This window comes from Mesorhizobium sp. WSM4816, assembly GCF_055811535.1.
Window position 1 is genome coordinate 1 of the sequence record NZ_JBVVQR010000031.1, and the last position, 54,102, is coordinate 54,102.

56 protein-coding genes and 2 pseudogenes (1 of these 58 only partly in view) are annotated in these 54,102 nt (G+C 63.2%); 27 read left to right on the forward strand and 31 right to left on the reverse strand.

What is annotated here, in order from left to right:
- Positions 1-334 precede the first annotated feature (334 nt).
- Positions 335-1,469 (reverse strand): annotated as a pseudogene (locus AC0L3H_RS25220) (IS481 family transposase).
- Between the two features lie 236 nt (positions 1,470-1,705).
- Here AC0L3H_RS25220 and AC0L3H_RS25225 point away from each other — a divergent pair.
- Positions 1,706-2,542: a metallophosphoesterase family protein gene (locus AC0L3H_RS25225; protein WP_473587263.1), complete on the forward strand. Its 837-nt coding sequence runs from the start codon at positions 1,706-1,708 to the stop codon at positions 2,540-2,542.
- Between the two features lie 11 nt (positions 2,543-2,553).
- Here AC0L3H_RS25225 and AC0L3H_RS25230 read toward each other — a convergent pair whose 3' ends face one another.
- On the reverse strand, positions 2,554-2,922 hold the full coding sequence (locus tag AC0L3H_RS25230; protein WP_473511267.1) for a hypothetical protein: 369 nt from the start codon (positions 2,920-2,922) through the stop codon (positions 2,554-2,556).
- On the opposite strand from AC0L3H_RS25230, the gene AC0L3H_RS25235 reads away from it, so the two are divergent.
- On the forward strand, positions 2,909-3,706 hold the full coding sequence (locus AC0L3H_RS25235) for an SH3 domain-containing protein (protein ID WP_473587264.1): 798 nt from the start codon (positions 2,909-2,911) through the stop codon (positions 3,704-3,706). The two genes, AC0L3H_RS25230 and AC0L3H_RS25235, sit on opposite strands and share 14 nt — an antisense overlap.
- 259 nt (positions 3,707-3,965) lie before the next feature.
- Positions 3,966-7,463, forward strand: coding sequence for a carbamoyl-phosphate synthase large subunit (carB, locus tag AC0L3H_RS25240; protein ID WP_473587265.1), 3,498 nt, complete (start codon positions 3,966-3,968; stop codon positions 7,461-7,463).
- A gap of 118 nt (positions 7,464-7,581) precedes the next feature.
- Here the strand turns inward: carB and AC0L3H_RS25245 are convergent, their stop codons facing one another.
- Positions 7,582-8,046 carry a hypothetical protein gene (locus AC0L3H_RS25245; protein ID WP_473587266.1) on the reverse strand — a complete coding sequence of 155 codons (465 nt, stop codon included), beginning with the start codon at positions 8,044-8,046 and terminating at the stop codon, positions 7,582-7,584.
- A complete protein-coding gene (locus AC0L3H_RS25250; RefSeq protein ID WP_473587267.1) occupies positions 8,047-8,436 on the reverse strand; it encodes a DUF6152 family protein in 390 nt (129 codons plus the stop codon).
- A gap of 352 nt (positions 8,437-8,788) precedes the next feature.
- On the opposite strand from AC0L3H_RS25250, the gene AC0L3H_RS25255 reads away from it, so the two are divergent.
- On the forward strand, positions 8,789-9,109 hold the full coding sequence (locus tag AC0L3H_RS25255; RefSeq protein WP_287347017.1) for a DUF1476 domain-containing protein: 321 nt from the start codon (positions 8,789-8,791) through the stop codon (positions 9,107-9,109).
- A 133-nt stretch (positions 9,110-9,242) separates the two neighbouring features.
- Here AC0L3H_RS25255 and AC0L3H_RS25260 read toward each other — a convergent pair whose 3' ends face one another.
- From AC0L3H_RS25260 to AC0L3H_RS25280, 5 genes are all read right to left on the reverse strand, one after another.
- Entirely contained in the window at positions 9,243-9,998 is a 756-nt protein-coding gene (locus tag AC0L3H_RS25260) for a DUF4142 domain-containing protein (RefSeq protein ID WP_473495650.1), read from the reverse strand.
- 75 nt (positions 9,999-10,073) lie between these two features.
- Entirely contained in the window at positions 10,074-10,817 is a 744-nt protein-coding gene (locus AC0L3H_RS25265; protein WP_473587268.1) for a DUF899 family protein, read from the reverse strand.
- A gap of 154 nt (positions 10,818-10,971) precedes the next feature.
- Positions 10,972-11,403 carry a lysozyme inhibitor LprI family protein gene (locus AC0L3H_RS25270; protein WP_473587269.1) on the reverse strand — a complete coding sequence of 144 codons (432 nt, stop codon included), beginning with the start codon at positions 11,401-11,403 and terminating at the stop codon, positions 10,972-10,974.
- Between the two features lie 157 nt (positions 11,404-11,560).
- Positions 11,561-12,049, reverse strand: a complete 489-nt coding sequence (locus tag AC0L3H_RS25275) for a GNAT family N-acetyltransferase (RefSeq protein ID WP_473587270.1) — start codon at positions 12,047-12,049, stop codon at positions 11,561-11,563.
- 5 nt (positions 12,050-12,054) lie between these two features.
- Positions 12,055-12,918: a transglycosylase SLT domain-containing protein gene (locus AC0L3H_RS25280; protein ID WP_473517851.1), complete on the reverse strand. Its 864-nt coding sequence runs from the start codon at positions 12,916-12,918 to the stop codon at positions 12,055-12,057.
- Between the two features lie 179 nt (positions 12,919-13,097).
- Between AC0L3H_RS25280 and AC0L3H_RS25285 the strand changes: the two genes are divergently transcribed.
- A complete protein-coding gene (locus AC0L3H_RS25285) occupies positions 13,098-13,667 on the forward strand; it encodes a methylated-DNA--[protein]-cysteine S-methyltransferase (RefSeq protein WP_473587271.1) in 570 nt (189 codons plus the stop codon).
- Between the two features lie 11 nt (positions 13,668-13,678).
- Here the strand turns inward: AC0L3H_RS25285 and AC0L3H_RS25290 are convergent, their stop codons facing one another.
- Positions 13,679-14,005 (reverse strand): hypothetical protein, encoded by a 327-nt coding sequence (locus AC0L3H_RS25290; RefSeq protein WP_128186443.1) that lies wholly within the window; start codon positions 14,003-14,005, stop codon positions 13,679-13,681.
- 330 nt (positions 14,006-14,335) lie between these two features.
- On the opposite strand from AC0L3H_RS25290, the gene AC0L3H_RS25295 reads away from it, so the two are divergent.
- The 3 genes from AC0L3H_RS25295 to AC0L3H_RS25305 all read left to right on the forward strand — a co-directional run bounded on the left by AC0L3H_RS25295 (position 14,336) and on the right by AC0L3H_RS25305 (position 15,260).
- Positions 14,336-14,548, forward strand: coding sequence for a cold-shock protein (locus tag AC0L3H_RS25295; protein WP_023678332.1), 213 nt, complete (start codon positions 14,336-14,338; stop codon positions 14,546-14,548).
- A 260-nt stretch (positions 14,549-14,808) separates the two neighbouring features.
- On the forward strand, positions 14,809-15,009 hold the full coding sequence (locus AC0L3H_RS25300; RefSeq protein ID WP_023799785.1) for a hypothetical protein: 201 nt from the start codon (positions 14,809-14,811) through the stop codon (positions 15,007-15,009).
- Complete coding sequence (locus tag AC0L3H_RS25305) at positions 15,006-15,260, forward strand: type II toxin-antitoxin system RelE family toxin (protein ID WP_473587272.1); 255 nt, start codon at positions 15,006-15,008, stop codon at positions 15,258-15,260. Before AC0L3H_RS25300 ends, AC0L3H_RS25305 begins: the two co-directional genes overlap by 4 nt.
- 14 nt (positions 15,261-15,274) lie before the next feature.
- Here AC0L3H_RS25305 and AC0L3H_RS25310 read toward each other — a convergent pair whose 3' ends face one another.
- The 3 genes from AC0L3H_RS25310 to AC0L3H_RS25320 all read right to left on the reverse strand — a co-directional run bounded on the left by AC0L3H_RS25310 (position 15,275) and on the right by AC0L3H_RS25320 (position 17,766).
- Positions 15,275-15,886 (reverse strand): glutathione S-transferase family protein, encoded by a 612-nt coding sequence (locus AC0L3H_RS25310; RefSeq protein ID WP_473587273.1) that lies wholly within the window; start codon positions 15,884-15,886, stop codon positions 15,275-15,277.
- A 114-nt stretch (positions 15,887-16,000) separates the two neighbouring features.
- Positions 16,001-16,855: an EAL domain-containing protein gene (locus AC0L3H_RS25315; protein ID WP_287203709.1), complete on the reverse strand. Its 855-nt coding sequence runs from the start codon at positions 16,853-16,855 to the stop codon at positions 16,001-16,003.
- A complete protein-coding gene (locus AC0L3H_RS25320) occupies positions 16,852-17,766 on the reverse strand; it encodes an EAL domain-containing protein (protein ID WP_473587274.1) in 915 nt (304 codons plus the stop codon). The genes AC0L3H_RS25315 and AC0L3H_RS25320 overlap by 4 nt, the downstream gene beginning before the upstream one ends.
- A 206-nt stretch (positions 17,767-17,972) precedes the next feature.
- Between AC0L3H_RS25320 and AC0L3H_RS25325 the strand changes: the two genes are divergently transcribed.
- Positions 17,973-19,175: a pyridoxal phosphate-dependent aminotransferase gene (locus AC0L3H_RS25325; RefSeq protein WP_473587275.1), complete on the forward strand. Its 1,203-nt coding sequence runs from the start codon at positions 17,973-17,975 to the stop codon at positions 19,173-19,175.
- Positions 19,176-19,236: 61 nt separating this feature from the next.
- Here AC0L3H_RS25325 and AC0L3H_RS25330 read toward each other — a convergent pair whose 3' ends face one another.
- Positions 19,237-20,760 carry a DHA2 family efflux MFS transporter permease subunit gene (locus AC0L3H_RS25330; RefSeq protein WP_473587276.1) on the reverse strand — a complete coding sequence of 508 codons (1,524 nt, stop codon included), beginning with the start codon at positions 20,758-20,760 and terminating at the stop codon, positions 19,237-19,239.
- A gap of 71 nt (positions 20,761-20,831) precedes the next feature.
- A complete protein-coding gene (locus tag AC0L3H_RS25335; RefSeq protein WP_473587277.1) occupies positions 20,832-21,239 on the reverse strand; it encodes a (R)-mandelonitrile lyase in 408 nt (135 codons plus the stop codon).
- A gap of 372 nt (positions 21,240-21,611) precedes the next feature.
- On the opposite strand from AC0L3H_RS25335, the gene AC0L3H_RS25340 reads away from it, so the two are divergent.
- Positions 21,612-23,663, forward strand: a complete 2,052-nt coding sequence (locus AC0L3H_RS25340; RefSeq protein ID WP_473587278.1) for an elongation factor G — start codon at positions 21,612-21,614, stop codon at positions 23,661-23,663.
- A 763-nt stretch (positions 23,664-24,426) separates the two neighbouring features.
- Complete coding sequence (locus AC0L3H_RS25345) at positions 24,427-24,927, forward strand: methyltransferase family protein (RefSeq protein WP_473587279.1); 501 nt, start codon at positions 24,427-24,429, stop codon at positions 24,925-24,927.
- 47 nt (positions 24,928-24,974) lie between these two features.
- Here AC0L3H_RS25345 and AC0L3H_RS25350 read toward each other — a convergent pair whose 3' ends face one another.
- The gene (locus tag AC0L3H_RS25350; RefSeq protein ID WP_023799796.1) at positions 24,975-25,871 is read right to left on the reverse strand and encodes a LysR family transcriptional regulator; all 897 of its coding nucleotides are present in this window, start codon (positions 25,869-25,871) and stop codon (positions 24,975-24,977) included.
- Positions 25,872-25,943: 72 nt separating this feature from the next.
- Positions 25,944-26,918, reverse strand: coding sequence for a thioredoxin-disulfide reductase (gene trxB, locus AC0L3H_RS25355; RefSeq protein ID WP_473587280.1), 975 nt, complete (start codon positions 26,916-26,918; stop codon positions 25,944-25,946).
- 257 nt (positions 26,919-27,175) lie between these two features.
- Here trxB and AC0L3H_RS25360 point away from each other — a divergent pair, with 257 nt between their 5' ends.
- The gene (locus tag AC0L3H_RS25360; RefSeq protein ID WP_128186463.1) at positions 27,176-27,661 is read left to right on the forward strand and encodes an Lrp/AsnC family transcriptional regulator; all 486 of its coding nucleotides are present in this window, start codon (positions 27,176-27,178) and stop codon (positions 27,659-27,661) included.
- Here AC0L3H_RS25360 and AC0L3H_RS25365 read toward each other — a convergent pair.
- From AC0L3H_RS25365 to AC0L3H_RS25380, 4 genes are all read right to left on the reverse strand, one after another.
- Positions 27,658-28,323 (reverse strand): D-glycero-alpha-D-manno-heptose-1,7-bisphosphate 7-phosphatase, encoded by a 666-nt coding sequence (locus tag AC0L3H_RS25365; RefSeq protein ID WP_473495500.1) that lies wholly within the window; start codon positions 28,321-28,323, stop codon positions 27,658-27,660. The two genes, AC0L3H_RS25360 and AC0L3H_RS25365, sit on opposite strands and share 4 nt — an antisense overlap.
- A complete protein-coding gene (locus AC0L3H_RS25370; protein WP_287064146.1) occupies positions 28,316-28,888 on the reverse strand; it encodes a D-sedoheptulose-7-phosphate isomerase in 573 nt (190 codons plus the stop codon). The genes AC0L3H_RS25365 and AC0L3H_RS25370 overlap by 8 nt, the downstream gene beginning before the upstream one ends.
- A 7-nt stretch (positions 28,889-28,895) precedes the next feature.
- Positions 28,896-30,386: a D-glycero-beta-D-manno-heptose-7-phosphate kinase gene (rfaE1, locus tag AC0L3H_RS25375; protein ID WP_473587281.1), complete on the reverse strand. Its 1,491-nt coding sequence runs from the start codon at positions 30,384-30,386 to the stop codon at positions 28,896-28,898.
- Positions 30,387-30,538: 152 nt separating this feature from the next.
- Positions 30,539-31,171 (reverse strand): LysE family translocator, encoded by a 633-nt coding sequence (locus AC0L3H_RS25380; protein ID WP_473587282.1) that lies wholly within the window; start codon positions 31,169-31,171, stop codon positions 30,539-30,541.
- 166 nt (positions 31,172-31,337) lie between these two features.
- On the opposite strand from AC0L3H_RS25380, the gene rfaD reads away from it, so the two are divergent.
- The 3 genes from rfaD to waaC are packed head-to-tail and all read left to right on the forward strand — an operon-like array spanning position 31,338 to position 34,254.
- The gene (rfaD, locus tag AC0L3H_RS25385) at positions 31,338-32,285 is read left to right on the forward strand and encodes an ADP-glyceromanno-heptose 6-epimerase (protein ID WP_473587283.1); all 948 of its coding nucleotides are present in this window, start codon (positions 31,338-31,340) and stop codon (positions 32,283-32,285) included.
- Complete coding sequence (gene waaF / locus AC0L3H_RS25390) at positions 32,261-33,268, forward strand: lipopolysaccharide heptosyltransferase II (RefSeq protein ID WP_473587284.1); 1,008 nt, start codon at positions 32,261-32,263, stop codon at positions 33,266-33,268. The genes rfaD and waaF overlap by 25 nt, the downstream gene beginning before the upstream one ends.
- Entirely contained in the window at positions 33,265-34,254 is a 990-nt protein-coding gene (waaC, locus tag AC0L3H_RS25395) for a lipopolysaccharide heptosyltransferase I (RefSeq protein WP_473587285.1), read from the forward strand. Before waaF ends, waaC begins: the two co-directional genes overlap by 4 nt.
- Positions 34,255-34,456: 202 nt before the next feature.
- Here the strand turns inward: waaC and greA are convergent, their stop codons facing one another.
- On the reverse strand, positions 34,457-34,930 hold the full coding sequence (greA, locus tag AC0L3H_RS25400) for a transcription elongation factor GreA (protein ID WP_023799806.1): 474 nt from the start codon (positions 34,928-34,930) through the stop codon (positions 34,457-34,459).
- A 285-nt stretch (positions 34,931-35,215) separates the two neighbouring features.
- Entirely contained in the window at positions 35,216-35,755 is a 540-nt protein-coding gene (locus tag AC0L3H_RS25405; RefSeq protein WP_128247258.1) for a tetratricopeptide repeat protein, read from the reverse strand.
- 197 nt (positions 35,756-35,952) lie between these two features.
- On the opposite strand from AC0L3H_RS25405, the gene AC0L3H_RS25410 reads away from it, so the two are divergent.
- The 6 genes from AC0L3H_RS25410 to AC0L3H_RS25435 all read left to right on the forward strand — a co-directional run bounded on the left by AC0L3H_RS25410 (position 35,953) and on the right by AC0L3H_RS25435 (position 41,721).
- Positions 35,953-36,378 carry a DUF3775 domain-containing protein gene (locus tag AC0L3H_RS25410; protein ID WP_023799808.1) on the forward strand — a complete coding sequence of 142 codons (426 nt, stop codon included), beginning with the start codon at positions 35,953-35,955 and terminating at the stop codon, positions 36,376-36,378.
- 75 nt (positions 36,379-36,453) lie between these two features.
- Positions 36,454-37,416 (forward strand): extensin-like domain-containing protein, encoded by a 963-nt coding sequence (locus AC0L3H_RS25415; RefSeq protein WP_473587286.1) that lies wholly within the window; start codon positions 36,454-36,456, stop codon positions 37,414-37,416.
- Between the two features lie 192 nt (positions 37,417-37,608).
- A complete protein-coding gene (locus AC0L3H_RS25420; RefSeq protein WP_473517871.1) occupies positions 37,609-38,424 on the forward strand; it encodes an extensin-like domain-containing protein in 816 nt (271 codons plus the stop codon).
- An 89-nt stretch (positions 38,425-38,513) separates the two neighbouring features.
- A complete protein-coding gene (locus AC0L3H_RS25425) occupies positions 38,514-39,221 on the forward strand; it encodes an LssY C-terminal domain-containing protein (RefSeq protein WP_473495490.1) in 708 nt (235 codons plus the stop codon).
- A 155-nt stretch (positions 39,222-39,376) separates the two neighbouring features.
- Entirely contained in the window at positions 39,377-40,687 is a 1,311-nt protein-coding gene (locus AC0L3H_RS25430) for a hemolysin family protein (protein WP_473495489.1), read from the forward strand.
- A 47-nt stretch (positions 40,688-40,734) separates the two neighbouring features.
- Positions 40,735-41,721 carry a methyltransferase gene (locus tag AC0L3H_RS25435; RefSeq protein ID WP_473587287.1) on the forward strand — a complete coding sequence of 329 codons (987 nt, stop codon included), beginning with the start codon at positions 40,735-40,737 and terminating at the stop codon, positions 41,719-41,721.
- Between the two features lie 180 nt (positions 41,722-41,901).
- On the opposite strand, the gene AC0L3H_RS25440 is transcribed toward AC0L3H_RS25435, so the two are convergent.
- The 3 genes from AC0L3H_RS25440 to AC0L3H_RS25450 all read right to left on the reverse strand — a co-directional run bounded on the left by AC0L3H_RS25440 (position 41,902) and on the right by AC0L3H_RS25450 (position 44,724).
- Complete coding sequence (locus AC0L3H_RS25440; RefSeq protein WP_473495487.1) at positions 41,902-42,765, reverse strand: alpha/beta fold hydrolase; 864 nt, start codon at positions 42,763-42,765, stop codon at positions 41,902-41,904.
- Positions 42,762-43,670: an alpha/beta fold hydrolase gene (locus AC0L3H_RS25445; RefSeq protein ID WP_473587288.1), complete on the reverse strand. Its 909-nt coding sequence runs from the start codon at positions 43,668-43,670 to the stop codon at positions 42,762-42,764. The genes AC0L3H_RS25440 and AC0L3H_RS25445 overlap by 4 nt, the downstream gene beginning before the upstream one ends.
- A gap of 175 nt (positions 43,671-43,845) precedes the next feature.
- Positions 43,846-44,724: an NmrA family NAD(P)-binding protein gene (locus tag AC0L3H_RS25450; protein WP_473587289.1), complete on the reverse strand. Its 879-nt coding sequence runs from the start codon at positions 44,722-44,724 to the stop codon at positions 43,846-43,848.
- A gap of 84 nt (positions 44,725-44,808) precedes the next feature.
- Between AC0L3H_RS25450 and AC0L3H_RS25455 the strand changes: the two genes are divergently transcribed.
- Complete coding sequence (locus AC0L3H_RS25455; protein ID WP_473587290.1) at positions 44,809-45,741, forward strand: LysR family transcriptional regulator; 933 nt, start codon at positions 44,809-44,811, stop codon at positions 45,739-45,741.
- A 117-nt stretch (positions 45,742-45,858) separates the two neighbouring features.
- Here the strand turns inward: AC0L3H_RS25455 and AC0L3H_RS25460 are convergent, their stop codons facing one another.
- The 4 genes and pseudogenes from AC0L3H_RS25460 to AC0L3H_RS25475 all read right to left on the reverse strand — a co-directional run bounded on the left by AC0L3H_RS25460 (position 45,859) and on the right by AC0L3H_RS25475 (position 48,976).
- Positions 45,859-46,236 (reverse strand): VOC family protein, encoded by a 378-nt coding sequence (locus AC0L3H_RS25460; RefSeq protein ID WP_473508358.1) that lies wholly within the window; start codon positions 46,234-46,236, stop codon positions 45,859-45,861.
- Between the two features lie 259 nt (positions 46,237-46,495).
- Positions 46,496-47,366: pseudogene (locus AC0L3H_RS25465) on the reverse strand (AraC family transcriptional regulator).
- Positions 47,367-47,491: 125 nt separating this feature from the next.
- Entirely contained in the window at positions 47,492-48,307 is an 816-nt protein-coding gene (locus AC0L3H_RS25470) for an oxidoreductase (protein WP_473587291.1), read from the reverse strand.
- Between the two features lie 252 nt (positions 48,308-48,559).
- Entirely contained in the window at positions 48,560-48,976 is a 417-nt protein-coding gene (locus AC0L3H_RS25475; RefSeq protein WP_473587292.1) for a RidA family protein, read from the reverse strand.
- A gap of 133 nt (positions 48,977-49,109) precedes the next feature.
- Between AC0L3H_RS25475 and AC0L3H_RS25480 the strand changes: the two genes are divergently transcribed.
- The 5 genes from AC0L3H_RS25480 (at position 49,110) to AC0L3H_RS25500 (ending at position 53,737) form a co-directional block, all read left to right on the forward strand.
- The gene (locus tag AC0L3H_RS25480; RefSeq protein WP_473587305.1) at positions 49,110-50,012 is read left to right on the forward strand and encodes a LysR family transcriptional regulator; all 903 of its coding nucleotides are present in this window, start codon (positions 49,110-49,112) and stop codon (positions 50,010-50,012) included.
- A gap of 561 nt (positions 50,013-50,573) precedes the next feature.
- Positions 50,574-51,566 carry a cupin domain-containing protein gene (locus tag AC0L3H_RS25485; protein WP_473587293.1) on the forward strand — a complete coding sequence of 331 codons (993 nt, stop codon included), beginning with the start codon at positions 50,574-50,576 and terminating at the stop codon, positions 51,564-51,566.
- A 287-nt stretch (positions 51,567-51,853) separates the two neighbouring features.
- Complete coding sequence (locus AC0L3H_RS25490; protein ID WP_023799825.1) at positions 51,854-52,219, forward strand: putative quinol monooxygenase; 366 nt, start codon at positions 51,854-51,856, stop codon at positions 52,217-52,219.
- Positions 52,216-52,959, forward strand: coding sequence for an SDR family oxidoreductase (locus AC0L3H_RS25495; protein ID WP_287223615.1), 744 nt, complete (start codon positions 52,216-52,218; stop codon positions 52,957-52,959). The genes AC0L3H_RS25490 and AC0L3H_RS25495 overlap by 4 nt, the downstream gene beginning before the upstream one ends.
- Before the next feature lie 121 nt (positions 52,960-53,080).
- A complete protein-coding gene (locus tag AC0L3H_RS25500) occupies positions 53,081-53,737 on the forward strand; it encodes a DUF1579 family protein (protein WP_473587294.1) in 657 nt (218 codons plus the stop codon).
- Positions 53,738-53,933: 196 nt separating this feature from the next.
- Here the strand turns inward: AC0L3H_RS25500 and AC0L3H_RS25505 are convergent, their stop codons facing one another.
- Positions 53,934-54,102, reverse strand: the 3' end of a protein-coding gene (locus tag AC0L3H_RS25505; protein WP_473587295.1) for an OmpA family protein. The gene runs 344 nt beyond the window's last position; 169 of the gene's 513 nt are visible here — the last part of the coding sequence; the start codon falls outside the window, past its right edge; its stop codon occupies positions 53,934-53,936.

Consider the following 54,102-nt stretch of genomic DNA (forward strand, 5'->3'; position numbering starts at 1 on the left):
CACGATCGACCATCCGAATCATCTCCCTCTCTTCCTTACCCCCGGAATCATCAATCCGATTCTGTGCAAAGGCCTCCGTGTAGCAGGCAGGGCAATCGCATTTTTGATTCTTGCGAAGGTGGCCCCCACCCTAACCCTCCCCACAAGGGGCAGGGAACGCCGCGCGGCGGACACGCCAACGTCACCGCTGAATGCCACGCCAAATTTTTGCAGAACTTGACGCACACAACCAACTATCAGCGCCAGCGGAAGTCTCCCTCCCCCCTTGTGGGGCCTGTTTGGACCGGAGACATCGCGAACAGGTGTGCGAGGACATCGCGAACAGTTTGCCATCCTATCGAGCAAGGGCATTGAGGTCGATGGTCTCTATTTTCTGATGTCTGAACCAGGCGTCGAAGACGCCGTCGGCAGCGGTTGGGCGAAAGGCGACGGGCTTTCCGGCGAAGGCCCTGCACAGGCGCACGCTGTGGCCGAGAATGGAGACGAAGCCCATGCTGCTGAACGCGGCGGATGAGATCGTCCTTGGCATAGTCGAACGGCTCGACGAGGGTTTCGCGATACTGGCGCTGCGAGACGCGGTAGCGGTCGAGCGGCACGGCGCCGCCAAGCGCGTCGTGCGGACGCTCGGTGTTGTAGACGTGACGCCAGCGATCGAAGGCGTCCTGGGCCTTGGGGAGATCGGCAAAGGGCGGTCCCTGCAGCGCTTCGGCTTTGAGCGAGCGATGGAAGCGTTCGTCCTTGCCGAGCGTCTGCGGGTGGCAAGGCCTGGAATGGCTGACGGCGACGCCGGCCTCGATCAGCCAGACGGTGAGCAGCGTGAAATTGTTGCGGCCGCCGTCGCCCCACGACGGGCCGTTGTCGGTGGCGATACGCCACGGCAGGCCGTAGCGGCGGAAGGCGGCGATCAGCCGGGTCTTCACGGTTGCTGTGGTCTGGTCGGCGCAGGCCGACAGCGCGATCGAGAAGCGCGAATGGTCGTCGAGCACAGTGAGCGGATGCAGCCGGCCGCCACGCAAGGCGACGTGGCCCTTGAAGTCCATCTGCCACAGATCGTTGGGAGCTTCGTGCTCGAAGCGGATGAAGGGCTGGGCCCCGCCGCCCAGCGCGCCCAGCTCGATGCCGTTGCGGCGCAGGATGCCGGTCACCGTCGAGGCCGCGGGCGTGCCGATGCCGTCGCGGGCGATGACGCGCGCGATCTTGCGTCCACCCCAAGCCGGATGCGCCGCACGCACCGAAAGCGCAGCCGCTTCCACCTCCGGCGCGCACTGCGCCGGGCTCGATCGCGGCCGCCGCGACTGCTCGGCCAGTCCTGCCTCGCCCTCGCTCCAGTAGCGCAAAAGCAGCTTGTGGCCGCACGTCCGTCCGATGCCGAAGCGCCGACACAACGCGCTCACATTCGCCCCCTCCGCCGAGGCCAGCCTCACGAACTCCAACTTCTGCTTCATCGCACTTCTGTCCTTGAATGGCATCCCGAACCCCCTCGCGCACAATGCGCAAAACTGTTCGCGATGTCCTCGCACACCTGTTCGCGATGTCTCCGGTCCAAACAGGGCCTTGTGGGGAGGGTTAGGGGTGGGGGTACATCGTAGAGCGAAAGCCTCGGCTTTCCAGCTGCGATAGCCCTGGTGTAACAGAGGAGAGCAACCAAAGTCCTGCCAGGTCCGCCCTTCCCGACGCGTCATTCGTCGACCCAACGGAGCTTCCCATGCGCATTGCCGTTCTCGCCGATATCCACGGCAACATCCTCGCCCTGGACGCCGTGCTCGACGATCTGCGGCAGCGCGGTGGTGCTGACCTCATCGTCAATCTCGGCGATTGCGTCTCCGGCCCGCTCTGGCCGCGCGAAACCATGGAGCGGCTTGAAGCGCTCGCCCTGCCGACAGTTCGCGGCAACCACGACCGCCGCGTCGCCCGCGATACCGCGGATGAAGCCATGTGGCCGTCCGACCGCTATGCGCAGGAACGGCTGACATCGGTCCAGCGCGAGGCACTGTTGGCCTTGCCCCTCACGCTGGAGATCGCCCCAGCCGTGACCGCCTTTCATGCCCGACCCGACCATGACGAAAAATACCTTACCGATACGATGGCCGACGGCCGGCTGGCGCGCGCGCCGCTGGTCGCCATCAAGCGGCGGCTGGCCGCGCTCGATCCCGCTTGCCGCATCGTGCTGTGTGGCCACAGCCACCGCAGCGAACTGATCCGTATCCCCGACGGCCCGGTGGTCTTCAATCCGGGCAGCATCGGCTGCCCCGCTTATGGCGACGACACGCCACCGGCGCATGTCTCCGAGCAAGGCTCTCCGCATGCACGCTACGGCATCGTCGAATTGGGTGGGCCGGGCCGCTTCGAAGCCATCGCCGTCGACTATGACCATGAGGCGGCAGCGCGGCAGGCCGAACAGGCGGGACGGCCGGAATGGGCCTACGCGCTGCGCACCGGATTTATGTCCGGCATGAACGCGGTTACGCGTTCATGCCGTCCGGCTGAACGAGGCACGAGTTCATGCCGCCCGACTGAACGCAACGCGTTCATGTCCGACTGAACGCAACGCGTTCATGTCCGGCTGAACGCAACGCGTTCATGCCGCACGCTGAGCTTGCTCATGCCGTGGACCGAACACCATTCCCCAGCCGCATTTTCCGGCTTACATAGCGCCATGTCGTCGCTTATAAAATCGTCCTGGAATGCGGTGGCGATTCGGTGCCTGGCCGCGCCTTCGGAAATGCTTCTATCGCCCACGGCCAAAATGATGAGGCGCACAGTTACGCTCCGGACGACGCTGCTGATTGCCGCCCCTCTCCTGCTGACGGCGCTGCTGCCGGCCAGGGCCGAGGAGGCGCCTTTCGTCTCCATCGTGACCGACCTTGCTCCGGGCGATCTCCTGAACGTCCGCGCCTCGGCATCGGCGATGGGCAAGATCAAGGCTCGGCTGCCGAATGGCACGAGCGTCAACAATCTCGGCTGCAACGACGTCAATGGCTATCGTTGGTGCAAGGTCGCAGAAATTGACAACCCGCAACTGGCGGGATGGGCTCCCGCGCGCTACCTGAACCCCGAGAATCCGGCGGCAGTTGCCGAGGTGGATATCGAGGCGACCGGCGAAAGCACGGCCGTTGCAGCCGGCGACTCGAACCCGGCAACTGCAGATCAGCCGCCGCCGGACCTGACGGCGCGCCTGGATGCGACCGGTCGCGAACCCACGATGACTGCCGTTGAGGCAATCGGCAGGGCGGCCATCGAGGATGCTTACCGCCTGGCGCTTTTTGCCAGCGAAAATCCTTCGGCCGGCGAGACGCAGGCGCCCGCGGCAGCGGACAAGCCCATCCGCAATCGCGCCGCCAATGCGGCGCCTCCGGCCAACGCACAAACCGTTGCGCGGCTGCAGCCGCCAGGGCGGCCCGCGCCGGCGCTGGGTGCCCGCAACGAGATTCCTTGTGCGCGCCATGTCGGCCAGCCGATGACCAGTTGCAAGGCAGGCGTTGCCCACACGGGCGACAAAGCCGAGATCACCGTGACCTGGCCCGATGGCGGCACCCGGGTCATCAGATTCCAGGCCGGTCGGCCCGCCGGCTCGAACGCATCAGGCGAGTTCCGCTACACCCGCGAGGGCAGCCTGAACATCATCCGTGTCGGCGTTTCCGAACGCTTCGAGATCACGGATCAGTTGGCGCTGGGGGATTGGTGGCTAAGGGGAATTGGGCAGTAGGGCAGTAGGGCAATATGTTTAAAGGGCGCTCGAACCACTGCCCTACTGCCCTACTGCCCTACTGCCCTACTGCCCTACTGCCCTACTGCCCTACTGCCCTACTGCCCTACTGCCCTACACTCCGCATTTTAGGGGGTTACATCCGGCAAAACTCTTCCCTATAAGGCCCTCCTAGCCTGATACCAGAATCGCGAGCACAACCGGCCGGGTCTTCCCGTCCGGTTTTTCGTGCAAGCCGCCTGCCGAACGGACCCTCGATATGCCAAGACGCACCGACATCAAGTCGATCCTGATCATCGGGGCCGGCCCCATTGTCATCGGTCAGGCCTGCGAATTCGACTATTCCGGCACCCAGGCCTGCAAGGCGCTCAAGGAAGAGGGTTTTCGCGTCATCCTGGTCAATTCCAACCCGGCCACCATCATGACCGACCCGGAACTGGCCGACGCCACCTATATCGAGCCGATCACGCCGGAAGTGGTGGCCAAGATCATCGCCAAGGAGCGGCCGGACGCGCTGCTGCCGACCATGGGCGGCCAGACCGCGCTCAACACCGCCCTGTCGCTGCGCCGCATGGGCGTGCTCGAGCGCTACAATGTCGAGATGATCGGCGCCGACGCCACGGCAATAGACAAGGCCGAGGACCGGGCGCTGTTTCGCGAGGCGATGAAGAAGATCGGCCTGGAAACGCCAAAATCGATGCTGGCCAACGCCACCGACGTCAAGAATGCCGACCGCAAGACGCATGAGGCCGAACGCGCCGCGCTGAAGGCCGAGAAGCCCGAAAACCTCGACGCCGCGCTCGACGCGCTCGAAACGCGCTGGAACCTCGGCGAGGGCGACCGCAAGCAGCGCTACATCAGCCATGGCATGGCGATCGCCGCACAGGCGCTCGACCATGTCGGCCTGCCCGCCATCATCCGCCCGTCCTTCACCATGGGCGGCACCGGCGGCGGCATCGCCTACAACCGCGCCGAATTCTACGAGATCGTCCAGTCCGGCCTCGACGCCTCGCCGACCACCGAAGTGCTGATCGAGGAAAGCGTGCTCGGCTGGAAGGAGTACGAGATGGAGGTTGTCCGCGACAAGGCCGACAACTGCATCATCGTCTGCTCGATCGAAAACATCGACCCGATGGGCGTGCACACCGGCGACTCGATCACCGTCGCCCCTGCCCTGACCTTGACCGACAAAGAGTACCAGATGATGCGCAACGCCTCGATCGCGGTGCTGCGCGAGATCGGCGTCGAGACCGGCGGTTCCAACGTGCAGTTCGCCGTCAACCCGGCCGACGGGCGCCTGGTGGTGATCGAGATGAACCCGCGCGTCTCGCGCTCGTCGGCTCTCGCCTCCAAGGCGACCGGCTTTCCGATCGCCAAGATCGCGGCGAAGCTCGCCGTCGGCTACACGCTGGACGAGTTGGAGAACGACATCACCGGCGGCGCGACGCCGGCCTCGTTCGAGCCGTCGATCGATTACGTCGTCACCAAAATCCCGCGCTTTGCCTTCGAGAAATTCCCCGGCGCCGAGCCGGTGCTGACCACTGCGATGAAGTCGGTCGGCGAGGTCATGGCCATCGGCCGCACTTTTCAGGAATCGCTGCAGAAGGCGCTGCGCGGACTGGAAACCGGCCTCACCGGCCTCGACGAGATCGAGATCCCCGGCATCGGGCACGGCGCGGCCAGCCACGCCGACGACCGCAACGCCATCCGTGCTGCCCTCGGCACGCCGACGCCCGACCGGCTGCGCATGGTGGCGCAGGCGATCCGCATGGGCACCTCTCTGGAAGACGTGCACGCCATGTGCAAGATCGACCCGTGGTTCCTCGAACAGATCGCCGGCATCCTCAACATGGAAGCCCGCATTCGCGAGCACGGCATTCCCGAAGACGCCGCCAATCTGCGCATGCTGAAGGCGATGGGTTTCTCCGATGCCCGCCTCGCGTCCCTGGTCAGGAAAGACGTCGAAGAGGTTCAAAAGATACGCGAAAAGCTCGACGTTCATCCGGTTTACAAGCGCATCGATACTTGCGCCGCCGAGTTCGCCTCGCCGACCGCCTACATGTACTCGACCTATGAGGTGCCCTTCGCCGGCGCGCTCGCCAACGAGGCGCAAGTCTCGTCCCGGAAAAAAGTCGTCATCCTCGGCGGCGGCCCGAACCGCATCGGCCAGGGCATCGAGTTCGACTATTGCTGCTGCCACGCCGCCTTTGCGCTGCGCGACGCCGGCTTCGAGGCGATCATGGTCAACTGCAACCCGGAGACGGTGTCGACCGACTACGACACCTCGGACCGGCTCTATTTCGAGCCGCTGACGCCGGAGGACGTTTTGGAGATCCTGCGCGCCGAGCAGGCGTCGGGCGAGCTGGTCGGCGTCATCGTCCAATTCGGCGGCCAGACGCCGCTGAAGCTGGCGGATGCGCTGGAGAAGGCCGGCATCCCGATCCTCGGCACTTCGCCCGACATGATCGATCTCGCCGAAGACCGCGACCGCTTCCAGAAGTTGTTGCACAAGCTCGGCCTCAGCCAGCCGAAGAACGGCATCGCCTATTCGGTCGAGCAGGCCCGCCTCGTCGCCGGCGAGCTCGGCTTCCCGCTGGTGGTGCGCCCGTCCTATGTGCTCGGCGGCCGCGCCATGCAGATCATCCACGACGAAAGCATGCTGCAGTCCTACCTGCTCGACACCGTGCCCGGCCTGGTGCCGGAGGACATCAAGCAGAAATACCCCAATGACAAGACAGGCCAGATCAACACACTGCTGGGCAAGAACCCGCTGCTGTTCGACACCTATCTCTCGGGCGCCATCGAGGTCGATGTCGACTGCCTTTGCGACGGCAAGTCGACCTTCGTCTCCGGCATATTGGAACATATCGAGGAGGCCGGCATCCATTCGGGCGACAGCGCCTGCTCGCTGCCGGTGCACTCGCTGCCGTCGGAGCTCGTCGACGAATTGGAGCGCCAGACGGCCGCACTTGCCCGCGCGCTCAATGTCGGCGGCCTGATGAACGTGCAGTACGCGATCAAGGACGGCACCGTCTATGTGCTCGAGGTCAACCCGCGCGCGTCGCGCACCGTGCCCTTCGTCGCCAAGACCATCGGCCGCCCCATCGCGAAAATTGCCGCCCGCATCATGGCCGGCGAGAGCTTGGAAGACGCCTTCGCCCATTACGGCGCCATGCCCGACCCCAGAAATCCCGGCCATATCGCGGTCAAGGAAGCGGTGTTCCCCTTCGCCCGTTTCCCCGGCGTCGACATCCTGCTCGGGCCGGAAATGCGCTCGACCGGCGAGGTCATGGGCCTCGACCGCGACTTCGCGCTGGCTTTCGCCAAGAGCCAGTTGGGAGCGGGTGTTGATCTCCCCCGCGCCGGCACGCTGTTCGTTTCGGTGCGCGACGAGGACAAGAAGGGCATATTGGCGGCGGTCAAGCGCCTCGCCGGCCAAGGTTTTAAAGTAATGGCCACCTCGGGCACCGCCCGCTTCCTCGCCGAGAACGGCGTCGCCGCCGAGAAAATAAACAAGGTGCTGGAAGGCCGCCCGCACATCGAGGACGCCATCCGCAACCGCCAGGTGCAGATCGTCTTCAACACCACGGACGGCCAGAAGGCGGTGTCGGACTCAAAATCGCTGCGCCGCGCCACGCTGATGCAGAAGGTGCCGTATTACACGACGCTCTCGGGTGCTGCGGCAGTGGCGGAGGCGATCGCGGCGCTGCGGGCGGGGAACCTGGAAGTGCGCCCGCTGCAGGAGTATTTTGCCTAGGCGATTAGCTGATCTTCCCCCCAAGTGAGGGAGATGGCCGGCAGGCCAGAGGGGGGCGCTGTCCCGCCAACGCTACAGCACCCTGATCCGTCCAGAGCACGCTGTGCCGAGCCCCGCCTCAGTTAAGAAACCCAATGAACCGTCCGGCGAAAAGCACGGACGTCCACAGCACCAACGACAGCACCGCCAGCACAGGAGCGACCCCGCCGGCCGGCTCGTCACCGCCTTTTGCGTGGCGCATGAAGGTGAGAAAATTGGCGACGGCGAGGAGTATGAGCGTCATCTTGGTGAGAAAAATCGGCATCGCCGCATACTCCCTCGCCCTGACTGAAAAGAGCAGCGACCCGGTGACAAGCGCGCCGGCGAACGCGGTAAATGCGGTGCGGCGCAGCAGCGTGACGAACGGCACGTACTGCAGCGAGCGGAAGGCGCCGAGGATTCGGAGGTCCATGAGCCAGATGCTGGTCAGCAGCGCGCCGATCGACATGATGTGCAGCGCATTGACTATGGGATAGGCGACGAAGGAGGCCTTCAGCCCCCTTACGATGGCGAGTTGCTCGATGCCGGCGAGGAACTCGTCCATTCAAGCCGGCGGCACGCGGTCGGGGTAGACATCATAAGCCTTACCGTTGACGATGACGCGGGCTGCTTTCATCCACTTCTCGGTCTCGTCGCGCGAGCGGTGGCCGATCGCGGTCACCTCGTCGCCGACCTTGGCGACCTCCTCGGTGAAGCCGGCGGCAATGGTACGGGACGGCGGCGCCAAATCCACCCGCCAGGCCTCGCCCTCTGCGTCGACATCCAATGTGGCGTGCGGATTGCCGATATAGATGGCTGTGATCTTGCCCCGGAGCTCAAAAAACCCATCCTGGGTCCACGACCAGCCGTGATGGGCGTAAGCTGCGGTGCCAGCGGCAAGGATCACTGCCGCTGCCAGCGTGACGCTCCGAATCCCGTTGAAAGGTGACTGCATCGCTCGCCTCCTCGGCTCATCCCGCAAATCGAGAGTAGGTCACGGCGCGGCAACGTCAAATCACATCGATGCGAAGGCTCTGGCACGGCGAGAAGATCGGTGCGAACATCGTCGGCGACGGCCGTTATGGACAGTTCGCCTAGTCACCGCCCGATCGATCGCCGGCGGCGGATGAGGGGCGGCACCAACATCGACAATTGGCTGGTCGAGCGCCAGCTCCCGAAGCGTTTGCCCTGCGGAATGAACGGTCCGGTCTTGCTTATGACATCCATGCACGCCATGTTCGGCCCCTACCGCCGCTCTTCTTCTCCACCGGATGAAGGTCGGAGACTCAACCTGAACGAGGCAGATTATGAGCAGTATGAGAGACCGTCAGGAAGGCTTCGAAAAGAAGTTTGCGATGGACGAGGACACGAAGTTCAGGGCCATGGCGCGCCGCAACAAGCTGCTCGGCCTATGGGCCGCCGAAAAGCTCGGCAAGTCAGGCGAGGACGCCGACGCCTATGCGAAAGAGGTGGTGCGCGCAGACTTCGAAGAGGCCGGGGACGACGACGTATTGCGCAAAATACGCGCCGATTTCGACGCGGCGGGCGTCGCCCAGACGGATGTTCAGATTCGCGGCGTCATGAACGACCTGCTGGCGACGGCGGTCGAGCAGATCAAAAACAGCTGAGAGAGCGCCAACTTTAAGCGCGACGTGACGCGCTTTAAGTTCTCGTTTATGCGTTTCCCAAAACCGCTGCGCATCTCGGGTCAGGCCCAGGGTCAGGCCCGAGGGCATGCGTTTGGGTGACGACATGCATTAGTTAGCTGTGGGCTGCCACCAGATCCTTTAGGCGCTCTTCGTGCATCCGCAGCGTCGGTAGCGTCTTCTTGGCGAATTCCTTCAGCGCCGGGTCTTCACCCGACTGCGCATAGGTTGAAAACAGCGCTAGCGCCTGCTTGTGCGCCTCGGTCTGCAGGAGGATGAATTTCGCCTGGAATTCATCGCCATCAAGGTTCTTGAGCTGGTCCAGCATCGCCTGGTCTTTCGGCAGCAAAGCCGGGCCGCTCGCTGTCACCGAGGCCGTGATCTGGCTCTGTTCGAGAGCTGCCTTGAAATCCTCGCCAGCCTTGGTGTGATCCCTGACCATCAGCGAGGCGAAATCCTTCACATCGGCGGCGACATTCTTTTGTTCGGCCAGCTTGCTGCTTTCAATCTCGAACCGGTTGGCGCTGGGGACGGTTCTGGAGAAGGTCTCGGTGTCGATCTTGGTTTGGCCGACAGCAGGTATATCGGCCGGCGTGGCGGATTGGGCTAGGGCCGCCGGCGCGCCGGCAAGCAAGGCGACCATGGCAAGCGTGAGATTTGTTTTCACAGGAAATCTCCGAGTTTGTGATCCTCGGAGAGTCCAACGCGACACCAGCGGCGAAGTTGCGCCTTCCTTCTCTCCTTTGTGGGAGAAGGTGGCCGAGCGAAGCTCGGTCGGATGAGGGGTGTTCCAGCTTGGCGGTACACTTGATGGAGCAGCCATCAGCGCAGAGACGGTGCACATTTGCCAACGCCTCATTTCTTCCAGCACCCCTCATCCGTCTCGGCGCTACGCGCCGATCCACCTTCTCCCACAAGGGGACAAGGGGAGAAGGCAAGGACCCACTCAGTGGCAGCACGCGCCGTTATATTGCAACTGCTCGTCCCAGGTCGGCCGGCCCTCCGGTGTGAAATCCATCAGGTTCCACAAGGGCTCGCAAGTGCCGATGGCGCGCGGGTCCTGACCGGGTTCGGACGGCGCGAAGCCAAGCTCCGAGCTCCAGAAATGCCGGATGCCGTCGGCGTCGCGATGGAATACCGAAAGCATCGGCAACTGCGCGCCGTCGTCGGCCTCGGCGTGGTAGTCGCGCTTGAAGCTGTTGCCGGCCGACGAGAGCAGCCGCATGTTCGTCCAGCCGCGATCGCGGCCAAGCGTGATCAGGTTTTCAAGCGCGGTCTTGCCCACAACCGCGAAATTGAAGCCGGCGGCCTCGAGATGGCCGATGGCGCCGTCGAACTGGTCGAGCAGCGCCGTGCAGGACGGGCATGGCTGGTCGGCCCGCGCGAGCTTGGCCGTGCCGCCGCTTGTCGCCACGTCGCGCGTCTCCTGCGGGTGGCGCGGAAACATCATCGAGTAGACGATCAGCGTGTCCTTGCCGGGTGAAAACAGCTCCGACAGTTTTATGCGGGCCGGCTTGCCGTCGGCGCCAAGCCCGTCGAACACATAATCCTGAGGCACCAGCCCGCCCGGCGGCAGTGCACGGCGGGCGACGGCCACATCCTCCATGGCGCGGCGCAGCTCGATTTCCTTTTGCAGCAGAGTTTCGCGGGCGGCGCGATATTCAGCGGATTCGTTGGGAAAGGTGATCATCGTCATCTCCATCAGCCGTGCTTGTGGCGGCGCGCGCCCTATGCGGCAGCGCACCTTGCCTCTCAAGGACGCATCGCGAAGCAGGGTTCCGACATTTTGCGCGCCTAACTCGGCGATAAGGCCTTAACGGCTCCGTCTTAGCCAGCGACAGAGACTACTGCGGCGGCACTGGGCAGCTCGTATCGCCCTCCTGGCAGTTGAGATAGCCCTGAAAATCCTTCAGCCTGATGTTGGTGAGGCTCGCCTTGCAGCCGGCTATGACCATCGGATACATGCTGCCTGCCATATCGGTCGGGCCGCCCTGGAAAGCGCATTCGGCATCGCGAAAGGCGACCCAGGCGCGCTGCGCGCCGACCAGCAGCTTGTTCGTCGCCGCGTCGTCCTTCAGCCTGCCCTCGATCTGCCTGTAGGCGTGGTTGAGCTTCTTGTCGGCTTCGGTGAACGACTTGCCGGCGCATTCGTTCATGGTCGCCTGGTCCTGTGCGTCGGCGCAATCGTCGGCGCGCGCGATGCCCGCAAGAAGCGGAAGGGCGAGGATCACCAGACCGGTTTTGGCCAAACTGGTTTTGAAAAGTAAAAGCCGCATCGTGTTTCTCCGGTTTCGGTCGAGACCCCGCCCGCGGCACGAAAGCCGCAGGATCGCAGCTTAACTTCTGAACGGTTGCCGGCAAGATGCAGCCTGCCGCCTTGGTGGACACTTCGTTTCCGCACAATGCTCGCTGATCGGCTTCGCCAACCGCTCCTCACCCCGCCCAGTCGACTTCGAACATCCCCAGCCGCTCGTAAAGCCTGACCGCGGCAGCATTCTCAACCGTGTTGGTTTTGAGATCGACATGCGCAGCGCCGCGTGCGTGAAAGGTGGTGAAGACGTGCCACATCAGCGCTTCGGCAATGCCTCGGCCGCGCGCCTCGGGGTGGACGGCAAGGTCTTTCACGAACGCCCTCGTCCAGCACAGTGCCGCGCCTGCCAGCCGACCCTTGCTGTCGATGACCAGGAAACACAATGTAGGGTCGAATTCCGCGTCGCTTGAAATACGCGGCCACCATTCGTCGAACGGCCCGTCGGCGCCATCGTCGAAGACGGTGGTCAGCAGCGTATGCAAAGCCAGCGCGTCGGCGGCCTCAAAACCGCGCATGACGAAACCTTCCCGCCAGCGCGGCGGGGCGAGCGTGTCGTCGAGGATCTTGCGCAGCCTTATGTCGTTCGGCGCCGGCGGGCGCGGCTCAGGCATGGCGTTCAGGCGTCGGGCTGCAGGCGACGCCGACTGCGGTCGCGGCCCAGGCCGGTTTGTTCCAGCATGCCCTTGCGCTTGGCGTCGTAATAATAGCCGCTCTGGTAGAGCCGATCGGCGCGCTTGGCGTTGCCGCCGGCCACCAGCCAGGCGCCACGCAGATATTTCACAGCATATTTCAGATTGGTCTCGGCGTCGAACAACCCGCTCGCCGGCCCGTCATAGCCCATGCCGCGCGCCGTCGCATGCTTGATCTGCATCAGCCCCCAGTGGCCGCGATTGTAGGCCTTGGGATTGAAGGTGCTCTCGCGCTTAACGACGCGGCGCACCAGATCGACCGGAACCTGATAGAGGACGGCATATTTCTCGATCAGCCGCTCGATCTCGCCGCGCGGTCCCGCGGAATACTGTTTGGCAGGGCTGGTCGAAAGCAGGGCGGACGGATTCTCAGGCAGGGTGTAGGCGACCTGCTGGACGCCTGGCATCGTCTTGCCTGTCTCGCCGGTGACCGGCATCGCAACGGCGGCGGTCGCATAGACAGGCGCTGTGCCGGCTGGCGCGGCATCGGCCGTCATGACTGAAGGTGCAGTTGCGGCCAACGGGGTCGGGCCGGCAAAGGCCGCTGGCTGGGCGGGGGTCGCGGCGGGGTCGACGGCCAGCGCCGCGGTCTGGACAGGCGTGACGCCGGACGATTCCGGCAGCACCGAAACCGTGTCGGGCAGCGCCAGCGCATAGCCGGCGTCGCTACCAGCTGCGGCGGTTTCAGTCAGGGAAGGCACGGCCTTGGTCTGCGCGGTCGAAGTGCAGCCGCTGAGACCGGCCGCAGCGAGCATCACGCCGATCGCGGAAAAGATGATTTTTGCTGGCAAGCCGCGCTCGGGTCCGGTTCGTCTGTTAAGAAGTCCTTACACCAGCGGCTTTCCCCCGGCAATCCGCAGCCAGTTGGGATTTCCAATGGTTTTCGGGTGGCAACAGACCCCTGAGAATGCGATATCTCGTTCTCGATATGTACTGGATTGCCGTTCGTTCCCAGGGAAAGGAGCACATCATGGAAGACACCTCTCAAGCCATCGCCGGCCACGCCGTCTTCGAAACCGTGATCGGCTTCATCGGCATCGCCTGGAGCGAGGCCGGGCTGACGAGGCTTTGCCTGCCCCAGCGCAGCCGCGACGCCGTGGAACGGCGGTTGCTGCGCCATGCCGGCAACGCCGCTTCGAGCGCCCGACCGCAATGGGTTGCCGAGCTGATCGCGTCGATAAAGGCCTATGCCGCCGGCGAGGACGTGGATTTCTCCGGTGTGCCGGTCGATCTCACCGGTGTCGACGATTTCCGCCTCGCAACCTACGACGCGGCGCGCAAGCTCGCCTATGGCGAGACCACCACCTATGGCGAACTGGCCAGGCGCGCCGGCCATGCCGGGCTGGCGCGAGAGACGGGCGCCGCGCTCGGCGCCAACCCGGTGCCGCTGGTCATCCCTTGCCACCGCATTCTTGCCGCCGGCGGCAAGATCGGCGGTTTTTCAGCGCCAGGCGGCTCGACCACCAAGGAGAAGATGTTGACGATCGAAGGCGTGCGCGTCGGTCCGCCGCCGCCGGCGCAGGTCTCTTTTGGATTTTGAGGCCGGCATTGCTAGTCCGGAAAGATGCGCCGGCGGAAATGCCGGTCTGTTTCCACGCGCTTGCACTTGTAGACGATGCAGGAGTTGGTATCGGCGCTCGGCACCGAAGCGCGTGCCCTGACCTCGCCCATGTTGCAGAAACTCTGGCTCCGCACATAACGGTCGTAGAGCGGCAGCCCCGGCGTGCGCGTCGACTGATAACGCAGGATGACGGCGCCTTCCCGTGCGATCGTCGCGCGCACCGTGCCACAGCTCATTCGGCTCGGGTCATAGCGCGAGATCGCCTGCGCCTCGGCGGCGACCAGCGTCAGGCAGGCGGCAAACAGGACAGTTTTCATGGTCCTCTCCCCAAACAGGACCGGACGCTCGGAGGCGGCACGATCCCTTCCCCGCAGCGTGCGATAGGCCATGCGACCCGGCGCAACGCCCGACGCTGCAACGCTTTCACGCGATTGGGGCGGCCATTGGGCAGCGCCGCATCAACGCCTTTTTTCGTGCAGTCTTGTTTTTTGCGGAGAAGCGGACTATATGAGGTCCATTGATATTTCGGCCGATCGATCCGGGCCTCGCGATATTCGCGTTTGCTGACGTCTATCCCCAAAATCTCGATACAAACCGGCTGGACTTCGGTTCAGTCAAGCTAAAGCAAACGTATAAGGACTATCGAAATGGCAACAGGTACGGTCAAGTGGTTTAATTCCACCAAGGGTTTCGGCTTCATCCAGCCTGACAGCGGCGGCGCGGACGTTTTCGTCCACATCTCTGCAGTCGAGCGCGCTGGGCTGTCGACCCTGGTCGAAGGCCAGAAGATCAACTTCGAGATCGAGCAAGACCGCCGCACTGGCAAGTCGTCCGCTGGATCTCTGAGCAAGGCAGCCTGATTTTGCGAATGGCGCGCGCCGGGCGATAGCTCGGGGCGCGCGGCAAGTCACGGATGTACTGACGGTCGCGCGAGAAGCGCGCCGGAGCGGAAAGAACCCGACAAGCCGAAGCAGCAGATTGCTGCCGGCCCGGCCAAAGCGCTCCCGATCAGGCTACCAAGCATGGGAAGGCGGGATTTTGTCCCGCCTTTTTGCTGTCCGGATTTCCGGATGAAACAGCTACCTTGGCCTTATTGTGCCAATCATGGTATTTTTAGGCGATGAGCAAGCTTGAACAGATTGAGAAATCCGTCGCCGAACTGAGCCCTGAGGAACTGAAGGCATTTGCCGCCTGGTTCGAGGCACTGAAAGCGGAGATGTGGGATCGGCAGATCGAAGCCGACGCCAAGGCTGGCAGGCTGGATAAACTTGCCGAGCAGGCCTTGGCCGACCATCGCGCCGGCCGGACCCGGTCTTTGTGAATCATGTCGCCACTCCCTTATTCTGGGAGGGTTATGCAAAACTGCCCTCGTCGATCAGAGCAAAGGCGGACAAACGTTTCGCCAAGCTGCGTTCTGATCCGTTTCACCCGTCGCTGCATTTTAAACAGGTCGGACGCTATTGGTCGGCGCGGGTTGCTCTCAACTACCGCGCCGTAGCTGTCCGTGACCACGATGACGTTGTCTGGTTTTGGATCGGCACCCACTCCGAATATGACCGCCTCCTGAAGTAGCCGTAAGGACAGAACTACCCCAGCCACTCCATCGGCACATGCCCAGGATCAGTCTCGACCCGTTTCAGCCAGGCCGCCACCGCCGGGTAGGCGTCGAGCTGAAAACCGCCCATCTCGGCCGTATGCGTATAGGCGTAGAGCGCGATGTCGGCGACGCTCAAGGCCTCGCCGGCAAAGAACGCACTGCCCGCCAGATGCTTGTGCATCACGCCGAGCGCCTTGTTGCCGCGCTCCAGCGTCAGCGCCAGCCGTTCCGGTGTCGCGTCCCTGGCCCGTTCGGGAAAGGTCAGCAGCGCCTTGCGCACCGCGATATAGGGTTCGTGGCTGTACTGCTCGAAGAACAGCCATTGATAGGCCAGAGCCCGCTCGTATTTGTCGGCCGGCAGCAACCGCGTGCCTTCGGCGAGATAGAGCAGAATGGCGTTGGATTCGGCAAGCCGCCGGCCGTCGTCGAACTCGAGCAGCGGCACCATGGCGTTCGGGTTCTTGGCGACATAGTCCGGCTTGCGCGTGTCGCCGGTGTGCGAGCTGACCTCGACATTGGTGAAAGCGATGCCGAGCTTGGCCATCAACAGGCGCGGCTTATAGCAATTGCCGCTGTCGATCATTCCATAGAGTATGGTCATTGGTGCTCCCATCGCCGCTCCCCTCGGCGGAGCCGCCTTTAGCGGCAATTATCCTGGCAGCGACGGCTTCATCCAGTGATTTGTTTTGGCGCAACCATCAACGCCGCTGATAGATCACCCAAACAACGGCACGACGTTGTTGGCCATGCCAAGCAGCCTGTCGATGGGCAGCGGCTCCTCGTCGAAGACCGTGCCGGCCAGCGCCGGCCGGGCAAGGTAAAATCCCTGCATCAGGTCAACGCCGCCGTCCAGCGCGACGCGCAGATGCGTGGCTTGCTCGATGCCTTCGACCAGCACTTTGGCGCCGCGGTCATGCAGCGCCGAGACCAGCGGCCGGAAAAACCGTTCGGCGGCGGCATGGCGGCAGAATTCCGCGAACCAGGTGCCGTCGATCTTGACGATGTCGGGCTGGACAAGAGCGACCCGTTCTTCCGTCGAATGCCCGGTGCCGAAATCGTCGATGGCGATACGGATGCCGTCACGCCGCATCTCGCGTGCCAGGCTGACGAGCACCTTGTCTTCAGCCGCCTGCTCGGTGATCTCGCAGACCAGCATGCCGGGGTGCAGGTCGAACTCGGCGAGACGCCTGGTCATCAGCCTGATTTCTGCCAGCGCTCGCCCGGGGTCATCATTGATCAGCGGATTGTAGTTGAAGAACAGGTCGAGCCCGCCGACACCGATGTTGCGGAAATTCCTGAGATGCAGCACCCGGCACATCGTCTCGACGAACAGGCGATCCGCCACGGGGATGCCCTCGAAGAATACGCGCGGCGCGACCGGCCTGCCGGCGCGGTGCGGCTCGATCAGGCCTTCGACGGCGACGGCCTTCAAAAACCTGCCGCGCGGCGCAAAGATCGGCTGGTAGGCGCTCCTCAGCCGGAACGCGCCATAGACGCCATATTCGATCCCGACTTCGTCGGCAAAGATTGCCTCGCCGACATTGCGCCGCCTGTCGGGCCGCCCGGTCATGGCACCACCTTGCGCCCGAAAGCCCGTTTCGGCCGCGGCGAAGGCGAGACGGTCGCAGGCGCCGCGCCTGCGTCAGGCGCCGTCACCGGCATCTGCCTTTCCTTGCCGAAGACTTGGCTTTCGTTGCCGAAGACGTGAAAGCTGGTCGGTGCAAGCTCCGGGCGCGCCAGCGCGAATCCCTGCACCATCGAAGCTCCCGATTTCTCGGCCAGTTCAAGCTGCCAGCCCTCCTCGATGCCCTCGAACACGGTGCGGATGCCTTGCTGTTCGAAACTTGCCACCATGGCGGTCAGCAGCGCGAAGCCCGCGCCGGACTCCATCAGTTGCATGATCCAGTGGGCATCGAATTTGACGATGTCAGGCCTGAGTTCCTTGATCCGGTTGATGTCGGACTCTTCGGCGCCGTAGTCGTCGACGGCGATGCGAAACCCGTTGGCCCTGAGCGCCTCGACGAAATTGTAGAGCGTTTCCTGCGACGCCGACTTTTGCTCGGTCACCTCGCAGACGACGCGGTTCGCATCGATCCCGGCCTCATGCAGCACCAGCCGCATGTCGCGCAGCGCACTGTCGGCGATGCTGCGATCGGTGAACACCGACGGATCGAAGTTGATGAAAATGAATGCCTCCTGCGGCAGGCAGGCGCCGGCGTTCAAAAGGTGCAGCGTCCTTGTCAGCGCCTCGATATGCAGGCGGTCGACCGTCGGACAGGCGTTGAAAAAACTCACCGGCGTCTGCGGCTCGTCGTCGCGGAACGGCCGGATCAGGCCCTCGAATCCGGTGATGGACAATTTGCCGTTGCTGAAGGCAAAAATCGGCTGGAAGGCGCTTTGCAGCGTATAATTGCCCCAGACACCGCTGGCGGTGCCGTCGTCGTGACGGACGATATGGGCAAGCCCGATGCTGCGCGACACGGTTCCTCCCGTTGCGAGACTGGTGGAATGGGTCGTGATCCAGCCACCCCGGGTTTTACCGCGTGTAAGTGAATTTATTGTTGCCGGATTTGCCGGGGGATTTGAGGTCTGGCTCATCCGACAATGCTTGCGCTTGGCGGGATGATGCGACATGAGAGACGCCGCGGTCGGACGCACCGCCAAGCCTACAAGGAGACAACGCCGTCATGGCCTTTCTTGCCGACGCCCTTTCCCGCGTAAAGCCTTCCGCGACCATCGCAGTGACGCAGAAAGCGCGCGAGCTGAAAAACGCCGGCCGTGACGTGATCGGGCTGGGTGCCGGCGAACCGGACTTCGACACGCCGGACAATATCAAGAACGCTGCGATCGAGGCCATCCACCGCGGCGAAACGAAATATCCTCCAGTTTCCGGCATCGTGCCGCTGCGCGAGGCAATCGCCCAAAAATTCAAGCGAGAGAACAATCTCGATTATCGGCCGGAGCAGACCATCGTCGGCACCGGCGGCAAGCAGATCCTGTTCAATGCCTTCATGGCGACGCTGAACCCCGGCGACGAGGTCATCATTCCCAGGCCGTACTGGGTCAGCTATCCCGAGATGGTAGCGATCTGCGGCGGCACCCCGGCATTTGCCGACACCTCCATCGACAACGGCTTCAAGCTGACGGCGGCGGCGTTGCAAAAGGCGATCACGCCGCGCACCAAATGGCTGTTGATGAACTCACCGTCGAACCCGTCGGGCGCCGCCTACAGCGAGGCTGAGTTGCGCGCTCTGGCCGACGTGCTGCTCGAACACCCCAATGTCTGGGTGCTGACCGACGACATGTACGAGCACCTGATCTACGGCGATTTCGTCTTCACGACCATCGCCGAGGTCGAGCCGAAGCTTTATGAGCGCACCCTGACCATGAACGGCGTGTCGAAGGCCTATGCAATGACTGGCTGGCGCATCGGCTACGCGGCCGGGCCGCTGGCGCTGATCAAGGCGATGGATATGATCCAGGGCCAGCAGACCTCCGGCGCCTGCACCATTGCCCAGTGGGCATCGGTCGAGGCGCTGAACGGTCCGCAGGATTTCATTGCGAAAAACAAGGCGATTTTCCAGGCTCGGCGCGATCTTGTCGTGTCGATGCTCAATCAGGCGCGCGGCATCACATGTCCGTCTCCCGAAGGGGCTTTCTACGTCTATCCGTCCTGTTCCCAGTTGATCGGCAAGAAGACCAAAGCCGGCAAGCTGATCGACAGCGACGAAGCCTTCTGCTCGGAACTGCTCGAGGCCGAGGGCGTGGCGGTCGTGTTCGGTTCGGCATTCGGCCTCGGCCCGAACTTCCGCATCTCCTATGCCACGTCAGAGGCGTTGCTCGAAGAGGCCTGCGCCCGCATCCAGCGCTTCACCGCCTCGCTGACCTGATCAAGCGCATATCGAACACCAAACCCGGCTCGCAATCGGGTTTTGGCGGTAGGCGCCAGCCTCATCCCTGGCGACTGTGATTGGTTTCGCGCGCCGAACGAGCCTCGGCCGGCGCCAGAATGGCGGCCAGAAGCCCGGCCGTGATGAACGAAACGATGGCGGCCGTCAGCATCGCCGCATGGAAGCCCCCGGCATAGGCGGCTGCGAACAGATCGCGCAGGCCGTCCTTGCCCATCGCCGCATCGGCTGCGAAATGGTGCCTTGAAACCGCGGCGCGGGCCACCGCTCCGGCATTGGCGACACCGGCATTTTCAAGATGCGCCGTCAGCAGGGCTGTTGCCCGCATGCTCATCAAGGCGCCGAGCAGGGCGATGCCGATGGCGGTGCCGCCCTGGCGGGTTGCGTTGATCACCGCCGACACCATGCCCGAACGCCCGCGCGGCGCAAACGACATCGCGGCAGCGCTGCCGGTCGGGATGGACAGCGCATTGCCGAGACCGCCGACGGCAAACAGCAGGCCGATCGTCACATAGGGTGTCGAGGGTCCAACCCAGCACATGCCCAGCATGGAAAGACCGCTCGAAAGATAGCCCGATGTCATCAGCGCCGAGTGCCCGTAGCGCTGACTGAGCCTGCCGATCGCCGGCGACACGACCATTTGGACGAGGAACAGCGGTGCCATGCACAGGCCGGTCTGTGTCGGCGACCAGCCCTGTGCCTGCTGCAGGAATATCGAATAGAGGAAGACGCTGGTGTAGGAGGTGAGGCCGAGCGCGAACGAGGCGACATTGGCGACGGCGAAGCGAACGTCGCGGAACAGGCCAAGCGGCAGCATCGGCCGCGGCGTGCGTGCCTCGAAGACAAGGAATGCCACCAGGCCGGCGAAGCCGACGACAAGGGCGATAACAGCCTCTCGATCGCCCCAACCTTTTTCGCCTGCCGATATCAGGCCGAAGGTCAAGGCGCCCAGCCACAGAATGCTGAGCGCCAGGCCGACAAGGTCGAGATGGGCATGCTCGGGGTGTGAAGTCTCTACGATCGAAGCCGCACCGAGCGCGATCGTGGCCAGGCCGAGCGGCAGGTTGATCAGGAAAATGCTCTGCCATCCGGCGGTTTCGACCAGGATGCCGCCGACGACCGGGCCGGTGAGCAGCGAGACAGCTGCGAACGACGCCCAGCCTCCGATAACGCCGGCACGCTCGCGACCGTCGGGAAACGCCTGCGTCAGAATCGACAGCGCACCCGGAATGATCAGCGATCCGGCTATCCCCTGCACCACCCGGCCCACCAGCAGCACCGACAGGTTGGGCGCGATTGCACATATGGCAGAGCCAGCCACGAAGATGCCGATGCCTGCCAGCCAGGAGCGCTTGCGCCCGTAGCGGTCGCCGATCAGGCCTGCCGACAGCATGAAGGCCGACAGGCAAAGCGTGTAGGCGTCGATCACCCATTGCAGCCCGGCGAAATCGATGCCGAGCGCAATCTGGATCGTCGGCAGGGCGACGTTGACGATGCTGATGTCGAGCAGTGCGACGAATGTGCCGAGATAGACTGCGGCAACAAGAGGCAAGCGACGGTTCGACATGAAACCCAAACCTGAGCATGGAAATCACCTACAATGATCAGACGCGACCAATGATCAGACGCGACGCGCTTTTAGGTCCGATCAACGCCGCCATACTGCTCGTCGGTCACCGTCTCCAGCCAGTCGGCATGGACGCCGTCGAGCGCCTCCTGCATGGCGATATGGGCCATCGCCGATTTTGGACCGGCGCCGTGCCAATGCTTTTCGTCAGGCGCAAACGAGATGGCGTCGCCGGCCCTGATTGCCTGTATCGGCTCGCCCCAGCTTTGCGCCAGGCCGGCGCCTGACACGACATAGAGCGTCTGGCCCAGCGGATGCGTATGCCAGTGGGTACGCGCGCCGGGCTCGAAACCGACCATGATGGCGCGTAGCCGCGCCGGCGCTTCCTTCTCGATGATCGGCGTCTGCCACACGCGGCCGGTGAAGTACTTTTCCGGCGCAATGACGGTCGGCACGCTGCCGCAAGCAATGATCTTCATCGTCCCAAAGTCCTCAAGCTGATGGCGGATCGGTCGGCGACAACCGTTCCTTTTCTCGCAGGAAGCGGCACTTTCATCCGATAACCATCGTGGCGCAACCGCTTTTGCGGCTGTTCGGCGGCGGACCCTGTCACGGCATTGACGGAAAGCCCAGACCCGCATTCGACGCCTCGCTGATCATGGCTCAACATCCGCGACATCAGGCGATCCTCAAATCCCCGATTCTCAAATCGCGCGATCTCAAATCACTTGCCCTCCCGCCTAACCCGTGGGACGATGCCTTTGGGTAGGCGGCAAACTGAAAAAGCCCCGCCCGCGACGGTCGACAGGCCGGCCGCCGCTCCCAGGGAAACGCCTGAGTGGAGGTCAGTCATGGGAACTCGCGCCGGAGGACGACGCACGGGACCGAAATGCATTGCCATCGTCGGTCCCTTTGCAAGCGGTAAGACGACACTTCTCGAAGCCATATTGGCCCGCACGGGCGCCATCCCCCGCCAGAATCCGGTCTCCTCGGGAAACACAGTTTCCGATCATTCGCCCGAGGCACGCGCCCACGCCATGAGCGTTGAGGCGACGTTTGCCACCACCGACTTCATGGGCGAGCAACTCACCTTCGTCGATTGTCCCGGCTCCATCGAATTCTCCTTCGAGGCAGAGCCGGTTCTGGCCGCCTGCGACATCGCCGTGGTCGTCGCCGAAGCCGACGAGAAGAAGATCCCTGCCCTGCAGCTGATCATGCGCAAGCTCGACGATCTCGGTGTGCCGCGCATCATGTTCCTCAACAAGGTCGACAAGGCGATATCAGGCGTGCGCGACACGCTGAAGATGTTGCAGCCGGCAAGTTCGGTGCCTTTGCTGCTGCGCCAGATCCCGCTGCGCAAGGACGGCGTGGTGATCGGCTCGATCGATCTGGCGCTGGAGCGCGCCTACATCTATCGCGAGTATGCCGAAAGCGAAGTCGCCCAGATCCCCAGCGACGACAAGGCGCGCGAGCTCGAAGCGCGCTTTTCCATGCTGGAGACGCTCGCCGACCATGATGATCAACTGATGGAGCAGCTGCTCGACGAAATCGAGCCGCCCAAGGACGCCATCTTCGACGACCTGGCCGCCGACTTGCGCGATGGTGCCGTGACGCCGGTGCTGATCGGCACCGCCGAGAAGGGCAATGGTGTGCTGCGGCTGCTAAAAACGATCCGCCACGACGCGCCCGATGTTGAAGCAACACACAAGCGCCTCGACGCAGCTGACGGCAATGCGACCGTGGTCCAGGTGATGAAGACCATCCACACCGCGCATGGCGGCAAGCTGTCGATCTCGCGCATCCTGTCCGGCCAGCTTGCCGACGCCTCCGAGCTCTTCCTTTCGAACGGCGCGACGGCAAAGGTCTCCGGCATCTACAGAATGCTCGGCAAGGACCAGACCAAGCTCACCTCGGCCCCGGCCGGCGACACGGTCGCGCTCGGCAAGATGGACGAGGTCACGACCGGTCAGACCTTGAGCTCGGTCAAGGGCGGCATCAAGCCCTTGGTCACGCTGACGCCGCCGCAACCGGTCTATGCCTTTGCGTTGCGACCGAAGGAACGCAAGGACGAGGTCAAGATGTCGGCGGCCATCCAGCGCCTTGCCGAGGAAGATCCCTCGCTCAGCGTGCGCCACAATCAGGATTCGGCTGAAACCGTGCTGTCGGGCCATGGCGAAATGCATCTGCGTGTCGTGCGCGAGCGGCTGGAGGGCAAGAACCAGATTCCGGTCGAAGGCCATCCGCCGGCCGTGCCTTACCGCGAGACGATCCGCAAAGCGGCGCAGCAGCGTGGCCGTCACAAGAAGCAGTCGGGCGGCCATGGCCAGTTCGGCGATGTGGTGATCGAGATCAAGCCGCTGCCGCGCGGCTCCGGTTTCCAGTTCACCGACACCATCACCGGCGGCGCCGTGCCGAAAACCTATATCCAGTCGGTCGAGGCCGGCGTGCGCGATTATCTGAAATCGGGCCCGCTCGGCTTTCCAGTGGTCGACGTCGCCGTCAACCTGTCCGACGGCACCTATCATTCCGTCGATTCGTCGGACATGGCCTTCCAGATGGCGGCAAAGCTGGCGATGAAGGAAGGCATGGCCGCCTGCTCGCCGGTGCTGCTTGAACCGATCATGAAGGTGGAAATCGTCACGCCGTCCGACGCGACATCGAAAATCATCGCCCTGATCCCGCAGCGGCGCGGCCAAATCCTCGGCTATGATGCGCGGCCCGGCTGGCCGGGATGGGATGTCGTCGAGGCGACCATGCCGCAGGCCGAGATCGGCGATCTGATCATCGAGCTGCGTTCGGCCACCGCGGGCGTGGCCAGCTATCGTGCCGGCTTCGACCATATGGCCGAACTCACCGGCCGCCTGGCCGACGAGGCGTTGAACGCCAATGGCAAGGCTGCCTGACACTTGAACTTGGCGACAGTCAGGCTGCAGAACAAAAGGAAACGGCGTCCGGACATGATCCGGACGCCGTTCTCTTGCGGACCGTCTTCGTGGGAGGCGAAATGGCAGGTCCGCCGCACGTGCCGCCAACGCTTGACAGCCTCAGCGGAAGAATAGTTCGGACGCGGTAGCCGCCTGAGCCCGGATCGTCCGAGTGATGCCCCCATCTCCCGCACGAACCACACCGCGTCCTATGATCTGCTTAGTCGATGCTGCGCGCCTGCGACATGTTACCTGAGGTTACATGTCACTGTTACATGACAATTTCGGTCGGCTTTGCGTCAGCGCCGGCAGGGTTCGGGATACAAAAAAGCCGGATCAACGAAGATCCGGCTGAGTTTGATTGGAAGTGCCTGTTAAGGCTAACCTCCAGAGGGGAACACTCAAGGGCGCTAATGGGAGGAGAACGCGCCCAGGAGATGATCCCTATATGTGCTCATCATGCCCAAGAAACAAGCATCTATTTTGCAACACTCGCATGCAAAATGACACAGGCTGTGGTCTAAGCCGTTGCTTGGCCTCGTAGGACCAGACGAATCGCGAAATGCGGTGCGCAGCCAGTCAAGAATCATTGCGAAATGGCGAACCAGCGCCGATTTTCGGTCCAGAACGCAGAAAACAACGAATGATGGCGAATCAGGCAGCGCGCGTTTATTTTTGCGGCAGCCATTATTTTTTTGGCAGACATGCATCGGCCCGAAAAATCGCGACCAAGGAAGCCCCGATGAGGACCCGTCAGGCGATCGCCGGCAGCGCGCTGTTCTTCATCGCAGCGCCCGGTGTGGTCGCGGGATTGCTGCCCTGGCTGTTGGCCGATCGCTATCGTCTGCCATGGTCGACCCTGCCCGGCCTGGTCCCGGTTGGCTGGTTACTGATTGTCGTTGCAACGGCATTGCTGCTTCATGCCTTCGCCCGTTTTGCTCTCGAGGGCCTGGGTACGCCCGCTCCGGTCGCGCCCACCGAGCGACTGGTTGTCGGCGGCATCTACCGCCATGTCCGCAACCCGATGTATGTGGCCGTGCTGGCGATCATCCTTGGCCAGGCGCTGCTGTTTTCGAGCGCGGCTCTCGTCGCCTATGCCGCTATCGCCGCCGTCGCCATGGTCTCGTTCGTGAAGTTCCATGAGGAACCGACGCTTGCCCGCCGCTATGGCGCCGAGTACGAGGCCTACCGCCATGCCGTTCCAGGCTGGCTCCCTCGCCTGACGCCACGGCGCGGCCAGTAAGGGATCGTCCGCGATGCAAGCAGGAAGCGATTTGCAGAAGGATCCGTTCAGAACGACCAGCTTCGCGCCTTGGCGATGATGAAATCGCGGAAGACGTGCAGTTTCGCCTGGTTCTTCATCGCATCGGGATAGGCGAAATAGGTGTCGAAGGACGGCACTTCGGTCTCCGGCAGCAACTGCACCAGCCCTGAATCCTTGCTGACCACATAGTCGGGCAGCATGGCGATGCCGGCGCCACCCTGGACCGCGCGCTTGATCGACAATATGTCGTTGATCTGCAGCGTCGGCACCCTTTGCCCGCCTTCGAAATCGCCGACTGTTTCCAGCCAGTTCAATTCCGACAGATGCGCCGGCACCGGCACGCCGAAGGTGACGATGCGATGGCTCTTCAGCTCGGCGATCGACGCCGGCTTGCCATATTTGTTGACGTAGGAAGGGGCGGCGTAGAGATGGAAATGCACCGTGAACAGGCGGCGCTGGATGAGATCGGGCTGCTGCGGCTGGCGCAGCCGGATCGCGCAGTCCGCCCGGCGCATGGTGAGGTCGAGTTCCTCGTTCGCCAGGATCAACTGCAGGCTGATCTCGGGATAGAGCTCGATGAATTCCTGCACGCGCTCGGTCAGCCAGCCGGCACCGAGCCCCACTGTGGTCGTCACCCTGAGCACGCCGGAAGGCCGATCCTTGGCCTCGGTCAGCCGCGACTTGATCGTCTCCAGCTTCATCAGCACGTCATGCGCCGTGCGGAACAGCATCTCACCCTGCTCGGTCAGCACCAGGCCGCGAGCATGGCGATTGAACAGCGGCACGCCGACATCATGTTCGAGCGCGCTGACCTGCCGCGAGATCGCCGATTGCGACAGATGCAGTGTCTCGGCGGCGTGGGTGAACGACCCAGCTTCCGCCGCAGCGTGAAACACGCGTAGCTTGTCCCAGTCCAACGCCATGATGCCCCCATTCTGTTTTCTGGCGTCTGAATGAAAAATCAGGCTTTTGCGCGGCTTTTCTCGGCCGCTTGTTTACTCCGCCGCTTCGCGGTGAACTTCGATCCCGGCGAGGTACTTTTCCGCCTCGAGCGCGGCCATGCAGCCGAGCCCCGCCGCCGTCACCGCCTGGCGGTAGATGTCGTCGGTCACGTCGCCGGCGGCGAACACGCCCGGCACGTCGGTGCAGGTCGAATCCGGCGCCGTCCACAGATAGCCGTTCGGCTTCTGCTTCAGCTTGCTGGCGAACAGCTCGACCGCCGGCGCATGGCCGATCGCCACGAACACGCCGTCGACCGTCAGATGCATCTCCTGGCCGGTCACCAGATTGCGCAGCTTCAGTCCTTCCACCGACGGCGGCAGCGGCATCTTGCCGGACTGGCCGGTGATCTCGTCGACGACGGTGTCCCAGATGACGCGGACATTGTCCTTCTTGAACAGCCGCTCGCTCAGGATGCGCTCGGCGCGGAAGTCGCTGCGTCGGTGGATGACCGTCACGCTCTTGGCCAGGTTGGAAAGGTAAAGCGCCTCCTCCACCGCCGAATTGCCGCCGCCGATCACCGCGACATCCTTGCCGCGATAAAAGAAGCCGTCGCAGGTCGCGCAGGCCGATACGCCGAAGCCCATAAAAGTCTGTTCGCTCGGGATGCCCAGCCATTTCGCCTGCGCACCGGTGGCGATAATCAGCGCGTCGGCGGTATAGGTTGCGCCGGAATCGCCCTTGGCACGGAACGGCCGCACGTTGAGGTCGACCTCGGTGATGATGTCGTTGATGACGTCGGTGCCGACATGCTCGGCCTGTTTCAGCATTTGCTCCATCAGCCACGGACCCTGGATCGGATCGGCGAAGCCGGGATAGTTTTCGACATCGGTGGTGATCATCAACTGGCCGCCCTGCTGCAGCCCGGCGACCAGCATCGGCTTCAGCATGGCGCGGGCGGCGTAGATTGCCGCCGTATAGCCGGCGGGACCGGAGCCGATGATGAGAACGGGTGCGTGCTTGGACGTCATATCAGGGCTTTCACAACAACCGGACGCGAATGAAGCGTCCGGCACAGGGATCGATTTTCGGCCCTAATCTAGGTGTTGCGGGCGACGCCAGCAAGACGGCCTCGCCTTCGTCCCCGGAAAGCTTCCTCGCAAACAGACGATCCATGAACATCTTGCGCGGGCGACTGTGCCAAAATCAGCGACTGAAGGGATGGAATGGACACCAAAGTCGTCTACAAAATCACGAAAGATTCTTGCGTGAAGCGCCGAAGGTATCCATGCCGCTCAAAGCCGATCTCGATGCCATCGACTGGAAGATTCTGCGCGAGCTTCAGCACGACGGGCGCATGACCAATGTCGAATTGTCCGGCCGCGTCGGCATTTCGGCGCCGCCATGCCTGCGTCGCGTCAGGCGGCTGGAAGAAACCGGCATCATCCGCGGCTATCGCGCCTTGCTCAATGCGCCGGCGCTCGGCCTGGACGTCGTCGCCTTTTGCCTCATCGGCCTGCACCATCAGGCCGATGCGGAGCTTAAAACCTTCGCCGAACGCACCCGCGGCTGGCCGATCGTTCGCGACGCCTGGATGGTGTCGGGCGAATCCGACTTTTTGCTGCATTGCGTGGCGAGCGACCTCGGCGCCTTTCAGACCTTCGTCATCGAGGAACTGGCCTCGGCACCGAATGTCGACACGGTGCGGACGGCACTGACCATCCGTCGCGTCAAGGACGAGGGCCTGGTGGCTTTCAGCGAAGTGAGACCTTAATCCCGGCCGAGCTCGGCGATGGCGTCGCAGAGTTTGCTGTGATCGTTATCGGTCGTCAGGTTACGCGTCCTGGACGCACCTTCGCCGGAAGTCCGATTGGATCTGCCGTTCACCAGCCAACCCTCGCAGAGCCCGGCTCGCCGTCCGGCTTCCATGTCATCGGCCTTATCGCCGACGATGATCGATCGGCTGATATCCACGCACAGCAGATCGCGGGCGCGCAGAAGCATGCCCGGATTGGGCTTGCGCATCGGATGATCAGCTGCTGCCAGCTCGCCCGTCCCGCTCGAATGGTAGGCGCAGGCGAGCACCAGATCGATCCGGCAATTCTGCGCTTCGAGAAGCGCCAGCAGCCGGGCATTGACCGCGGCGAACTCCGGCCAGCCGAAATAGCCGCGAGCTATGCCTGATTGATTGGAGACCACGATTGCCGGAACGCCGGCGATGTTGGCCGTTCGGATCACCGGCAGCATCTGGCTCCGCAGCACGATGTCAGCCGGATCGCTGGGGTAGCCGCTATCGACATTGATGGTGCCGTCGCGGTCGAGGAACAGCGCCGGCGTGCCAGCTGGAAAAGCGGAGCTGCCGACCCGCTCGACCCACAGGCCTGGCGCTTCGAGCGGGTAATGATCAGACCTCACGACCGGGCCGATGTCAGCCATCACAGAGGCGCGCTTCGACCATTTCGCACAGATGATGATAGAGGCACAGATGCCCCTGCTGGATGATCGGCGTCGAGGTCGAGGGCACGTTGAGCAGGATATCGGACAACGGCTTGAGCTTGCCGCCGCTGTCGCCGGTCAGGCTGATCACCGTCATGTCCATCATGCGCGCCTGTTCGGCGGCGGCGAGGATGCTGGCCGAGTTGCCGCTGGTCGAGATGGCGAGCAGCACGGCGCCCGCGGCGCCATGCGCCTCGACTTGGCGTGAAAACACCGTGTCGAAGCCGTAATCATTGCCCCAGGCGGTCAGCACCGCCGCATTGGCCGGCAGCGCGATGACGTTGTAGGCCTTTCGCTCCTTCAGGAAGCGGCCGACCAGTTCGCCGGCGATGTGAATGGCGTCGCTGGCCGAGCCGCCATTGCCGCAGATCAGCAGCGCCTTGCCCTGCGAAAGCGCGGCGACGACGGCGGTAACCGCCCGCTCCATCTCGCTGGTGAGGTCGCGCTCGACCATTGCGGTGATCGCGGCCGCCGAGCGGACCAGATAATCGTTCAGTTCGGACATGAAAACCTCAGTTTGTGCTGCCGGAGCGCAACTTGCCGATGGTGCCGGTGGTGCTCTTGCCGGCGACGAGATCGACCAGCACGACGCGGCCGCCCGCCTTTTGCACGATTTCGGCGCCGACCACCTGATCGATCGTATAGTCGGCGCCCTTGACCAGTATGTCGGGCTTCAGCGCCTCGATCAGCGCGAGCGGCGTGTCGTCCTCGAAGACGACGACGGCATCGACCGAGGCAAGCGCCGCCAGCACGCAGGCGCGATCATGCTCGTCGTTGACCGGGCGTCCGGGCCCTTTCAGCCGGCGCACCGAGGCATCGCTGTTGAGGCCGAGAACCAGCCGGTCGCACTGGCTGCGCGCCGCATGCAAAAGGCTGACATGGCCGGCATGAAGGATATCGAAGCAGCCATTGGTGAAGCCGACGCTCAGGCCTTCGTCCTTCCACGTCGCCACCAGCCGTGCGGCGGCGGCAGCATCAAGGATTGCATCCTTGTGGGCAATCGGTCCATGCGAGCGAAACAGCGCGCCGGCGAGTTCTTCGACCGTCAGCCGAGCGGTGCCGCGCTTTCCCACCACCACGCCACCGGCCGCGTTGGCGATGGCCGCCGCAATGACGCGGTCGGCGCCCGCAGCCAGGGCCAACGCAAACGCAGCGATGACAGTGTCGCCGGCGCCGGAAACGTCGAACACTTCTCGCGCCTGCGTGGCGATGTGCCGGGCATCGTCGGCGTCGACGACGCTCATGCCCTTTTCGCTGCGCGTCGCGACGACGAACTCGAAGCCATGTGCCGAGATCAGCGCACGCGCCGCGGCGACGATCTCGTCATCGGCAAATACCGCGCGTCCGACCGCCTCGCCAAGTTCCTTGCGATTGGGGGTGATCGCCGTCGCCCCGCAATAGCAAGCATAGTCGCGGCCCTTGGGATCGACCAGCACCGGCCTTCCCGCCTCGCGGCAGATCGAGATCAGCTCGCCGGCGACGCCGTCGAGCAACATGCCCTTGCCGTAGTCGGACAGGATGACGATGTCGGCTTGCGCGAGCCCGGCCCGGAACAGCCGGATCAGCGTCGCCCGCTCGGCGTCGCCCAGCGGCTTGATTTCCTCTTCGTCGAAGCGCAGCACCTGCTGGTTGAGCGCGCTGAAGCGGCTTTTCGACGAGGTCATCCGGTTGGCGTCCTGCGCGAGACCGCCAGTATCGACGCCAAGCTCGGTGAGCATGCGCATGAGATTGTCGCCGGCCGGATCGGCGCCGATCACCGAAACCGGTATTGCGGCACCGCCGAGCGAGACGATGTTGGCGACGACATTGCCGGCGCCACCCATTGCCGAGGTTTCGCCACGCCCGCGCAGCACCGGAATGGGCGCTTCAGGCGAAATCCGCTCGATGACGCCGTTGACGAAACGGTCGAGGATGAAGTCGCCGACCACCAGCACGGTGACGTTGCCGAACCGCGAGATGGCGCGGTGAAGCGGTTCGGGAGAAGGCAGGTATTGCTCGCTCATGTCATCTTCGACGTGCAATGAGAGCCGGTCCCGATGCTCATGAAAACGCTGGACTGGCAGGGCTGGTCGTTCATGGCGAAGCCGATATACCGCAATTCGGCTCAGCGCAACGGCAGGCGCCGAACCGACCACATCCAACGCTGGTTGGCGGATCAAGTTTTCTGCAAAGCCACATGAACGTCCAATCCGACCAGCACCGCGCCGCCCGCACGCCGCATCAGGCGTTGCGCGTGGCTCGAGCGCCGCAGCCTGGTGATCAGCGCACCCGCCAGCACCACGCACATGACATCCGCCGAGGAGAACATCAGATTGACGATCGTTCCGAGGACGAGGAATTGCAGCCAGACGGGAAACGTCGCCGATGCGTCGATGAATTGCGGCAGGAACGCCATGAAGAAGATTGCCGTCTTGGGATTGAGCACCTCGACGGTGATACTCTCGAAAAAGGCGCGGCGAGCGGATTTCGGCTCGATACCTGAGATAACAGCATCGTCTTGCGCCCTGGCGCGGAACAGCGACACACCCAGCCAGATCAGATAGAGCGCGCCGGCCAGCTTGACCGCCATATAGAGCGTCGGCACGGCATGGAAAAGCACGGACAGTCCTGCAGCGGCAGCGACGACGTGCACATAGCCGCCAAGATGGATACCCAACGCCGCCGTCAGGCCGGACCAGCGGCCGCGCGCCATGGTTTGCGCAGCAGCGTAAAGCATCGCCGGACCGGGGATATAGGCAAAGATCGCCGTGGTGGCAAAAAAGGCGATAAGCAGTTCGGTCGACGGCATTACCCTTGCTCCTGTCGTGCTTCGCCGGTGGATCGCCGACTGAAGCGAAAGCTGTGCGGCGGCACTGAGGTCTGCAGCCAACCGCCGGATTGCGACCTGCTTTATCGACAGCCCCGCAAGCCTCCCCTATAAGGGCCGGAATCGGCACAAGATACCAGAGGCTTTCATGATCATCGTCACGGGCGGCGCCGGCATGATCGGCTCAAACATAGTCGCCGCGCTCAATGCCGAAGGGATCAGCGACATTCTCGTCGTCGACGACCTCACCGACGGCCACAAGATCGCCAATCTCGCCGACCTGCAGATCGCCGATTATCTCGACAGGGACGATTTCCTGCCGCGCATGGAGGCCGGCGACCTCGGCCGCATCGAGGCCGTCTTCCACCAGGGCGCCTGCTCGACCACCACCGAGTGGAACGGCAAATTCATGATGGAGGTGAACTACGCCTATTCGAAGCGGCTGCTGCATGCCTGCCTGGCGCTGCGGCTGCCTTTCCTCTATGCCTCCTCGGCTTCCGTCTATGGCGGCGGCGCCGAGTTTCGCGAGGAGCCGGACTGCGAGCGCCCGCTCAATGTCTATGCCTATTCAAAGAAGCTGTTCGACGACTATGTCCGCCGCACCGTCTTCGATACCGACCATTCGCCGGTGGCCGGCCTGCGCTACTTCAACGTCTATGGGCCGCGCGAGGCGCACAAGGGCGCCATGGCCTCGGTCGCCTACCATCTGTTCAACCAGGTCGAGCAAGGCCACAACCCAAAGCTGTTCGGCGCCTATGACGGTTTCGGACCTGGCGAGCAGAGCCGCGACTTCATCCATGTCGGCGACGTTGCCGATACCAATCTATGGTTGTGGAAACGCGGATCGAGCGGCATATTCAACTGCGGCACCGGCCGTGCCCAGCCGTTCCGCGCCATTGCCGAGACTGTGATCGGCGCGCTCGGCAAAGGCGAGATCGAGTTCATCGACTTCCCCGATCACCTCAAGGGCAGCTACCAGAGTTTTACGCAAGCTGACATGTCCCGGTTGCGCGCCGCCGGTTACAATGGTCAGTTTCGCACAGTGGAAACCGGCGTCAGAGACTATGTCGAATGGCTGAAAGCCCAACGATCCTAGTGATCGGCCCACGCTGGGTGGGCGACATGGTGATGGCGCAGTGCCTGTTCTCGGCGCTGAGAGAGCTTCACCCGAACGCCGCAATCGACGTGCTGGCGCCGGCATGGGCGGCGCCGCTGGTCAAGCGGATGCCCGAAATACGCCGGCAGGTCGATCTGCCGCTGAAATCCGGAGCGCTGGAATTCCGCATGCGAAGGCGCTTCGGCCGCCTGCTGCGCGGCCACTACGACATCGCCTATGTCATGCCTGGAAGCTGGAAGTCGGCGCTGGTCCCGTTCTTTGCCCGCATTCCGCGCCGTGTCGGCTACCTCAAGGAAATGCGCTACGGGCTGCTGACCGATATCGTAGCCTTGCCCGACGATGTGAAACGGCGCACGGCGCAGGCCTATTTCGGCCTCGCGCAAGGCGGCACGTTCCGTGCCCCCAAGCTCGCCGTCGACACGAAGAACCAGGCGGCATTGCTGGGCCGCTTCGGGCTGGAGGCGAAAAAATTCGTCGCGCTGATGCCCGGCGCCGAGTTCGGGCCGGCCAAACGCTGGCCGAGCGAACGCTATGCCGGCCTTGCCCGCGACATGATGGAAAAAGGTTTTGCGGTCGCGCTGTTCGGATCGAAGAACGACGCTGAAGTGACGGCGGAAATCGCCACGCTTGCCCCGGGCGCTGTCGATCTCGCCGGCCAGACGCGGCTCGAGGACGCCATCGACCTGATCGCCGCGGCCAGGCTTGCGGTGTCGAACGACAGTGGGCTGATGCATGTTGCGGCCGCGGTCGGCACGCCGATCGTAGCCGTCTACGGATCGACCTCGCCGCACAATACGCCGCCGCTCGCCGAGCAGCGCGAACTGGTCTGGCTCGGCCTGTCCTGTTCGCCCTGCCATCGGAAAATCTGCCCGCTCGGCCACCTCAACTGCCTGAACACGCTCGGAGTGGCGCAGGTCGCGGCAGCGGCGGAACGGCTGCTGGAAATGCCGGCCGCCGCATGAGGGTGCTCATCGTCAAGACATCCTCGATGGGTGACGTCATCCACAGCTTTCCGGCCGTCGAGGATGCCCGCCGCAAGCGGCCGGACGTGTCGTTCGACTGGTGTGTGGAAGAGGCTTTTGCCGGCATCGTGGCGCTGCATCCGGCGATCGCAACCATCCACACCGTGGCAATCCGGCGCTGGCGCACAAGCCCGCTCGTCCCCAGCACATGGCGCGAGGCAGCGGCATTGCGCCGCGCCTTGCGGGATCACCGCTACGATCTCGTCATCGATGCGCAAGGATTGCTGAAGTCGGCCGTGGTGGCGAAACAGGCCGCGGCGCCGATCGCCGGCTTCGACCGGTCGAGCGCTCGCGAGCCTTCGGCGACCTTGTTCTACGACCGCCGCTATGCTGTGCCGCGCGATCTGCACGCCATCGAACGCACAAGGCGGCTGTTCGGGCTGGCGCTCGGCTATGAACCGGATTTTTCCGGGCTCGAGTCCGGCATCGTGCCGCCAGCCGTCGAGGCGACTTTTGTCGGCGAAAAAGCCGCCTTCCTGTTGCACGGCACCAGCCGCGAGGACAAGAAATGGCCGGTCGGCGACTGGATCGAGACGGCCCGGCTTCTCGTCGAAAGAGGAATGACGCCGGTCACCACCTGGTCGAACGACACGGAACAGGCGGTTGCCGAGGCGATCGCCCAAGCCGTTCCACAGACCGTGCTGGTGCCGAAATCACCGCTTGCCGAGATCGCCGCGATCATCGGCCGGTCGGTGCTGATCATCGGCGCCGATACCGGCCTTACCCACCTCGCCAGTGCCTTCGGCCTGCCGACCGTCGCGGTGTTTGTGGCGACAGAACCCGGCCTGACCGGCCCGCGCGGGCCGTTCTCGTCAACACTGCTGGCCGCGCCCGGCAGTCGTGTCGCGCCGATAGAGGTGGTGGCGGAAGCAGAGAGGCTGCTTGAGCGCCAAGCGCTTAGTCGGGCCGGCGCCGGCAAGAATTGATTTGTGCAATCAATTCAATCGGAAAGGTCGGCGCCGCCCTCTTCCCTTCTCCCCTTGTGGGAGAAGGTGGATTGGCGCGCAGCGCCGGTTGAGGGGTGCTGGCCGGAGTGCTGTTGGTGCCAAGCTGGAACACCCCTCATCCGACCTCGCTTCGCGAGGCCACCTTCTCCCACAAGGGGAGAAGGCAGAGCAGCGCCAATTCTTAAATGAACTGCACCTGGACGATCTCGTAGCCCCGCGCGCCGCCTGGCGCGTTGACCTCGATGGCATCGCCGACTTCCTTGCCGATCAGCGCCCGCGCGATCGGTGAGGAGATCGAGATGCGGCCTGACTTTACATCCGCCTCCTGGTCGCCGACGATCTGGTAGGTCTTCTTCTCTTCCGTGTCCTCGTCGACCAGCACCACGGTCGCGCCGAATTTGACCTTTTCGCCGCTGAGCTTGGTGATGTCGATCACCTCGGCGCGGGCGATAAAATCCTCGAGCTCGTTGACGCGGCCCTCATTGAGACTCTGCGCCTCTTTCGCCGCATGGTATTCCGCGTTTTCAGAGAGATCGCCGTGCGAGCGCGCTTCGGAGATTGCTTCGATGATGCGCGGCCGCTCTTCCTGCTGGCGCCAGCGCAGTTCTTCCTTCAATGACGCGAACCCCTCGCCTGTCATCGGGACCTTGTTCATAATGCCTGACCTTTCCTGCCGCCGCCCCCGCATTCCGGGAGCGACCTTGTCGATGGGTACAAAAAGAAAACGGTCCGGCAGCCTCGGGCTAACGGAACCGTGTCACCGCAATTTCCTCCAATATAGCAATCTTCGTGGGTTTTTCACGCCAAAAAATCGGTTTTGAAAAATTCGCCCGCCATTTGCGGAAATCCCGTCATGGCAGCCCGGCTGGCCGGGCGCGCCGCAATAAAACCGGCTGCGATTGCTCACAGCCGGTGGTGAGGCGGTGTTCGGGCTTTCTATTCAGCTCTTCATGAAACGGTCTATCTGCTCGGACAGCATGCCGTATTCACGAGATCCCTTGCCGATGCGTTTCTCGATCTCGCGGAGCTGTTCCCGGGCGCCGGCGAGATCGCCGATCTGCAGGTGCGCCTCGCCGAGATATTCGCGTACCAGCGTGTAATCAGGATCGATGCGCAGCGCTTCCTCATAATAGCCGAGACCGACGGTGACGCGTCCGGAATGGCGGTGCGAGTAGCCGAGGTAGTTGAGGATGCGAGGATCTTTCTTGTCCGCAGCCAGGCTGAGCACGGCAATCGCCTCGTCATAACGTCCTGCCATCGCCAGCGCGCGGCCGGCTTCATAGATGTTGTCGTCGTCCAGCATGCCGTGCTTGGGCGCGACGCACTTCTTCAGCTTCTTGTCCCAGACCTTGCCTTTCTTGCACTGTGTCGTCTGGCTGCCATCGCCACCGCCTCCACCTTCACCGGCCGAAAACACCGGAACCGCAAACAGCGGCAGGGCGGCAACCGCCAGAACCTGGATCAGCAATCGTCTGCGCATCGAACTCTCCCTGAAGCATGACAATGCAAGACTAACGCCGGGCAAAAGCGGTTTCATCCCGGAAAAAAGCCACGGCCAGTGAAAGCCTTTTCAACGATCAGCGCCAGTCGGAAAATGGAAGCGCCGAACAAAACGTGACGAGCGCCGCAAATCCGCTATCATCCAGCAAACGCCAACGGAGTATGCGGAGACGGCCAGTGCAGCGGCGCCTTGAAAAAGAATGGGAGCTTTCGATCGGTCCCGACACGGTGCGCCTGTTCATCCTCAAGGCGAAGGCGTTGAGCGCCGCCGTCAACGAAGACTATGCCGATGGCGCCGAGCACGAGGTAGAACTCGATAGCGAGGCGCATGACAACCATCATCATGACGGTCTCGTCGAGGAACGTTCCGAGGACCTCACCGAAGAAGAGCTGCGCGAACTGATCAACGACCTCAATGTCGATGAGGCGGCCGAACTCGTCGCCCTCGCCTGGGTTGGACGCGGCGACTATGACGCCTCGGAATGGGCGGACGCGCTGACGGCCGCGCGCGAGCGCGCCAACAAGCGCACGGCGAAATATCTGCTCGGCATGCCGTTGTTGGCCGACTGGCTGGAGGAAGGGCTGGAAGCGATCGGTGCGTAACACCGCGGTCACCGTTTGTGATCGGCCAATGCCCTCGTTCAGGCAACTTCCGCATTCGCCCGCCGTTAAGGGCGAATGGCGGTGGTGACCTCTCCTACATCGATCAGAATGGCCGGATTGATCAGATTGGCGCTGCCTTTGGCAGCGGCGATGCTGTCCGCAGGAGCGGCCCTGGCCCAAGCTCCGGAACTGCCCGATAAGGTGCCCGTCCCGGAGCTCAATCAGTCGCAATCAGCGCAAGAAGCCGCGCCTGCCGACGTGCCGATCCCCGAGCCGCGCCCTGGGGATGCGCCAAAGCCTGATCAACCCGCGACCGACAAAATGGACCAGCAGAAGTCGGACCAGCATCAGCAAGCCCGGCCGCAGCCGCCGGCAGTCGCTCCGACGCCGACCGAAAAGTCCGCCGCGCCAAAACCACCGGAGAAGCCGGCGCAGGCGCCGGAGAAAAAAATTCCTCCCGACCCGCGCTCGGCCGCTGTGCCGCAGGAGAAAATGCCGGACGAGGAACTGGCCTGCCGCAGGCGGCTGAAGTCGATGGGCGTCGACTTCGAGGAACGCAAAGCCGAGCACGATGCGGCGGTCGGCTGCTCTGTCCCCTATCCGATCGCACTGAAGACGCTGGGCAAGTCATTGGATATCAACCCCGAATCCGAGTTGAACTGCCAGATGGCCGAGGCCGCCGCGCGCTTCGCCGCCGATATCGTCCAGCCGGCGGCCAAGGCCGAGCTCGGCGCCGAACTCAAGTCGGTCGGCCAGGCATCCGCCTTCGTCTGCCGCCACCGCAATGGCGGCGGGAAATTGTCGGAGCACGCCTTCGGCAACGCGCTCGACATCGCCAGCTTCACGCTTTCGGACGGCAGGAGGATCGACATCCGCCCGACGCCGCCGGAAAAGGAGGCGAAATTCCTGAACGCAATACGCAAGGCAGCCTGCGGACCGTTCAAGACCGTGCTTGGCCCGGGCAGCGATGCCGATCATTCGCTGCATCTCCATCTCGATCTTGCACCGCGCCGCAACGGCGGCACCTTCTGCCAGTGATATGGTTGCGGACCGACGCGCCGCAATTTGGCCGCAGCCGTAAACGCAGCCGCTGATTTTTCCTTTACTGTTGGCGGGTAAGCTCCGTTTCATCTGATCATGACCCCGAAAAGTGGAATCCGGTTTTCGGAAAAAGATCATGATCAAACGATGACATGGAGCCTGATCGGCTCGGGGACCGGGAACCTGCCAATGGCCGGGATATTTCGCGCCGCGTCTGTCGCCGTGCGGCAAGTGAGACGCGCGCGCATGATTGCCGGCGGGCTTGCCATCGCAGCGATCTCGGCCTGCACCACCGGCAGCGTGCTTTCGCTGGAACCGGCCGTCGATGTCGGCAGCCAGACATCAGCTGTCCCAAATTACGCTGGCGCAAAGTACGCCGGGATGCAGCGCCTCGTCCCGTCCAACCCTTACATGACCGCCGCCTATCCGCGCATGGACGAGCCGATGGCGCCGACCGAACAGATGCCCGCCAGCGAGGTCGAGTGCCGCAGGGATTTGAAGCGCCTGGGCGTCGTCTACAGCGACCTTGCGCCGATCCGCGAAGGCCAGTGCGGCATCGACTATCCGGTCAAGATTTCGGCCATCGGCCGCATCGGGATGAAGCCGGCTGCGACGCTGACCTGCGACATGGCCGCCACCTTCGCCGGCTGGGCCAGGAATGAACTGGTCCCGTCCGCCCGCTGGCGCTATTTCTCCGGCGTCAGGACCATTCGCCAGGGCTCGAGCTATTCCTGCCGCAGGATCGCCGGCGAAGGCACGCTGTCGGAGCACGGCAAGGGCAACGCGCTCGACGTCATGAGCATCGAGCTTAGCAATGGCAAGGAGATCGACGTGCGCAAGCCCGGCCTGTTCGCCTTCCGCACCCGCGGCTTCCTCAACACTGTGCGCGCCGACGGCTGCCAGTATTTCACCACCGTGCTCGGTCCCGGCTACAATTACGACCACCGCAACCATTTCCATTTCGACATCAAGAACCGCAAGAACGGCTACCGCGCCTGCCGCTGAGCCCGAGCGCGTGCCCACTGCCCAAGCTGTGCGCCGCCGCGTAGAATGACGTCACATAAGGTGATGTCATATCACCACGGTGGTGTCGCATGAGCCGACGAAGCCTTCGACGACGCGCAACGATCTGGCTGGTGGCGTTCTGTGCCGGCTATCTCGTGCTCGCCTATTTCGCCGCGCCGGAATTCTGGACCCTGCGCGACCGCAACTTCCGCACGCAGCGCTTCGAGATGGTGACGCACACACCGCAAGGCATCGCCGGCGATCCGATCAATGTCGGCCTCGTCGGCACCAAAAAAGAGCTGGTCCATGCCTTCGCCGTCGCCGGATGGGACACCGCCGACGCTCTGACGCTGGAGACGGCGATCGAGATCGGCGAAAGCGTGCTGTTCGATCGGCCCTATCCCGACGCGCCGGTCAGCCGGCTGCTGTTCGAAGGCCGTGCACAGGATCTGGCCTTCGAGAAGCCGGTCGGCGACAGTGCCGACCGGCGTCATCATGTCCGCTTCTGGCAGACCGATGCGAGCGGAGACGATGGCCGGCCGCTCTGGCTGGGTGCGGCAAGCTTCGATCGCGGCGTCGGCCTCAGCCACGACACCGGCCAGGTCACCCACCATATCGGTCCCGACATCGACGCCGAGCGCGACCTCCTGATCCGCGACCTGTCTGCCGCAGGCATGCTGATCTCAACCAGCGAGATATCAGGCATCGGTGCGACAAGGACCGGGCGCAATGGCGGCGGCGATCCCTATTTCACCGACGGCAAGGCGGTAGTGGGCGTGCTGAGGCAGCTGCCGTAGGCGCAGGACCAACGGCCGGCGGCCGGCTCATCGACGCCCTGATCGAGCATTTTCGTCGCCGCCATGGGATGCCGCATGAGATGGTTGCGCCCGCCGGCATGAAAAATGACGCCCGTCTATTTTCGAAGACCGCGCCGCAATGCTATTGACCTCGCATGCTCTATGCTGAAATCGCCATCGTGGTCGTCCTCATCTGCGTGAACGGCCTTCTGGCAATGTCCGAACTTGCCATTGTCTCGTCACGGCCGGCCCGTCTCAAGGCGATGATCGACCGCGGCGTCAAGGGCGCCGGCCGCGCCTTGGCGCTCGGCGCCAATCCAGGCAAATTCCTGTCGTCGGTGCAGATCGGCATCACCCTTGTCGGCGTTCTGTCCGGCGCTTTTTCCGGCGCCACGCTCGGCGAGCGGCTGTCCGTGTTCCTGGCATCGACCGGCCTCCGCGAAAGCCTTGCCGACCCGATCGGCGTCGGCATCGTCGTCGCCCTCATCACCTATTTCTCGCTGATCATCGGCGAACTGGTGCCCAAGCAGATCGCGCTGCGCGATCCCGAACGCGTCGCCGCCAGGGTTGCTCCGGCGATGACCATTCTCGCCACCGTCTCGGCGCCGCTGGTTTTTCTGCTCGACATTTCCGGCCGCGCCATGCTGTGGCTGCTTGGCCAGCGCGGTGAAAGCGAGGAGAAGGTCACCGACGAGGAGATCAAGATGCTGGTCGCCGAGGCCGAGCATCACGGCACCATCGAATCCGACGAGCGGCGCATGATCGCCGGCGTCATGCGGCTCGGCGACCGCGCCGTCCGCGCGGTGATGACGCCGCGCACCGAGGTCGACTGGATCAACCTGCAGTCCGATGACGCGGCAATCCGGAAGCTCCTGATGGAGACCCAGCATTCGCGCCTGCCGGCCGGCGATGGCAGCGTCGACGCCATGATCGGCGTCGTCCAGACCCGCGACGTGCTGGCCGCGATGCTCGGCGGTCGCGCGCTCGACCCGCGCCGGCATGTGCGCACCGCTCCCATCGTCCATGACCAGGCCGACGCGCTGGATGTCCTTTCGACACTCAAGGAATCCAACGTGCCGATGGCGCTGGTCCATGACGAATACGGCCATTTCGAAGGCATCGTCACCCCGGCCGACATACTGGAAGCCATCACCGGCGTCTTCCGGGCGGACCTCGACGCCGGCGACGAAGAAAACGCCGTCAAGCGTGACGACGGCTCATGGTTGCTCGCCGGCTACATGCAGGCCGACGAGATGGCCGACGTTCTCGGCATCGACCTGCCCGAGAACCGCGACTACGAGACTGTCGCCGGTTACGTGCTGGCGCATCTGCACCATCTGCCGACGACCGGCGAATGCGTCGATGCGCAGGGCTGGCGCTTCGAGGTCGTCGATCTCGACGGCCGCCGCATCGACAAGCTCATCGCCACCCGCCTGCCCGGCGGCCATCGCGAAATCGTGCGGTAGCAGTCAACGCGATGGGTAGGCAAGCCGGTCCTGGATCGCGGAAGGACATGGTGGATTCTGATCGGATCGACAAGCTGATCGCAGCGGTGCCGCCCGCCTTGGCGCTTCGCGCCGGGCTGGACCTTGGCATCTTCACCCGGCTCGGTAGCAGCGCGGTGACTGCCGACAGCCTTGGAGCCGAGCTCAAAATCGAGCCCGATCGTCTGTCGCGGCTCCTCTACGCGCTCGCCAGCATCGGTCTCCTCGAAGTCAAGGATGGTCGATTTCGCAACGGCGCCGAAGCGGCGGCCTTCCTCGACGCGTCCAAGCCGACCTATCGCGGCGGCGATCATGCGCTCCTGCGCGAGCTCTGGGGAGCCGACCTGCTGACCGCAGAGTCGCTGCGACAGAACCGGCCGGCTGCGCTGCACGACTTTTCCGAAGCCGGGCCCGAGGCAGCGGCGGCCTTCAGCCGCATGCTCGCACCGGGCGGGGTAATTTTCGGCCGCCATTTGGCCCGGGAGATGGACCTCTCGGCGATCGGCTCGGTCATCGACATCGGCGGCGGCCCCGGGACCATTCTCGTCGGACTTCGCGAGCGGCGGCCGCAGATTGCGGCGACGCTGATGGAACTCCCAACGGTCGCAGCGGTCGCGAAAGATATCCTGTCAGAATACGGTGCCGACGACGTGGTTGTCGAAGAGGGTGACATAACTGTCGCGCCGTCGATCGGTCGGCACGATCTGGCGATCCTGAAGGCCGTCGTCCAGGTCCTGCCGCCCGACCAGGCGCGCAGTTCGATCCTGAACGCGGCGCGTTGCCTCACACCCGGCGGCGAGATCGCAATTGCGGGGTGGGGTGTCGTCGATGACGACCGCCTCGGCCCGCCTGAGGGTGTGTTTCTGAATCTCACCTTCCTGAACCTCTATCGCCACGGCGAATCGTACACTGAAGGTCAGTATCGCGCGTGGATGACCGAGGCTGGATTCCGGGATATCTCCAGGTTGCGCCTGACGGACGGCTCCACCTTGTTTCGTGCGCGCCTCACGGGCTGATCGTGGCTGAATGGCCAAGCGCAATCCTGACGCTTCCGGAAGCAGCTGGCGACGGCCCGGGGCATCTGCCAGCAATAGCCGGGCGCTTTAGGGAAGCCCGGGAATGCTGCCGCGGGATAAGGTCATGGCGGACCGGCGCGAGCGCAGTACAGCGCGCTTCATATCGGCGCGCGCGGTTGCTCAACGTCGCTGCGTTCGCTCAATAAAGCCGGTCATCAACGCGGCTGCCGCCTCGGCGTGGGTTTCGAGCAGGAAGTGGCCGCCGTCGAAGATGTGCGCTTCCATACGTGGAAGGTCTTGCATCCACGACAGTGTTTCGGCGATGTCGAAGAACGGGTCGTGGCGGCCCCACAGCATGAGCGCCGGCGGTTGCCACGTTTCGATATAGTCGGCGATGAGACTGAAGCGCGCGACATGGTTGGCGTAGTCGACGAGGAGCGCGCGTTGTGTTTCCATGCCGCCAGGCTGATTCATCACCCTCCAGTCCTCGATCCAGGGTTCGCCTTTGATCCGGGCAGCGACATCCTCCGGCAAGCCGCCCAGATATTGCTCGCTTGTGCCTTCCAGGGTCAAAAACGCGGTAGCCTCCCTTTCGTTCGCTTCCGTCGGGTTTGACCAGAACTCGAACGTGGCTTGCCATTGCGACCCGAACCCTGTGCGGTGTGCGTTGGCGCTCTGGATGATGAGGCCGCAGACGAGGTCGGGGGATTGCATGGCGACCTGGAGACCGACAGGCGCGCCCCAATCGTGCAGGTAGATGAAGCGCCGACCGATCGCGAGATGACTCAGGAGCTCCTGGATTGCGCCGCTGAACGCTTCGAACGAGGGCGCGGGCAACGGCGCCGATTGGCCGTAGCCAGGCAAGTCGGGGGCGACGACGAAGGCGACGCGCGCAAGGCCGGGAATGATGCCTTGGAAGGTGCGCGACGAGCTCGGGAAGCCGTGCAGGAGCAGCAGCGCGGGATTGGACGCATCACCCGCGGTGATGAAGGAAAGCTCGGTCCCGCCGGACAGGCGCAGCCGCTGTTTTATGGGGGATGTCATGCCTGCACTCCTCGCACTGGTCCGGGATGGGCTCGATCAGGGCGCATGTCCTGTGTTCGCTCGATGAACTCGATCATCAGGGAGAGTGCTGGTTCGGCGTGCGTCTCAAGCAGGAAGTGCCCGCCGTCGAAAACATGCGCTTCCATGCGCGGCAGATCCTGCATCCAGGACAGGGTTTCGGCGATATCGAAATAGGGGTCGTGACGGCCCCACAGCATGAGCGCCGGCGGTTGCCATCTCTTGAGATAGGCGGCGATCGTATCGAAACGCGCGGCATGGCTTTTGTAGTCGCCGATGAGCGCGCGGTGGGTCTCCATGCGGCCGGGAAGGTTCATCACCCTCCAGTCCTCGACCCAGGGGTCGCCCCTGATCGTGGCGGCGACATCCTCTGGCAGGCCGCCCAAATATTGCTCGCGTGTGAATTCGAAGGTCAGGTCGGGGGTCGCGGCCGCTTCGTTCTCATTTGTCGGTTCTGACCAAAATTTCAACACGGCGTCCCAGACGGGACCGAAGCCGGTTCGATGCGCGTTTGCGTTCTGGATGATGAGACCCGAAACCAGCTCGGGCGCTTGCGTGACGATCTGCAGACCCACGGCGGCGCCCCAGTCATGAATGTGGATGAAGCGGCGCCCGATCGCGAGGTGGGTCAGCAGTTCGGAAATCGCCTCGCTGATCGCGGCGAAGGAGGGTATCGGCGGGACATCGGACTGGCCATGGCCCGGGAGGTCGGGCGCGATCACATAGGCTGCGCCCGCCAATCCGGGAATCACATCGCGGAATGCATTTGCGGAGCTGGGAAACCCATGCAGGAGGAGCAAAGCCGGGTTGGATGGATCGCCCGCAGTGACGTAGGCAAGCTCGGTTCCGCCGGAGAGACGCATTTGGCGTGGGGCAGGCAGTCTCATGTCAGGATTCCTTTTTTGCCGTCCGGAAATGGAGTTAAGTCCAAACCAGTGGCGCGAGTTCCGCATGTCGCCGACAGCGTTGGCCGGCGAGACGCGGGGTAGTGCGGCCGAAAACGTTCCCTACAAGTGGCTGGAAGCCCGTGATCCGTTTCGGCCGTCGCTACTCGGCCGAGGATCAGCGGCCGGCTGGTTCAACCGTTTTGACAACGCGCTCTATCGCCGTCGCCAGGGCGATCGTGCCCCGCCGGTGCTCGCTGCTGTCCTGGCGCGTCAACAGGCCGTTGGCGATTCCCTCATACATGCCGAGCAGCGCGTCTGCCACCTCGCCCGGCACGCCTTCCTCGGCGAGCAGCGCGGCACGCTCCTCCGGCGGAACAAGCACAGCCGTTACCGGCCGGCCGAGAACGTCCGCGAAGGCCGATGCCACGTCGCCGGCGCTCCAGTCTTCCGGTCCGCCCAGTTCCACGACCCGCTTGCCGGTCCATTCCTCGCACAGCACGGTCGCTGCTGCGCGCCCGACATCGATCGTGCTCACCATCGGGATTTTCTGCGAGGGCTCGATAAAGGTCGGCAGTATGCTTTGCGACAGGACCGGTTGCGCCACCTCGCTCCAGGTTTCGACAAAATACCCCGACCGCAGGAAGGCGGTGGCCGGCGCCACGCCGCCGAGCAGCGCCTCGAACCGGTTGAGGGTGGCGATGACGCCGGTGCCGGAGGCATGCTGCGCCCCGATGGACGACAGTACGACGGCCTTTGGCAGACCTGCACGCCGTGCCGCATCGGCAAGCGCGGCGCCGATTTCTTCCGTGCGCTGATAGGGATCACCGCTCACTGGCGGCGGGTTGAGCAGGAACGCGGCCCGCGCGCCGGTCAGCGCAGCGGCCATGGCGCCGGCATCCTCCATGCTTGCGACGGCCACCTCGGCGCCGAGGGCCGTCCATTTTTCGCCTTGTTCCTTGCGACGCAGGACGACGCGCACGGCTTCGCCGCCTGCGATCAGGGCGCGCGCGACCTCGCCGCCGGCCCGTCCGTTTGCTCCAAGCACGACATACATCACTTCTTCTCCTCATCTCACTTGACGGGGAGAACGATAGGCGCAGGCTTTCCATGCGTCCAATGCATGGTGTATATAGTCCCCATGCGCGAAGTGGATTTACGCCGGATCGACCTGAACCTGCTGGTGGCGCTCGAAGCGCTGCTGGACGAGAAGAACGTCACCCGCGCCGCAAGCCGGCTCGGCATGAGCCAGCCCGCCGCGAGCCGGGCGCTCGGCCGATTGCGCGCGCTGTTTTCGGACGCGCTGCTGGTCGACGGTCCGGGCGGCTATGTCCTCAGCGCCCGTGCGGAAGAGGTGCGCCCGGTGCTGCGCGGTATCTTGGCGGGTGTGCGAGAGATGGTCGAGGCGAACGCGTTCGATCCCGACACGGCAACCGGCCGGATCCGGCTGCTGATGCCCGATCTCCAGGCCGCCGTGCTGGCGCCGCATCTGCTCGCCCGGCTTGGACGCGAGGCGCCTTCCCTCGATCTCGATATCGTCGCGCCGGGCACGGACGCGGTCGAAGCGCTGGAGCAGGGTATCGCCGATGCGATGGTGGCGCTGGTCGACGAAGCCCCGGCCGGCATCCGCCGGCGCGGTCTCTATGACGAGAAGCTCGTGACGCTGATGCGGGCGGAGCACCCGGCGCTCGCCCGAAAGCTGACGCTCGAGCGTTTCCTGGCGCTTGAGCATATCGTGGTGAGCGTCACCGGCGTCGGGCCTGCGCCTGTCGACGAGGTGCTTGCCCGCATCGGCCGAACGCGGCGGGTGAAGCTGCGCGTGCCGAACTTCTTCGCGGCGGTCGAGATCGCCGCTCGCTCCGACCTGATCATGACCCTGCCTTCGAGCCTGGCGCGAGCGGCCGCCAACATGAAGCGCTTCGTGTCGTTGCCGCCGCCCCTCGATCTTGGCAGCTTCACGATGAGCCTCGTCTGGCACGCGCGCCAGCAGGACGCGCCCAGGCACATATGGTTGAGACGTGCCATTGTCACGGCGGCGGCGGATATGTCATCGGCGATCGACGTTAGAAACTGAGGCCGCAAAGCGGCTCCCTGGAACACAACGCCTCGAGCCGACCCGCGTTCAGGAAAGATGCTCTAGAACGGTCTCAACCGAAGCCCAGGTTCGGCGCTTGCGTTTCCGCCTGCGCCTTCAATCACGGTCGGCCCCCTCCGCCTGCCAGAGTTGGATCGGGTTGCCCTCTGGATCGGCAAGCCGGGCGAACCAGCCATTAGGGTAATGTTCGGTGTCGACCTCGACCGCAATTCCGGCTGCCGTGAGCTGTGCGACCATGGCCTGGAGGTCGCGCACCCGGAAATTGATCATCCACTGCTGATCGACCCGACCGAAGTAGTCACTAGTCGCGGCAAAGGGAGCAAAGACGGTGGCGCCCTGCTGTTGCTCCCACGAGCGGTCATCATAGCTTTCTGGCGGCAGCGCAACGCCGAGATGGCCGGCATACCATCGAGCGAGCGCATCGGGCTCCTTCGCTCGGAAGAAGAAGCCACCGATGCCGAGCACCTTTTCCATTTTATCTCCTTACTGACGCGATCGCGGTGATGACCATCCCAATCCATACGCGTAGTGCCAGGCGCTACATGGCTTCTTGGTTAAAAACCTGACAATGCCGCTGCACTGTGCAACAGCTCGTGTTTGTTGGCGAACTGTTCTGGAGGTCGCGGTGCGGACCAGGCAGACATTAGCTCGGCGCGGAATTTAGCTGTCTCCAGTGGTGATTTGACCCACGTTCGACTGTAGTGGAGATGACGGCCATCTGAGGGCCAGCAAATCATACCAATGGCAGGAAGATGTCGGTGATTGCCTCGTGCTCGGCAACCATCGGAACAATACTCATCCGCTGACAGTAGAGGGGAAATCCCGAAGGGCCTCACCGCTTGCCGGCAACCAGTCGCGATACAGGAATTCGATCGCCGGCTCGACATTTTCTGCTCCGATTGCGCGAAGCACGGCACATCGTCCGGCCGGAAGGACACCGGCTTCCACACCCTGCTCGTTCAGCTCGATTTTCCGATCGGTCGCTGCACAGATGTCGAGGCGGAGTTCGTCCGGCGGCGTCATGTCGGAATCCGAATGAAACACATTGTAGGTCGCACTGGACGCGGCGCTCAAACCGACAGACCTTCGCCAGGGGATGAATTTCTGGATAGTCTCGGCGACCAGGGCCGGATTGCCTCGGTGCTGCAGGACGGCGACGGGTGTTTTCGGCACGTCGATGATGTTGACGTCAGCCAATGAATACGCCGTTTTCATGAAGTTGCTCCTCGCGTTGGTCAATGGCCACAGGCCGGCAAACCACACCTCCAGTCGGGCGTGTCCCGAAATGGGGAAGGCAATTGCCCAAAGCTTTTCCGAAACGCGCGGGCGAAGGCGTCGGGCGCATCGTAACCGACGTCCAGCGCGGTTTCGGTCACGCTCGCCTCGTCCTTGAAGGCAAGCACCTGTCCCGCCCGTTTCATGCGAACGAGTTGAACGTAGCGATGCACTGATATGCCGAAATATCCCCTGAATTGGCGGTGGAAATGGTACTTGGACAAGGCCGCAACGGCACTAAGCGTGTCCAGGCCAAGATCATCCTCCAGATGCCGGTCGATGTAGTTCAACACCCGTTTCATACGCGTGTGGTAGGGATCTTGCCGCATCTTGCTCTCCTGTGGTGAGAGCAATCTGCCAGCTTGCGAGACAACGCGCTCGACTGTTCTTGCTGAACACAGGCGCCGTTCGCTTCGATGCGGAGCCGTTGGCGGTGGAGCACTGCTAACCGGGTTCAGACCGGCAGGCGGAACTGTTTGCGCAAGCTCTTGTCGAACATCTCTGCGGGGGCAAAGCGGCGCAGAATGCTGACCTGGCGCGCTGCCTTGCCGGCGGTATAGCGACGCCGCGGGCGGGCATCGGTCGCCGCCTTGACCACGACAGCCGCCACCACTTCCGGCGGATCGGCTTTGGGCATCACATCGCCCAGCAGCGCCTTGAGCCCGGCGCGCGCCCGATCATATTCCTGCAACACCGAATCCGGCTCGATCCCGTTCTGGTCGAAGACGGTACGCACGAATGCCGGCTCGATGACCGAGACGCGAATACCAAAAGCACGAACCTCGTGATCGAGCGATTCCGAATAGCCCTCAAGCGCGTGCTTGACCGCAGAGTAATGGGCTGAGTATGGCGCCGGCACCAATCCCAGAATCGAGCCGATATTGATGATGTGCCCTGCGCCGCGCTGCCGCATCGACGGCAACACAGCATTGATCATGCGGATGACGCCGAACAGATTGACGTCGAACAGGGCCTGCACCTGTGCGACCGAGGATTCCTCGGCACCGCCAAGCAGACCGACGCCGGCATTGTTGACCAGGAGGTCGATCCGCCCGGTCTGCGCCAGCACGGTCGAAACGAGGGCGCCGACAGAAGCGTCATCAGTCACGTCGCAAACCAGCATGGTCACTCCCTCCGGGCCGTTGCCGACAGGGCGGCGACTTGTCCCGAAGACGGTGAATCCTGCCCGCGCAAGCGCCTCGGCGCTGGCGTGGCCAATGCCCGAGGACGCTCCGGTCACCACAGCGGTTTTTTCGGAATTCGCATTCATTTCGTACTCCAAATCGTGAGGGCCAGACTTCTCTCGCCGGTTGAATTATGATCATTATAACATATTACGATCATAATGCAATATCAGAAGAGAAAGGCACTCACGTGCTACGAAAAGGCTGAAAGAACGCGTCACGCGGCCGGATCATGGGAGTTGCTGACCCATCCTGCGTCAGGACGAAATGGCGTCCTGACGTGTAGGGAGCGGGCTGTCTGCCAGGGGCAGCTTTGCCGTAGATTGCAGGGCGAGCGATCAGCCCGCCGGCTGGCCGCTGGGCGTCGAAGGGATGCGGGCGATGACCTTGATCTCGAAATCGAAGCCGGCAAGCCAATTGACGCCCACTGCCGTCCAGTTCGGATAGGGAGGTCCGCCGATCTCCTCCGCCCGGACCGCCAACACCGTTTCGATCTGTTGGTCCGGGTTGGTGTGGAAGGTGGTGACGTCGACAACGTCGTCGAAGCTGCACCCGGCGGCGGCCAGGACCGCGCGCAGATTGGCGAAAGCCCGCCGAACCTGATCCTCGAATGCGCGCTCGGGCGAGCCGTCCTCACGGCTGCCGACCTGACCCGATACGAAGAGAAGGTCGCCGGAGCGAATGGCCGCGGAAAATCGATGGATATCGTATAAGGCGTGGCGTTTGGCCGGATAGATGGCGTCACGTGCAGGCATTTCATGTTCCTTCTGTCTTGATAACGGGAGCGGACCGCCCGGAGCCGCCGAGTTGATGCAAGCAGGAGATAGGGCAATTGCATTACGCGCATTAGCGTTGAAATCGGCATGAGGTGATGCAAAATTGCCATCAATGTCCCGCCCGTCCCTCAACGATCTCACCGCCTTCGTGGCCGTTGCCACGCACCGCAGCTTCCGCCGCGCAGCCGACGAGATCGGCACGGCGCCATCCACATTGAGCCACGCCATGCGTGCGCTCGAGGAGCGCATGGGCCTGCGCCTTCTCAACCGCACCACACGCAGCGTCTCGCCGACGGAAGCCGGTTTCCAGTTGCTCGATCGCCTTCAGCCGGCGCTCGCCTCGCTGGACGAGGCGCTCGACAGCGTCGCCGGGTTCAGGGGCAATGTCGCGGGCACCGTCCGCATCAACGCACCGCGACTGGTGGCCGGGCTTCTCGTTCGCGGGGTTCTTCCGCGGATGGCGGAGCGCCATCCGGACGTGATCGTGGACATCGTCGTCGAGGGGCGGCTCATCGACATCGTGTCCAGCGGCTTCGATGCCGGCGTGCGCCTCCTCGGATCGGTCCCCAAGGACATGATCGCCGTGCCGCTTGCACGCGCGTTGAGGTTCATCTGTGTCGCGTCGCCCGCCTACCTCGATCGCTTCGGCGACCCGAAAACCCCCGAGGAATTGCAACGCCATCATTGCATCGGCCACCGCATGCCCAGCGGCAAGCTTTACCGATGGGAGTTCGAACGCGCCGGCCAGGAACTCTCGATCGAGGCAAACGGCCCCGTCGTCCTCGACGACGAGGAACTGATGGTCGAAGCCGCAATTGAGGATCTGGGCGTCGCCTACGTGGCCGATTGGGCCGCCGAAGCGGCCTTGTCCGGCGGCCGGCTGCGCAAGGTCCTGACCGCGTGGATGCCCGCTGCGGAAGAAGTTGCGGTTTACTACCCCGGACATCGAGCCGTACCGCCCGCACTGCGGGCGTTTCTCGATGTCGTCAAAGACCTGCGGAAGAAAGAACCTTAGCGACGAGCAGCCGCGCCATGACCGGTCGTTGGGCCGGGGGAGTGCTCAGTTCGTTGCTATTGCGCCAACGCATCAGTGTTCTGCCTCAGTGCGGACGAATCCTGCATTGGGCCGATGACCAGTTCGATCGGTCAGGCTGAAGCAGGCGATGACGCAAGTGAGGCCGAGGGCGGACCGGCAGCTTGTAGTTTGATATGCAGGTGAGCAGACATACAGCTCGGCGCAGGGATCCCCCATCTTTTGCTATCGGATAGCCGACATTCGCGGCAACCTGCGCTGATGTTCCGTTGCGGACTTCCCATATCGCACGAAAGAGCCGGACTTGATTGGAACTCTATCGTCGAGCAGATCAGCTACACGACGTAGTCTGCCAAACACCGACATTGCGCCGTCGCCTCGGTATGGGAACGCGCGAGCCGAGAAAATTCGGTAGTCGCGCAGCCGCCATCATGCAGACCTATTAGATTTAGGACCTAGAGGATCGATCAGTAGCATTTTCTGCCCACCAAGAGATAACGGGATGCATAAAGAGTATGCAAAGGTTCGAGGCAAGGAATGCATATGGACGATCCGCTTAGATCCATGAATCGGCCCGGTCTTGGACGTGCAACGATGGGCTACCAGCCGGCCGAGAATGATTTGTTGAGCGAGGTGCTGCGCGACCTGCGCCTTGCCCATGCGAGATACGGCCGCAGCGAGTTGACGGCGCCCTGGGGCATCGCCGTGCCGTTCAGGGAGGGCGTACGATTTCATGCGCTGCTCGAGGGTCAGTGCTGGATACAAGCCAAGAGCTTGCCACCGCTGCTGCTGGAATGCGGCGATGTGCTTCTTCTTCCCCACGGAACAGAGCACACCATGTCCGACCGCCCCAAAGGGAGAGCCTTGCCACTGGACGATATCAAACCGGCGTTGATCGGGAATGGAACCTACGAATTGAAGTCCGGCGGCGGCGGTCCGCGATCGCTGATCGCATGCTGTACGATCGGCTTTGAGGGGCCGACGGCAAATCCGCTCCTGGAACTGCTGCCTCGGGTGATGCATATCCGCTATGCAGAGCACAGCGATACTGACCTGCCAAACCTCCTTGCTATGATGGCGCGGGAGGCTGATGGGCAAAGAATCGGATCGGCAACGGTAATGGCGCGCCTTGCTGATATTGTCATGACGCAAGTAATCAGATCCTGGGTCGAGACGTGTTCCGACAATCTGACTGGTTGGCTGGCAGCCGTGCGGGATCCGCAAATCGGGTCTGCGCTTGCAAGAATCCATCGCTCCCCCGGCGAAGACTGGCCAGTCGATCGCCTGGCGGCATTGTCTGGGCTGTCGCGATCGAGGTTTTCGCAGCGATTCAAGGGTCTGTTGTCGGTATCTCCCGCCCGCTATCTCCTGCAATGGAGGCTTAGGCTGGCCGAATCCTGGTTGCGGAACGGATATATGTCGCTGTCACAGGTCGCGTCTGAGTTGGGATATGAGTCCGATGCATCCTTCAGCAGGGCATTCAAACGCTTCATAGGCGTCTCGCCAGGCGCGGTCCGAGATTCCGGGCGCGGGTGAGCATAGCAGAGACGGGATCGGTCCTGCATATCGCCTGATGCGATCCGCGGCTAATGTAATCAGTGCGACAAACGGTCAGACATTCAAGCGTTTCTGCCATAGCGGCGCCGCGCCAGGATCTGCAAATTCTCAAATGCCGTAACCACTTCGACCGATTCGCGAGCCAAAGCAGCGACTGCATCGCGGTGGATTATCGAAGGAGCAATAGCCGGCATTTCGCATGCGCCATGAACGCAAGACGTGTGAATGCAGAATACCTCCTAGGCCGCTACCAGAAGGAGACTCATATGGCGTTGGTGTTGCCTGATCTTCCCCCACCAGCCACTGGCGAACACACGCCCTATTGCATTATCGCCAAGCATCGCGCCGCTCCTGGTCAAGGCGAAGCGCTCGTTACCCGGATGCTTGAGGATCTCGAAGCGACGAGATCAGAAACGGGCTGTCTACAATTCCACATCCATCGTGATCGATCCGACCCCGATCTCATCGTCATCTACGAAGTCTGGCGCAGTGTCGATGCAGTCAAGAGCCACTTCAGCGAAGCCTATGTCCAGAGGTTCGTCGTAGATGGTGGTGAGCTCGAACCGGGCGACATGGAGACGCAGTGGCTTGAGATGCTGAGCCCATATGCCAGCGGCAGAGATCCGCGATGACCGGTGACGAACAGTCTCTTCTGAATCAGCGAGTCGTGATCGTTGGCGGGACAAGCGGCATGGGCATGGGGGCGGCTCTTGCGGCCTCGCGCGCAGGCGCCGAGGTCATCGCGCTCGGGCGGCGGCCACCGGCGAAATTGGCTGCAGAACAAAGCGCCCACGGTTCAATTACCTTCCAGTCGCTGGACATGACCGACGATGCGGCGGTCGAGCAAGTATTCGAAACGCTGGGGGCGCTCGACCACCTTCTCATCACCGCAACTCCACCAAGTCCTGGAGGAACCTTCCTCTCCCAAACGCTGGCCGACGCGCAGGCCGTTCTGTATGGCAAGCTCCTGGGCAGTTGGTCTTGCGCGCGGCACGCGGCGCCCAAGATGCGGAAAGGCGGTTCGATCACATTCACTACTGGCGGCTTGGTGACCAAGCCTCGCATGGGCGCTTCGATGATGATGGTCGCGTTCGCTGGTCTGGAGGCGCTGACACGAGCCCTTGCGCTCGAACTCGGCCCGATCCGCGTCAACACAATCCGTCCAGGCGTCATAGACAGCGAAATGTGGGCCGGCATGCCGCAAACCAAGCGGGAGGCGTTTTTCGCGCTGGTGCGCGAGAGCTTCCCAGCAGGTCGCGTTGGAAAAGTCGACGATATCGGCAAGGCCGCACTTTTCCTGATGACTAATGATTTCGTGACCGGCGCTATTCTAGAAGTTTCAGGAGGTGAAACGCTGGTCAGCATCGAATGATCTAACAGATAGAGCCTCAAGGGTTAAGAGATCAGTATCGATCCGGTTCACGCGGAAAGTTCACAACGGTGACCCTCAACCAAGCGCGTTACAGCAATTTCCAATAAACAATGGACCGCAGATGAAAAGAATCATTGAGACACTACACGTTGCCCTAATTGTCGTTGCGTTTGCCATCCCGGTTCCTTCCGGCGCATTGGCTCAAGATGGCTCGGCCGCGGCTGCGCCCCCGACGCAGTCCGAGTTACCCAAATGGCTTAGTCGCGGATTGCCGGGTCAGGCGCATGAGGTTCTGGCGCCACTAGTTGGCACCTGGCGGGTCCAGTTGAGCTTCTACGGCACGCTCGGCCGCAGCCCCGATCAGCCGCCGCTCGTGACGGACGACCTCATTAGCCGTCGGCAGTGGTTGGCAGGCGGCCGTTACATCGAAGACACGATGGAGGGGACGCTGGATGGAGCGCCAATCTGGCGCAAAGGCTGGCTCGGCTACAGTATCATGGACGACCGATACGAGTGGATTACGATCGATCCTGTCAACACAACCATGATGTACTACGAAGGCACCCCTGGATCCGGAAATCAAAGGCCCATCAGCATGTCCGGGGCCTTCACCGACCAGGGTGTGGCTGGCGAAGACACGGTCGGCAAGTCGATCGGCATGCGCACAATAATCAAAATCGAGAACAACGATCGCCATGTCTTTGAGCTCTATTTCACGCGTCCCGGACAGCAAGAGACGTTGGCCACACGCGGCCTCTATACACGGCTGAAAGAGTGAGCGCGTCCGCTCGAGGACGGCCCGGCGTCTGATTAGCTCGCTCGGTGCTTGGCAATGGCGCAACCGCGACCTCCAGCGCTGTCTACTTTCAGGAAGCCGCAAAGCTGATCTTTACGGCCGACATGAGGCGCAAAAGCAGCCATGCCGCCGTCGCGTGTGAGACTCTGCTTCGGGTCACAAGCAGAACAGCAGCCCCCTACGGCTCGTCCCTCAAATCGCGCAAATTAGACACAACGCGGCGGTTCTGCGACCTGCAGGCGGTGTCGGGGCAGTCGCGGACGAGCCTGTCCTTGCCGTAGCCCTTGGCCCACATGCGGTTGCGGCCTATGCCGCCGGCGGCGAGGTAGTCCATCACCGCATCGGCG

Bases quoted from the DNA above. Each gene is read 5' to 3' on its own strand.
- AC0L3H_RS25225 (WP_473587263.1), top strand. From the start codon at position 1,706: ATGCGCATTGCCGTTCTCGCCGATATCCACGGCAACATCCTCGCCCTG.
- AC0L3H_RS25235 (WP_473587264.1), top strand. From the start codon at position 2,909: ATGGGCAAGATCAAGGCTCGGCTGCCGAATGGCACGAGCGTCAACAAT.
- carB (WP_473587265.1), top strand. From the start codon at position 3,966: ATGCCAAGACGCACCGACATCAAGTCGATCCTGATCATCGGGGCCGGC.
- AC0L3H_RS25245 (WP_473587266.1), bottom strand. From the start codon at position 8,046: ATGGACGAGTTCCTCGCCGGCATCGAGCAACTCGCCATCGTAAGGGGG.
- AC0L3H_RS25250 (WP_473587267.1), bottom strand. From the start codon at position 8,436: ATGCAGTCACCTTTCAACGGGATTCGGAGCGTCACGCTGGCAGCGGCA.
- AC0L3H_RS25255 (WP_287347017.1), top strand. From the start codon at position 8,789: ATGAGCAGTATGAGAGACCGTCAGGAAGGCTTCGAAAAGAAGTTTGCG.
- AC0L3H_RS25265 (WP_473587268.1), bottom strand. From the start codon at position 10,817: ATGATCACCTTTCCCAACGAATCCGCTGAATATCGCGCCGCCCGCGAA.
- AC0L3H_RS25270 (WP_473587269.1), bottom strand. From the start codon at position 11,403: ATGCGGCTTTTACTTTTCAAAACCAGTTTGGCCAAAACCGGTCTGGTG.
- AC0L3H_RS25275 (WP_473587270.1), bottom strand. From the start codon at position 12,049: ATGCCTGAGCCGCGCCCGCCGGCGCCGAACGACATAAGGCTGCGCAAG.
- AC0L3H_RS25285 (WP_473587271.1), top strand. From the start codon at position 13,098: ATGGAAGACACCTCTCAAGCCATCGCCGGCCACGCCGTCTTCGAAACC.
- AC0L3H_RS25290 (WP_128186443.1), bottom strand. From the start codon at position 14,005: ATGAAAACTGTCCTGTTTGCCGCCTGCCTGACGCTGGTCGCCGCCGAG.
- AC0L3H_RS25295 (WP_023678332.1), top strand. From the start codon at position 14,336: ATGGCAACAGGTACGGTCAAGTGGTTTAATTCCACCAAGGGTTTCGGC.
- AC0L3H_RS25300 (WP_023799785.1), top strand. From the start codon at position 14,809: ATGAGCAAGCTTGAACAGATTGAGAAATCCGTCGCCGAACTGAGCCCT.
- AC0L3H_RS25310 (WP_473587273.1), bottom strand. From the start codon at position 15,886: ATGACCATACTCTATGGAATGATCGACAGCGGCAATTGCTATAAGCCG.
- AC0L3H_RS25315 (WP_287203709.1), bottom strand. From the start codon at position 16,855: ATGACCGGGCGGCCCGACAGGCGGCGCAATGTCGGCGAGGCAATCTTT.
- AC0L3H_RS25325 (WP_473587275.1), top strand. From the start codon at position 17,973: ATGGCCTTTCTTGCCGACGCCCTTTCCCGCGTAAAGCCTTCCGCGACC.
- AC0L3H_RS25330 (WP_473587276.1), bottom strand. From the start codon at position 20,760: ATGTCGAACCGTCGCTTGCCTCTTGTTGCCGCAGTCTATCTCGGCACA.
- AC0L3H_RS25335 (WP_473587277.1), bottom strand. From the start codon at position 21,239: ATGAAGATCATTGCTTGCGGCAGCGTGCCGACCGTCATTGCGCCGGAA.
- AC0L3H_RS25340 (WP_473587278.1), top strand. From the start codon at position 21,612: ATGGGAACTCGCGCCGGAGGACGACGCACGGGACCGAAATGCATTGCC.
- AC0L3H_RS25345 (WP_473587279.1), top strand. From the start codon at position 24,427: ATGAGGACCCGTCAGGCGATCGCCGGCAGCGCGCTGTTCTTCATCGCA.
- AC0L3H_RS25350 (WP_023799796.1), bottom strand. From the start codon at position 25,871: ATGGCGTTGGACTGGGACAAGCTACGCGTGTTTCACGCTGCGGCGGAA.
- trxB (WP_473587280.1), bottom strand. From the start codon at position 26,918: ATGACGTCCAAGCACGCACCCGTTCTCATCATCGGCTCCGGTCCCGCC.
- AC0L3H_RS25360 (WP_128186463.1), top strand. From the start codon at position 27,176: ATGCCGCTCAAAGCCGATCTCGATGCCATCGACTGGAAGATTCTGCGC.
- AC0L3H_RS25365 (WP_473495500.1), bottom strand. From the start codon at position 28,323: ATGGCTGACATCGGCCCGGTCGTGAGGTCTGATCATTACCCGCTCGAA.
- AC0L3H_RS25370 (WP_287064146.1), bottom strand. From the start codon at position 28,888: ATGTCCGAACTGAACGATTATCTGGTCCGCTCGGCGGCCGCGATCACC.
- rfaE1 (WP_473587281.1), bottom strand. From the start codon at position 30,386: ATGAGCGAGCAATACCTGCCTTCTCCCGAACCGCTTCACCGCGCCATC.
- AC0L3H_RS25380 (WP_473587282.1), bottom strand. From the start codon at position 31,171: ATGCCGTCGACCGAACTGCTTATCGCCTTTTTTGCCACCACGGCGATC.
- rfaD (WP_473587283.1), top strand. From the start codon at position 31,338: ATGATCATCGTCACGGGCGGCGCCGGCATGATCGGCTCAAACATAGTC.
- waaF (WP_473587284.1), top strand. From the start codon at position 32,261: ATGGCTGAAAGCCCAACGATCCTAGTGATCGGCCCACGCTGGGTGGGC.
- waaC (WP_473587285.1), top strand. From the start codon at position 33,265: ATGAGGGTGCTCATCGTCAAGACATCCTCGATGGGTGACGTCATCCAC.
- greA (WP_023799806.1), bottom strand. From the start codon at position 34,930: ATGAACAAGGTCCCGATGACAGGCGAGGGGTTCGCGTCATTGAAGGAA.
- AC0L3H_RS25405 (WP_128247258.1), bottom strand. From the start codon at position 35,755: ATGCGCAGACGATTGCTGATCCAGGTTCTGGCGGTTGCCGCCCTGCCG.
- AC0L3H_RS25415 (WP_473587286.1), top strand. From the start codon at position 36,454: ATGGCGGTGGTGACCTCTCCTACATCGATCAGAATGGCCGGATTGATC.
- AC0L3H_RS25420 (WP_473517871.1), top strand. From the start codon at position 37,609: ATGGCCGGGATATTTCGCGCCGCGTCTGTCGCCGTGCGGCAAGTGAGA.
- AC0L3H_RS25425 (WP_473495490.1), top strand. From the start codon at position 38,514: ATGAGCCGACGAAGCCTTCGACGACGCGCAACGATCTGGCTGGTGGCG.
- AC0L3H_RS25430 (WP_473495489.1), top strand. From the start codon at position 39,377: ATGCTCTATGCTGAAATCGCCATCGTGGTCGTCCTCATCTGCGTGAAC.
- AC0L3H_RS25435 (WP_473587287.1), top strand. From the start codon at position 40,735: ATGGTGGATTCTGATCGGATCGACAAGCTGATCGCAGCGGTGCCGCCC.
- AC0L3H_RS25440 (WP_473495487.1), bottom strand. From the start codon at position 42,765: ATGACATCCCCCATAAAACAGCGGCTGCGCCTGTCCGGCGGGACCGAG.
- AC0L3H_RS25445 (WP_473587288.1), bottom strand. From the start codon at position 43,670: ATGAGACTGCCTGCCCCACGCCAAATGCGTCTCTCCGGCGGAACCGAG.
- AC0L3H_RS25450 (WP_473587289.1), bottom strand. From the start codon at position 44,724: ATGTATGTCGTGCTTGGAGCAAACGGACGGGCCGGCGGCGAGGTCGCG.
- AC0L3H_RS25455 (WP_473587290.1), top strand. From the start codon at position 44,809: ATGCGCGAAGTGGATTTACGCCGGATCGACCTGAACCTGCTGGTGGCG.
- AC0L3H_RS25460 (WP_473508358.1), bottom strand. From the start codon at position 46,236: ATGGAAAAGGTGCTCGGCATCGGTGGCTTCTTCTTCCGAGCGAAGGAG.
- AC0L3H_RS25470 (WP_473587291.1), bottom strand. From the start codon at position 48,307: ATGAATGCGAATTCCGAAAAAACCGCTGTGGTGACCGGAGCGTCCTCG.
- AC0L3H_RS25475 (WP_473587292.1), bottom strand. From the start codon at position 48,976: ATGCCTGCACGTGACGCCATCTATCCGGCCAAACGCCACGCCTTATAC.
- AC0L3H_RS25480 (WP_473587305.1), top strand. From the start codon at position 49,110: ATGTCCCGCCCGTCCCTCAACGATCTCACCGCCTTCGTGGCCGTTGCC.
- AC0L3H_RS25485 (WP_473587293.1), top strand. From the start codon at position 50,574: ATGGACGATCCGCTTAGATCCATGAATCGGCCCGGTCTTGGACGTGCA.
- AC0L3H_RS25490 (WP_023799825.1), top strand. From the start codon at position 51,854: ATGGCGTTGGTGTTGCCTGATCTTCCCCCACCAGCCACTGGCGAACAC.
- AC0L3H_RS25495 (WP_287223615.1), top strand. From the start codon at position 52,216: ATGACCGGTGACGAACAGTCTCTTCTGAATCAGCGAGTCGTGATCGTT.
- AC0L3H_RS25500 (WP_473587294.1), top strand. From the start codon at position 53,081: ATGAAAAGAATCATTGAGACACTACACGTTGCCCTAATTGTCGTTGCG.